The organism is Streptomyces sp. NPDC104367, from assembly GCF_055583825.1.
Genome location: NZ_JBVJND010000002.1, coordinates 558,486 through 614,894, shown reverse-complemented (window position 1 = coordinate 614,894; position 56,409 = coordinate 558,486). Strand labels below are relative to the sequence as shown.

The following is a 56,409-nucleotide window of genomic DNA, read 5'->3' as shown; positions in this document are numbered from 1 at the left end:
CCGCCCGGTGCGCCGAGTGCGGGGTGGCGACGTACACCACGTCGACGTCCTCGTCCCGGGCCAGCGACTCCCAGTCGCCGTACGCCCGCGCGATCCCGAACCGTTCCGCGAACCCCCGCGCCGACTCGGTCGACCGCGAGGCCACCGCGACGATCTCCGCGTCCGGCAGATCCACCAGGTCCGCCGCGAACGCGGCCGCGATCCCGCCCGTCGCGAGGATCCCCCACCGCACGTTCTGCTCCGCCATCCCGGCCGCCCACCCTCGCTCATGTGTTTCCAGGCAGTCTGTACGAGCTGAGAGCATATGCGGGGGACGACGGGGTCCATCAAGAGCAGACCCGACCGCGGGACGCCGCGGGAACCAGGAAGTGGGGGGCACATGCCCGAGCAGCCGGCACCGCCGGGACCGGACACAAAGGACACCGCCGTACCCGTACCGCGCAGAACACCCGCCACCCCCACCGGCCCCGCAACGCCCACCGGCCCCGCCGTCACCGCCGCACCGGCCCTCGCCCCCGCCCGGCGTGCCGGTCTGCTGCTGGTCCTGCTCCTCGGCGGACTCACCGCGACGCCGCCGCTCGCGATGGACATGTACCTCCCGTCGCTGCCCGAGGTCACCCGCTCCCTGCACGCCCCCGCCGCGACCGTCCAGCTCACCCTCACCGCGTGCCTCGCCGGCATGGCCGTCGGCCAGCTGGTCGTCGGCCCGATGAGCGACCGCTGGGGACGGCGCCGCCCGCTGCTCACCGGCCTCGCCGTCTACGTCCTCGCCACCGCCCTGTGCGCCGTCGCGCCGGACGTCGAGACGCTGGTCGCCTTCCGCCTCGCCCAGGGCCTCGCGGGCGCGGCCGGCATCGTCATCGCGCGAGCCGTCGTACGCGACCTCTACGACGGCGTCGCCATGGCCCGGTTCTTCTCCACCCTGATGCTGGTCTCCGGGGTCGCCCCGATCGTGGCGCCGGTGATCGGCGGACAGATCCTGCGGGTCACGGACTGGCGGGGCGTGTTCATGGTCCTGACCGTCGTCGGCACCCTGCTCGCCGTGGTCGTGGCGCTGCGGCTGCCGGAGACCCTGCCGCCCGCCGAACGGCACGCCGGCGGCGCGGGCACGGCCGTACGCAGCATGCGCGCCCTCCTCGCCGACCTCCCCTTCACCGGCTACATGCTCGCGGGCGGCTTCGCCTTCGCCGCGCTCTTCGCCTACGTGAGCGCCTCGCCGTTCGTGATCCAGGAGATCTACGGCGCCTCCCCGCAGACCTTCAGCCTGCTCTTCGGCCTCAACTCGATCGGGCTGGTGATCGCCGGGCAGGTCAACGGCAAGATCCTGGTCGGCCGGGTCAGCCTGGACAAGGTGCTCGGCGTGGGCCTGGTGGTGACCGTGCTGGCCGCGGTCGCGCTGCTGCTGATGTCGACCGGCGCCCTCGGCCCGGTCGGGCTCGGGCCGGTCGCCGCCGCCCTGTTCGTGCTGATGTCCGCGATGGGCATCACCCTCCCGAACGCCCAGACCCTCGCCCTGCTGCGCACCCGGCACGCCGCCGGCTCCGCCTCCGCGCTGCTCGGCACCACCTCGTTCCTGGTCGGCGCCGTCGCCTCGCCGCTGGTCGGGATCGCCGGGGAGAGAACCGCGGTGCCCATGGCCGTCGTCCAAGTGGCGGGGACACTGGTGGCGCTGGCCTGCTTCGTGGGAATGTGCCGTCCCTGGACCCGGGACTAGCCGTCCCTGGACCCGAGACTAAGGGGGAGGAGCGCTGAGCGCACCGAGACTGCGCGTCGAGACACCGGAACGGGCCGGGCTCGACCCCGCGGAACTCCGGCACCTCGTCCGCGAGGTGCACGACCTCACCACCGGTGAGCGGCCCTGGACGGCCGGGGCCGTCGTGGTGGCCGGACGCGGGCCGGTGATCGCCGTGCAGGAGGCGGTGGGCTGGGCGGTGCGCTGCTCCGGCTACGACCCGGCGGCCGACGGATGCGTCGAACTGCCGCCGCCCGCCCGGGTCCCGATGACCGTCGACACCCCGTTCGACCTCGCCTCCCTGACCAAGCTCTTCACCGCGGTGGCCGCCGTGCAGCAGCTGGAGCGCGGCACCCTCGGCATCGACGCCCGGGTCGGCGCCTACCTCCCCGACTTCCACGCGGCCGCCCTGCACGGCATCACCGTGCGCCAGCTCCTCACCCACACCTCCGGACTGCGCCCCGAACTCCCGCTGTACGACTGCCCGGACGACGCGGCCCGCCTGGAGCTGCTGCGCGCCGAGCCGCCCAGCGGCGCGCCCGGCGCGTACCGCTACTCGGACCTCAACATGCTCCTCCTCCAGTACGTCCTGGAGCGGATCACCGGCCGCACCCTCGACGTCCTGGTCCGCGAGGGCATCACCCGCCCCCTCGGCATGAACGCCACCGACTTCGGCCCCTGCCCCGGCGCGGCGGCCACCGAGGACCAGCGGCGGCCGTGGGCCAAGGCGGACCGCGGGATGCTGCGGGGGGTCGTGCACGACGAGAACGCCTGGGCGCTGGGCGGGGTCGCCGGGCACGCGGGCCTCTTCTCCACGGGCCGGGACCTGGCGGTCTTCTGCCGGGCCCTGCTCTCGGGCGGCGCGTACGGTCCCGCCCGCGTCCTCGGCCCCGACTTCGCGGACCTGCTGCTGGACCCGCCGGGCCTCGGCTTCCTCGTCGACCAGCCGTGGTTCATGGGCGAACTCGCGGGGCGGGGGGCAGCGGGCCATACCGGGTTCACCGGGACGAGCCTGGTGCTGGACCGCGCCACGGACACCTTCCTGGTCCTGCTGGCCAACACCGTCCATCCACGGCGGCGGCCCGGCGACAGCGGCCCGCGGGCGGCCGTGGCGACCCGGCTGGCCAGAGCTGTCCATACAATCGCCGGGTGAACGACCCCGCATCCCCGGCCGACCGGCTCCGCGCCACCCTCTCCTCCCTCCTGGACGGCCTGCCCCCGAAGCAGGCCGCCGGAGCCGTCGAGCGGCTCATCGCCAACTACCGCGGGGCCACCCCGACCGACGCGCCGATCCTGCGCGACCGGGCCGACGTCGTGGCCTACGCCGCGTACCGGATGCCGGCCACCTTCGAGGCGGTACGGGCCGCGCTGGCGGAGTTCGCCGACGCGGTGCCCGAGTGGGCGCCGGGCAGCCATGTCGACGTCGGCGGCGGCACGGGCGCGGCGACCTGGGCGGTGGCCGACACCTGGTCCGGGGTCCGGCCGGTGACGGTGCTGGACTGGGCCGAGCCCGCGCTCGCCCTCGGCCGGGAGATCGCCGCCGCCGACCCCGCGCTGCGGGAGGCCCGCTGGCAGCGCTCTCGGATCGGAGCGGCGCTCACCATCGAGAGCACTGATCTCGTCACGGTGTCGTACGTCCTCAACGAACTCGACCCGGCCGACCGGGCCGCCCTCGTCGACGCCGCCGCGACCGCCGCCCGTGCCGTGGTGATCGTCGAGGCCGGCACCCCGGCCGGCTACGCCCGGGTCATCGAGGCCCGCGACCGGCTGACCGCCGCCGGCTTCCAGGTCGCCGCGCCCTGCCCGCACAGCGCCGCCTGCCCGATCGTCCCCGGCGAGGACTGGTGCCACTTCTCGGCCCGGGTCAGCCGCTCCTCCCTGCACCGCCAGGTCAAGGGCGGATCGCTGGCCTACGAGGACGAGAAGTTCAGCTACGTCGCCGCCACCCGCCTCCCGGCCGCCCCGGCACCCGCCCGGGTGGTCCGGCGCCCCCTGATCCGCAAGGGCCAGGTACTGCTCGACCTGTGCGAGGCCGACGAGCAGCTGCGCCGGACGACGGTCACCAAGCGCCACGGCGACCTGTACAGGGCGGCCCGGGACGCGGACTGGGGCGACGTCTGGCCCCCGCGGTGACACCACCGCGCCACCCCCCGTTCCCCCCGCTTCGCACCCAGATGGGACCATAAGGCATCCTGTCCGGACCACAGCGAGGCGAGGCGATACATGAGCGCGACGTTCGGCGGCCGCAGCGGCCGGCAGGGCAGGCTCTCCCAGTGGCTGCTCGGACGCCGTCCCAAGCAGGCGCCCGCGGACGGCGACGGCGGCCGTGAGGCCCTGCTGCTCGCCGCCGCCGAGGCGGGGCTCCCGCTGGCCCCCGCCGCGCACCCGGCCCCCGGCTACGGCTGCTCCTGCGACCGCGTCGGCTGCCCCACCCCGGCCCGGCACCCGGTGTCGTTCGCGTGGCAGACGCAGTCCACCACCGACCGCGCGCAGATCGAGCGCTGGGCCCGGCACCAGCCGCAGGCCAACTTCGTCACCGCGACCGGAATGACCCACGACGTCCTCGACGTGCCCCTGGAGGCCGGCCGGCAGGCGCTGGAGCGGCTGCTCGCGAGCGGCGTCGAGGTCGGTCCCGTCGCCGAGAGCGACGACGACCGCCTGCTGTTCTTCACCCTCACCCGCGGCACCCCCGAGGACGAGGACGAGTGGTGGCCGTGCGAGCTGGACTGCCACCCCGAGACCATGGACGAGCACCCGGGCCTGCGCTGGCACTGCCGCGGGTCGTACGTCCTCGTGCCCCCGGCCCGGCTGCCCGGGGACGACGCGCGGCGGGTGCACTGGGTGCGCGGCCCCGAGCACGCGCTGCCCGACCCGCTCAGCCTCCTGGAGACCCTCACCGACGCCTGCGCCCGGTACGCCGGCGAGGAGACCGGCCAGGTGGGCGCCGGCTGGCCGCCGCGGCGCTAGGACCCCTGCGCGGACGTCATCCCCTGGATGCGCCCGAGCACCGAGACCTTGCCGGTCCCCGCCGGGTCGAGGGCGACCTGGTTGGAGATGAACTGCATGGTCAGCGACTGCTTGATCTCGCCCTTGGTCAGCGCCTGGACCGACTTGTTGGGCGTCGGCACGGAAGCGCCCGCGGCCGCGGTCTGCTTGGCGTAGTAGCGGGTGGTGAAGAAGACCAGCGCCCCGCCGTCGGTGGTGCGCAGCGCGAGCGGCGCGTAGTCGCCGCCGGTGAGCGGCTCGTCGATGAACTGGGTCGCCAGGCCCGGCTTGGTCGACTTCTTGCGGTCCGCGCGCCAGCCGCTGGTGTGCGCGCCGTCCGCGAAGGCGCTGCCGCCGCTCTTCAGGTACGTGCTGTACTTCTGGCTCAAGCCGCCCGGTGAGACGGCGAGTTCGGAGCTGTTCGCCGGTACGGTCTCGGCCCAGCCGTCCTTGTCGGTCTTGAACTTCGGTACGTCGTCCGGCGCGACCAGCGTCAGGTACGCCACCTGGAACGGCTCGGAGAGGCTGCTGCGGGTGAAGACCAGCATCCAGCGGTCGTCGCCGCCGATGCTGCCGTGTGCGTCCGCGACGAACCAGCGCGGCCAGCCGGCCTTCTTCGGGATGGTGAACTTCGTGTCGTCGAACTCCAGGTCCGCGTGGCCGGAGTTGCCGCTCGGGCTGTTGACGTGCCCGGCCTTCAGGCGCGCCGAGTCGATGTCGGCGAGGGCGCCGGTCGTGTAGTCGGCGTCCAGTGAACCGTCGTACGCCTTGTCGGCCTTGTTGTACGCGTCCGTGAACTGTTCGAGCGCCTTGGCGGCTTCGGCCCGGGTGGTGGCGGGGAGTACCTCACGCTCCCCGTGCACCACCACGCAGCCGCTCGCCGTCATCGACATGGCGGTCAGCGAGATCGCCACGACCGCGTTCCGGTCACGCCTGCGGAGCCTTCGAGGGCCGCGATCCCTGGTCGTCAGGTGCGTCATCAGGTGCCTTCACCTTCCCCTTCCCGGAGGCGAACCCTACCGGGGCGAAGAAGAGCGCGAGCGTCGGGACCAGGTAGAGCAGCCACACCGTGACCTGGAGGACGGTCGGGTCCGGCTGGAAGTTGAAGACGCCCTTGAGCAGGGTGCCGTACCAGCTGTCCGGCGGGACGGTGTCGCTGATGTCGAAGGCCTGGTTCGTCAGGCCCGGGATCCAGTCGGCCTCCTGGAGGTCGTGCAAGCCGTACGCCAGCACGCCCGCCGCGACCACGACCAGCATGCCGCCGGTCCAGGTGAAGAACTTGGCGAGGTTGATCCGCAGGGCGCCGCGGTAGAACAGCCAGCCGAGCAGGACGGCGGTGGCCAGTCCCAGGGCCACACCGACCAGGGGGCGCGGGGTGCCGTCGCTCGCCGCGTGCACGGACGCCCAGACGAACAGCGCGGTCTCCAGCCCCTCGCGGCCCACGGCGAGGAACGCGGTGGCGACCAGGGCGCCGGTGCCCATCGCGAGGGCCGCGTCCAGCTTGCCGTGCAGCTCGGACCTCAGGTGCCTGGCGGTGCGCCGCATCCAGAACACCATCCACGTCACCAGCCCGACGGCGATCACGGACAGCGAGCCGCCGAGCGCCTCCTGCGCCTGGAACGTCAGCTCCTGGGAGCCGAACTCCAGCGCGCAGCCGAAGCCCATGGCGATCAGCACCGCCACCGCGATGCCGATCCAGATCGGCCGCAGGGCGTCCCGGCGTCCGGTCTTGACCAGATAGGCGATGAGGATGCAGACGACGAGCGAGGCCTCCAGCCCCTCCCGCAGTCCGATCAGATAGTTGGAGAACACGGATCACGCCCCCTTGGCGGACTCGGAGGACTTGGCGGACTCGGCGGACTCGGTGAACAGCGCCCGGCCCCACCAGTCGTCCTTGTCGCGGACGCCGGGCGGGACGGCGAAGACGGCCGAACCCACGTGCTGGATGTACTCGTTGAGCGCGTCGGACGCGGACAGCTTGCGCTGCAACGGGATGAACCCCTTGCGCACGTCACGCATGTAGGCCAGGAAGAACAGCCCGGCGTCGAGCCGCCCGAGCCCGTCGGTGCCGTCCGTGAAGGAGTAGCCCCGGCGCAGGATGGTGATCCCGCCGTTGGAGTCCGGGTGCGCGAGGCGCACATGGGCGTCGGGCTTCATGGCCTTCAGGAACGGCTCGTCGTGCTCCTTGGCCTTGCCGACCGGGGCGCCCTCGCCCTTGTCCCGCCCGAAGACGTCCTCCTGCTCCTGGAGCGAGGTCCGGTCCCAGGTCTCGATGTTCATGCGGATGCGCCGCGCGACGAGGTACGACCCGCCCGTCATCCAGCCGGGCCCGTCCCCGTCCCCGGCCCACACGAACTTCTTCAGCCGGCCGGTCTCGGTCCCCGCGATGTTGCGGGTGCCGTCCTTGAACCCCATGAGGTTGCGCGGGGTCTGGGCGTCGGGGGTCGTCGACGAGGTCTTCCCGAAGCCCAGCTGGGACCAGCGGATGGCGACCTTGCCGAAGCCGATGCGGGCGAGGTTGCGGATGGCGTGCACGGCGACCTGCGGATCGTCGGCGCAGGCCTGGATGCAGAGGTCGCCGCCGGTACGGGACCTGTCGAGGTTGTCCCCGGGGAACTTCGGCAGGTCGACGAGCGCGGCCGGCCGCTGCCCGGCGAGCCCGAACCGCTCGAAGAAGGACGGGCCGAAACCGATCGTCAGCGTCAGCCGGGACGGCTTGAGACCGAGGGCCTCGCCGGTGTCGTCCGGCGGCGCCTCGGCGAGGCCGCCGTACGCGCCCTCGCCGACCGCCTTGCCGGCGGTCATCCGCCGGGCCGCGGCCGTCCAGTCCTTCATCAGCCGGACGAACTCGGCCCGGTCGTCGGTCTTCACGTCGAACGCGGCGAAGTGCAGCCGGTCCTGGACGGGCGTGGCGATGCCGGCCTGGTTCGCGCCGTGGAAGGCGATCGCGGCACCGGTCTCGGCCGCGGCCGGGTCGATGTCGTCGCCCGCCCCGGCCACCGCCACCGCGCCGCCGGCCACGGCGGCACCGAGCGCGAGCCCGGCACCGCCCCAGCCGATCAGGGCGCGCCGCGACGGATCGGTTTTCCCGCTCATGTCCCGCCCCCTACTTCACGACGGTCGCGGCGAGCTTGGACAGCGGCTCCGCGAGGGCGTTCACCGCGTCGGACAGCTCCTTGCGCTGGTCCTTGGTGACCTTGTCGTACGACACGAAGTCGTAGGAGGTCTTGTCGGAGCGGTACTTGTCCAGCAGCGTGTCCAGCGCGGCGAACTGCTTGTCGAGTTCGGCGGTCAGCGCCTTGTCGTTCTTCCGGGCCACCGGCTTGAGCAGCTCGTAGGCCTTCTGGGCGCCCTCGACGTTGGCCTTGAAGTCGACCAGGTCGGTGTGCGAGTAGCGGTCCTCCTCGCCGGTGACCTTGCCGGTGGCGACCTCGTCGAGGAGTTCCTTGGCGCCGTTGGCCATGGAGGTCGGGGTGATCTCCGCCTTGCCGACCCGGTTCTGCCAGTCCTTCAGGTCGGTGACGAGCTGGCCGGCGAGGACCGCCTCGGTGGCGCCGATCTTCTTGTCCGCCCAGAGGGCCTTCTCCAGCCGGTGCCAGCCCGTCCACTTCTGGCCCTCCTCCAGGCCGTCGGCGCGGGTGTCGGTCTTCGGGTCGATGTCGCCGAAGGACTCGGCGATCGGCTCGGTGCGCTCCCAGCCCAGGCGCGAGGGGGAGTAGGCCTTCTTGGCGGCCTCCAGGTCACCGGCCTTGACGGCCTTGGCGAAGGTCTCGGCGAGCGGGACGGTGGCGTCGGCCTGCTCCTGCGCGTACTCGCGGTAGTCGGCGACGGCCTTGTCCAGGGTGGGGTTGCGCTTGGCGACGGCACCGGAGCCGGTGACGGTCAGCTTCTGGCGGACGCCGTGGCCCTTCATGCCGGGGCGGCAGGCTATCTCGTACGACCCCGCCTTCACCTCGGCGGTCAGCGTGTACTTGGTCCCCGGGCCGATGTTCTCCTTCTCGGTCACGATCCGGTCGTCCGGGAAGAGGATCTCGACCTCGGTGGCCTTGGACCCCTTGTTCTCGATGGCGAGCGTGACCTGCCCCGCCGGGACCGACTTCGTCGACGTCTCGCACGTGGAGTCGGCGGCGGTCACCTGGATCGCGTCACTGCCCTTCGCGTCGCTCTTCGCCGTGCAGGCCGAGAGGGCGGTCAAGGCGGCCGCGGTCGCGGCGGCGGTGACGGTGAGTCGGACAGCACGCATGCAGGCTCCAAGCGAGGGTGGTGTGGTGAGGCTGGCCTAACTTACCTGAGGCTTACCTCAGTCATACCCGTCCGGGGTGTGATTCACCAGACACAGAAAGATCACAGCTACGGCTTGATCTCGATGGCTCAAAATCGACACCAAGGAGAGGTAAAGAACAGGTCAAACAGCTCGTTTCGGGGCGACCACGACCGCCCCGGTCCGCGGGTGCGGGAACACCTCGACCGGCTGGTCGTAGACCTCCGACAGCAGCCGCTCCTCGAAGACTTCGGCGGGCGGGCCGTCGGCGGCGACACGGCCGGCGCACAGGATCGCGACCCGGTGCGCGTAGGCGGCGGCGAGCGAGAGGTCGTGCAACACCACGACCACCGCGTCACCGGCGTGCGCCCTTTCCCGGCACAACCGCAGCACCAGTTCCTGGTGTTTGAGGTCGAGCGCGGCGGTCGGTTCGTCGAGCAGCAGCAGCGGGGCGCGCTGCGCGAGCACCCGCGCGAGGGCGACACGGGCCCGCTCGCCGCCGCTCAGCGCCGAGAACGGCCGTACGGCGAAGGGGCCGACCTCGGTGGCCGCCATCGCCTCCGCGACCGCCAGGTCGTCCTCCTCGGCGGTGGCCGCCGTGTGCGGCGCCCGCCCCATCCGTACGACGTCCTCGACGGTGAACGGGAACGACAGCGCCGCGGACTGCGGCAGCACGGCCCGCCGCAGCGCGAGCTCCGCGGCGGACCACCGGGTGACGGCATGCCCGAAGAGCCGTACGACCCCCTCGGCGGCCGGGACATCACCGGCCAGCGCGGCCAACAGGGTCGATTTCCCGGCCCCGTTGGGCCCGACCAGCGCAAGCACCTCACCGGCCCGCGCCCGCACGTCCACCCCGCCGAGCACGGCCCGCCCGCCCAGCAGCACCCGCAACCCCTGTGCCTCGGCCAGCACTTCACCGGGGGCCGGGGGCGGGGGAGGGGCGGGCTGGGAACGAAGCAGTCTCATGAGCGGGCTCTCCGGTCGGGGGTCTGAGGGGCGGCTCGGCCCCGCCGGACCGCATCGCGGCGGCTCGGCGCCGTCGGCGGGAAAAGAGCCGAGCGGGGCGCCCCGCCGGGGGCGCGGGGCTGTGTGGGTGTGCGGCTGCCGCCGGGTGGGTGCGACCGGCCGCGGCGGCGCGGCACTCGGCAGCCGTCCGGCCCGCGTGGAACCGTGACGTACGGGGAGCCGGGGCGTACTCATGCCCAACCCCCCTGCCGCCGCCGGGTCCTGCGCAGCAGCCAGAAGAAGAACGGGCTGCCCAGCAGGGCCGTGAGGACACCCAGCGGCAGCTCCGCCGGGGCCGCCACCGTGCGGGCCGTGAGGTCGGCGGCCAGCAGCGTCGTCGCTCCGAGCAGCGCACCGGCCGGGATCAGGAAGCGGTGCCCGGGCCCCGCGACCATGCGCAGCACATGCGGCACCACCAGCCCCACGAAGCCGATGATCCCGGAGACGCTCACCGCCGCCGCCGTGAGGAGGGCGATGACCAGGACCAGTGTGAGGCGCAGGCGTTCGACGTCGACGCCCAGGTGCCGCGCGGGACGCTCGCCGAGCGCGAGCAGGTCGAGACGGCGGGCGTGGAACGGCGCCAGGGCGAGCCCCAGCACCGCGCACGGCAGCACCGCGACGACCTTCGGCCAGGTCGCCTGGGACAGCGACCCCAGCTGCCAGAAGGTGATCTGGTTGACCGCCGCCGTGTCCGCGAAGAACAGGAACAGCCCGATCAGCGCCCCCGCGAACGCGTTCACCGCGATCCCCGTGAGGATCAGCGTCACCACCTCCGTGCGGCCCCCGGCCCGGGACGTCGCGTACACGAGCAGCACCGTCGCCAGCCCCGACGCGAACGCGAGGACCGGCACCGTCCAGTTGCCGAGGAAGTCCAGGCCGAAGGCGATCGCGGCGACCGCCCCCACCGCCGCCCCGGAGGAGATGCCGATCACCCCCGGCTCGGCCAGCGGATTGCCGAACACGCCCTGCATCAGCGCGCCCGCGCACCCCAGCGAGGCGCCGACGAGCAGCGCGAGCACGATCCGGGGGAAGCGCACGTTCCACAGCACGGACTCGGGCACCCGGTCGAGTGCCGCGCCGCCGAGGCCGATCCGGTGCAGCACCGAGCCGAGCACGTCGGCGGTGGGGATGGGGTACGCGCCCAGCCCCGCCGCCACCGGGACCAGCACGAGGAGTACGGCGGCGAGCCCCGCCATCAGCAACCGACCGCGCCGCGTCATCACTTGGCGTCCGCCCCGTACAGCTGCGCCACGACCGACCTGAGCACCTGGTCCGTGCGCGGCCCGTAGTTGAGCAGCACGCCGTCCTCGACCGACACCACCCGCCGGTTCATCCCGGCCGGGGTCTGCGCGACGCCCGGGATCTTCACCAGGCCGTCGACGCCGCCGACCGATTCGAGTCCCTTGGACATGACGAGGATCGCGTCCGGCGCGGCCTTCGCGAGCGCCTCGGTGGTGATCGTGGTGAAGTCCTTCTCCAGCCCCGACTCGGCCCCGGCGTCCACCGCGCCCGCCGCCTCCAGCAGCGAGGTGGCCCCCGAGCCCGTCCCGCCGATCAGGTACACGGACGCCGAGCCGCGCAGGTAGAGGAAGGCCACCCGGGGCTTCTCGCTCTCGTGCGGAACCGTCGTGCGCACGGCGGCGATCCGGGCCCGGGTCCGCCGGGTCAGCTCCGTCCCGGCCGCCGGTACCCCGAGCGCGTCGGCGACCGCCCGGATGCGCGGGCCCACGTCGTCCAGCCCCTGCGCGGGATCGACCACCAGCACCGGCACACCGGCGTCGCGGATCTGCGCCATGGCCTCCGCGGGCCCGGAGGTGGTCTCGGCGACGACCAGGTCGGGCTTGAGGGAGAGCACGCTCTCGGCGGAGACGTCGTGGTTGCGGGTGACCACCGGGAGCTTCGCGGCCTGTCGGAAGGTCGTGGTGATGTCCCGGGCGACGACCCGGTCGCCGAGGCCGAGCGTGAACACGATCTCGCTGAGGCTGCCGGACAGCGGCACGATCCGCCGGGCCTGCCGGACCGTCACCTTCCGCCCGTCGGCGGAGGTGACGGTGACCGGGAGCTCCGGCGCGGGGGTGCCGGCGAGCGGCTCGACCCGGTTCGCGGCCGTCGCCGTGGCGGCCGGGCTCTTTCCGGCGGCCGACGTCGCCGTGCCTGCGCAGGCGGTCGAGGCCAGTGCGAGGGCGAGCACGCAGACCAGTGCTCCCGTCAGTCGAGTGCGCAAGCGTCGCACGGTCCCGTCCGTTCCTCTCGTTGCCCGGCGGCCGCCTTCCCGGCGACCTGGCGTGAAGCTTAGGTTAGCCTTACCTTCGTTCGCTACCGGCTGTCGTACCCCTCGTCTCCGGAGGACCTCCCATGCCCGCACGCCTTCGCGCCCTGGTCACCGTGGTGTGCACGGCCGTCCTGGGCGCCGGCGCCCTGCTGCTCCCGGCGGCCCCCGCACAGGCCGCGAGCCGTACCGTGCAGGGCGGCCGGCTCGACTGGGGCGTGAAGTCGTCCTTCCAGAGCTATGTCACCGGGCCCATCGCGAAGGGGAGTTACTCCCTGACCGGCGGCGCGGCCACCGTGGGCAGCAGCCAGTTCCGGTTCCCCTCGGCGACCGGCAGCTACGACGGCGACACCGGCGCCTTCACCGCGTCCTTCGCCGGCGGGGTGCACTTCGTCGGCCACAAGGAGAGCGGCGGCTACCAGCTGGACCTCACCCTCAGCCGCCCCACCGTCCGGATCTCCGGCTCGGCCGGCACGCTCTACCTGGACGTCACCAGCAAGGCGAAGGGCACCGGGACGGTCACGACGTCCTCGCAGGTGCCCTTCGCCTCCCTCGCCCTCGGCGGGATCGACATGCGGGGCGGCGGCACCCAGGTCGTCCTCGGCAACGTCCCCGCCACCCTCACCGCCCAGGGCGCCACCTCCTTCGCCGGCTACTACACCGCCGGCACCGCCCTGGACCCGGTGAGCCTGGCCGCCGACGTCCGGGCCGCGGCCACCCCGACCCCCGCACGGACCGCGACGGCGACACCGGAACCCTCCGGGTCGGCAACCCGCAAGCCCGCGTCGAAGAACGCCATCGAGGACGGCGCCGTCGACTGGGGCGTGCGCCGCACCTTCCGCGAGTACGTCACCGGCGACATCGCCCGCGGCACGTGGACGCTCACCGGGGGAGCCGAGGACGGCGGTGCCCTCTTCCGCTTCCCGAAGGGCGAAGGAACCTACGGGAAGGGTGAGTTGACGGCGAGCTTCGCGGGCGCCGTCCGCTTCGCCGGCGACCACGGCCTCGACCTGAGGCTCAGCGCGGTCAGGGCCGTCGTCGAGGACGGCGAGGGCACCCTCTACGCCAACGTCGACAGCGACGCCTTCACCGGCCGCAGGGTCCCGCTGGTCACCTTCACCGCCGGGAACCTCACCGCCAGGAACGGACTCGCCGAGGTCACCGAGGCCCCCGCCAAACTCACCGCCCGCGGCGCCAAGGCCTTCGGCGGGATGTACCGGGCCGGCACCGCCATGGACCCGGTCTCCCTCGCCGTCGCCCTCACCGACGACGCCACGCTTCCCGCCCTGCCCGACCTGGGCAGCGCGGCCGACGAGACCCGGACGCCGTCACCCGCCCCGACCTCGGCGCGGCCGGTGGCGAGCGACACCGCCGCCGGCGACGCCGGCACCCCCGTCCTGCCCGTCGTCCTCACCGCGGGCGCCCTGACGGCCGCCGCCGCGCTCTTCGCGGTCGCCGTCCGCAGGCGCCGTACCCGGCGGGCCGCCGGGCCCGCCCCCGCCGACGAGGACCTGTCCACCGGACGCCCCGGATCCGCCGGGGCCCCGGACCAGCCATGAGGAGCCACATGCCCGTCACCACACCCAGAACGCTCGCCCTCGCCGCCGCCGTCGCGGTCACCCTGGGAGCCGGCGCACTCACCGCCGCCACCCGCGCCTCGGCCGCCGAAGTGCCGCTCAGCGGCTACGAGTTGACCTGGGGCATCAAGCAGTCGTACCGCACGTACGTCACCACCTACGCGGCCGGCACCTTCACCCCGGCGGCCGGCGCGAGCCAGGCGGAGGGCAACGGCGCCTTCACCTTCACCCAGGGCGCCGGCGGCTACGACTCCGACGCGCACACGGTGGCCCTCGCCTTCGCGGGCAGCCTCGGCATCGCCTCCAAGGCGCACGGCTTCGACCTCACGCTCTCCGACGTGAAGTTCGACAGCGGGGCGGCCGAGATCACCGCGGACGTCACCAGGGACGGCACCACCACCGACGACGTCCCGCTCGCGACGGTCACCGTCACCCGCGCCATGACGGACATGACGACCACGCTCACCAAGGAGGCGGCGGACGTCTTCGGCAGCGCGAGCTACGAGGGCGCGGCCGGCGACCCGCTCTCCGTCGTCCAGAAGACCACCGGGCCGCAGTCCCCCTCCCCGTCGGCCTCCGCCTCCGCCTCGGAGAGCGCCTCCCCGTCCGCCTCGCCCTCGGCGAGCGCCTCCGCGTCCCCCTCCGACACCGCCTCCGGCCCGGCCTCCCCGTCCGCCTCGGCCTCCGCCTCGCCCTCCGCGACCGAGTCCGGGTCCGGGGAGACCCCGGCCGAGGGCGACATCGCCGACGGCACCCTCACCTGGGGTGTGAAGGAGTCCTTCCGCGCGTACGTCGTGAGCGGCGCGGCCCAGGGGAGGATCACCGTCTCGGACGGGGCGAGCCAGGCCGCCGGCAACGGCGCCTTCACCTTCGCCGACGCCACCGGCGCCTACGACACCGACGCGGGCACCCTCTCCGCCGCCTTCGCGGGCGCCGTCAACTTCAAGGGCCACGAGAGCGGCGGCACGTACGGCCTCGACCTCACCCTCGCCGACGTCCGCGCCACGATCGACGGCGGCAGGGGAGAGCTGACCGCAGACGTCACCAGCCTCGGCACCACCACGAAGAACGTCGCACTGGCCGATCTCAGGGCGGCCTCCGCCGACCTGACGCCCACGGACGACGTGATCACCCTGGACGGTGTCACCGCCACCCTCACCGAGGCCGGCGCCAAGGCGTTCAGCGGCTACTACACGGCGGGCACCGCGCTCGACCCGCTGAACCTCTCCGTCGCCCTCACCGACGACGCCCAACTCCCCTCCGGTGACGGCGACTCCACCGCCACGCCCACCGCGGGGTCCGCCGGCGGCGACGACGCGGCCGGCGGCGGGGCGGCGGGCTCCACCACCGGCGGCACCGGGGGCGCCGGCAGCGTCGGCGGCACCGGCGCGCTCGCCTCCACCGGCTCCTCCGTGCCGGCGACCGCCCTGGGCGCGGCCGCCGCGGTCACCGTGGCCGCGGGCGCGGGCGTGGTCTACGCGATGCGCCGGCGCCGTACCGAGGTGTGAGACGCGATCCCCGTCGGCGGCCGGACGTCCCCCGTCCGGGACGACCCGGCCGCCGCCGCAGTGCTTCAATGCCGGGGTGACTGACTACGACGTGCTGCGTGTCTTCTGCGCGGCGAACGGCGGATACGGCAACGAGCTGGGCGTCGTCCGCGACGGCTCGGTGCTGCCCGAGCGCGAGGACCGGCAGGCGCTGGCGGCCAAGCTCGGGTTCAGCGAGACCGTGTTCGTGGACGACCCCGAGCGCGGGGTCGTCGACATCTACACCCCCACCCTGCGGCTGCCCTTCGCAGGCCACCCCTGCGTCGGCACGGCCTGGCTGCTGGACGTGCCCGAACTTCTCACCCCGGCCGGAGTGGTCGGCGCCCGGCTCGACGGGGAGTTCAGCTGGATCGAGGCGCTCCCGGAGTGGGTCCCGCCGCGCACCCTGCGCCAGTACGCCACGGCCGCCGAGGTGGACGCGCTGCCCGTGCCGCCGCGGGGGGAGTGGATCTACGCCTGGGCCTGGGAGGACGAGTCGGCGGGCCGGGTCCGGGCCCGGGGCTTTCCAGGCCGGGACGACGGCATCGACGAGGACGAGGCGACCGGCGCGGCCGCCCTGCTCCTCACCGCGCAGCTGGGCCGGGCGCTGAACATCACCCAGGGCAGGGGCTCGCAGCTGCTCACCGCACCGCAGCCCTACGGCTGGGTGGAGATCGGCGGACGGGTCCTGCTGGAGGGCGAGGAGAGGCAGTCCAGGACCTACCGCTGGTGATCAGCCGGCGACGGACTTCCCCGGCCGGCCGCGCCGCGCGTAGTACCAGGTCATGTTGGACGACACGCCCGTCAGCAGCACCCACACCACACCCATCGCCCAGCTGCCCTGGACGAAGGAGATGACGGCGGCGACGACGGCGAGGACGCAGACGGCCAGGGAGTAGAGAGCGAGGCGGGGCATAGGGGGTCGCTTTCTCATGACGAGGGGGACACTGCCGGCGCCCACCAGTGTCCCCCATCCGCTCAGACGTCCGTGACGCGGAGCCCGGCGTGCGCCTTGTAGCGGCGGTTGACCGAGATCAGGTTCGCGACCAGGGACTCCACCTGGTGGGCGTTGCGCAGCCGCCCGGCGAAGACACCGCGCATCCCGGGGATCCGCCCGGCCAGCGCCTGCACGGTCTCCACGTCGGCCCGCAGTTCGCCGAGCACCATCACATCGGTGTCGATCTCCTCGATCTCCGGGTCCTGGAGCAGCACGGCCGAGAGGTGGTGGAAGGCGGCCGTGACCCGCGAGTCCGGCAGCAGCGCCGCGGCCTGCTCCGCCGCGCTGCCCTCCTCGGGCTTCAGGGCGTAGGCGCCCTTCTTGTCGAAGCCCAGCGGGTTGACGCAGTCCACGACGAGCTTGCCCGCCAGGTCCTCGCGCAGCGACTCCAGAGTCTTGCCGTGGCCGTCCCACGGAACGGCGACGATCACGATGTCGCTGCGGCGCGCGCACTCGGCGTTGTCGGCGCCCTCGACACCGTGCCCGAGTTCGTCGGCGGCGGCCCGCGCGCGCTCGGCGGCCCGGGAGCCGATGATCACCTTCTGGCCGGCCCGGGCCAGCCGGTAGGCCAGGCCCTTGCCCTGCGGGCCGGTGCCGCCGAGCACACCCACGACCAGACCGGAGACGTCGGGCAGGTCCCAGGGGTCCTTGGCGGGGGCCTTCTCGGCGGCCGGCTGCTGTGCACTGTCGGTAGAGGTCATGGGCCGACTCTACGTCCGCGGCGGCGGCCGTACCCGGTCAGGTGAGCCGGTTCACCGGCACCCGCCGGAACGTGATCGTCGCGTACGCGCCGAAGTCGCCGGTCTCGTACAGCAGTCCCACGGTGGCCGCGTCGATCCGGGCCAGATCGGAGTAGGCGGCGGGCAGTCCGTCCACGGTGTAGGCGGACCGCCAGGTGGTGCCGCCGTCGGCGGAGGCGCGGATCGTCATCAGGGCGCGGGCGGCCGGGTCGGCCGGGCCGGAGTACAACAGCAGGTCCGGGTCGCGGAGTTGGAGCACACTGGCCTCGCAGACGGGAGCGGTGAGCCCGGCCTGCGGCCGGAACGGCTTCACGAGCGTCCGCCCGCCGTCCGCCGAGTGCGCGTCGGCCCTGGCGCCCGGCGACGGGGAGTCGTTGCGGGTGTTGAAGTAGACCCGTCCGTCGGGGAGTTCGGCGGCGGTGGTCTCGTTCACGTTGACGTACCCGTCGGTGTTCTCGTCGACGTACCCGAGGTACCAGCTCTCCCCGCCGTCGTCGCTGAGCAGGCAGTGCCCGCTGTTGTACCGGGCCTCGGTGCCGAGGTCGGTGCCGGTGGGCGGCAGGGTGTGGTTGGCGGGTACGACGACCCGCCCGGAGCGCAGTTGCAGGGCGTGCCCGGGGGTGGTGGCGTACCACCGCCACCCGTCCCGCTTCACCGAACCGGTGATCTCGGCCGGGTCCGACCACGTCACCCCGTCGTCGTCGCTGTGCCGCACCCACACCCGCCGTCCGTCGGCGTCCGGCACCTGCCCGCGCAGGATCGCGTCCTCGGTGGCCGAGGCGGCGTTGCGGACGTGCACGAGCAGGACGCGGCCGGTGTCCAGGACGACGGGGGCGGGGTTGCCGGCGAGGTCGGTGCCGTTGCTCGCGGCGACCCGGAGCGGCCCCCAGGTGCGCCCGCCGTCCTCGGACCGCTTCACCACGATGTCGATGTGCCCGTGGTCGGCCGCGGAGTTCACCCGCCCCTCGCAGAAGGCGAGCACCGTGCCCGCCCGGGAGACCACCACCGCCGGGATCCGGAAACCGGCGTACCCCTCGGTGCCGGCGCGGAACGGAACGCTTGCTTCTACGTCGCTCATGCGCCGCGTCCTCCCCTGGTCGGGCGAATTCGGGGTGAACTGGGCGTCACGAGTGTCCGATTGCGGCAGTATGCGGAGGCATGGACGCCGTACGGGTCGCGTTGTTGCGTGAAGTGCTCGCCGGGACGGAGTGGTTGGGGGCCACGCGGAGGTTCGCGGGGGTGCTGCGGGGCTCGGTGGTCACGCACGGCGGCGGTCTGCTGCTGGTCGGCACGCCCGACCACGAGCCGTGGCATCTGGCCGCGCACCTGGTCGACGAGGCCGCGTGGTCCGGTACGCCGGAACTGGCGCCGACCCTCGTACGGCACGACGCCCGCCCCACCGACCCGGCACACCTCGCCGTCGGACCCGGCCGCATCGAGGCGGCCCGGCGGGGCGAGACGCTGCTGGTGGTGGCGCCCGGGGAGCCGGAGGCCCTGCTGGAGCGGGTGCACAGCGCCCGCCGGGCCGGGGTGACGGTCCTGGCGCTGTCCGCCCGCGCCGGCGACGCGCTCACCACGATGGCCCACGAGACCCTCGTCGTCCCCGAGGGCGCCGAACTGGACCTCGACACCGTCCAGCACCTCGTCAGCGCGGCGGCCGGCGAGAACGGCCCTTCCCCCCAGTCCCGCCGCCGCTTCCGGGACCGCCTCGCCAGGCTCGCGGAGACGGTCACGGCGCCGCCGCCCTCACCCTGGTGAGCCCGGTCCCGGACTCAGTCGTCGTCCGTGTCGCCGGCCGCCCGGGCGTCGTGCCAGCGGGGGTCGGTCTCCCACTCCAGGTTGCGCTCGCGGGCCTGCTCCATGGCGTGCTCGGCCTCGGTCCGGCCGGCGTAGGGGCCGAACCGGTCCTTGGCGGGGCACTCGGGGCCCTCCTCGACCTTCTTGTGCTCCAGGCAGTAGTACCACTCGCCCGGCTTGCCGACGGTCCGCTTCTTGAACAGGGCCATGACCCGCTCCTTTCGCCACAGACATGTTCCCCCATGCCCGCTCGATAGACTCGTCGGCATGTCTGGCCAGTCGCTGCTCGTACCAGGGGAGCTCTCTCCCACCCGTTCGGTACCCGGAAACATCCGCCGCCCCGAGTACGTCGGCAAACCCGCGCCGACCCCGTACACCGGGCCCGAGGTGCAGAACCCGGAGACCATCGAGGCGATGCGGATCGCCGGCCGTGTCGCCGCGCAGGCGATGGCCGAGGCCGCGAAGCTCATCGCGCCGGGGGTGACCACCGACGAGCTCGACAAGGTCGCGCACGACTACATGTGCGACCACGGCGCCTACCCGTCCACGCTCGGCTACCGCGGTTTCCCCAAGTCCCTGTGCACCAGTGTCAACGAGGTCATCTGCCACGGCATCCCGGACTCGACCGTGCTCCGGGACGGCGACATCGTCAACCTGGACGTCACCGCGTACATCGGCGGGGTGCACGGCGACAACAACGCGACCTACCTGGTCGGTGACGTGGACGAGGAGAGCCGGCTGCTGGTCGAGCGGACCCGGGAGTCCCTCGACAGGGCCGTCAAGGCGGTCAGGCCGGGCCGGCAGATCAACATCATCGGCCGGGTCATCGAGTCGTACGCCAAACGCTTCGGTTACGGCGTGGTGCGGGACTTCACCGGGCACGGGATCAACTCGTCGTTCCACTCGGGTCTGATCATCCCGCACTACGACAGCCCGCACGCGACCACCGTGATGCAGCCCGGGATGACCTTCACCATCGAACCGATGCTGACGCTCGGGTCGTACGAGTACGACATGTGGGACGACGGCTGGACCGTCGTCACCAAGGACCGCAGGCGGACCGCGCAGTTCGAGCACACCCTGGTGGTGACCGACACCGGCGCGGAGATCCTCACCCTGCCGTGACCCCGCCGCCCGCCGTGCGGGCGCACCGGCCCGCCCTCTCCTCGGGGGGCGGGCCTTTTTCGGGTACTCTTTTGCCGACAGGGTGTCGGTAAAGTTACCGACGAGGCGTCGGCAATCCATTGACTTAGGTAAGGCTTACCTTAGAGGATGGTGCCCATGGACTCCTTCTCGACACTCATCCGCACCGCGTCCCACGAGCAGCACGTGGAGGCGGAGACCTCGACGTTCATGAGCGACCTGCTCGGCGGCCGGCTGGGCGTGACGGCGTACGCCCGCTACACCGAGCAGCTGTGGTTCGTGTACGACGCGCTGGAGGGCGCGGCCGGGCGGCTGGCGTCGGACCCGGTGGCCGGGCCCTTCGTCCGCCCCGAGCTGTTCCGGCTGGCGGCGCTGGAGCGGGACCTGGCGCATCTGCGCGGGCCCGAGTGGCGGACGGGGCTCACCGCGCTGCCCGCGACGCGGGAGTACGCGGCACGGGTGCGGGAGTGCGCCGAGCGCTGGCCCGCCGGCTACATCGCCCACCACTACACGCGCTACCTCGGCGACCTCTCCGGGGGCCAGATCATCCGCGACCGGGCCGAGCGCGCCTGGGGCTTCGAGAAGAAGGGCGACGGCGTCCGCTTCTACGTCTTCGAGAACATCGCCAACCCGGCCGCGTTCAAGCGGGACTACCGCGAACTGCTGGACGGGGTCGACGCCGACGACCTGGAGAAGCAGCGGATCGTGACCGAGTGCAAGCGGGCCTTCGCCCTCAACACGGGCGTGTTCCGGGAGCTGGGCGAGGAGTTCCCGCTCTCCGCGTGACGCTCACCCGCCGACCGAGCAGTACTCGTTCGTCCCCTGCCAGAACCTGTACAGCTCCTGACCGCAGTAACGGTCGACGTCGTCCACGCCCAGCCCGCGCAGCAGCGCGTCGATCACGTCGAAGAACGCGCTGTTGAGGGACGGCACCCACAGCAGGGCGAACACGAACAGCAGGCCGAACGGCGCGAACGGCTCGACCTGGCGCTTGACGCCGTACGACAGCCAGGGCTCGATCACGCCGTAGCCGTCCAGGCCCGGCACCGGCAGGAAGTTCAGGATCGCGGCCGTGACCTGGAGCAGCGCGAGGAAGGCGAGGGCGTAGCGGAAGTCGCGCGGGACGCCGTCCAGGGCGTCCAGCCAGAAGGGGGCGGTGCAGACGGCGGCGAACACGACGTTCGTCAGCGGGCCGGCGGCGGAGATCAGGCTGTGCCGCCACCGGCCGCGGATCCGGCTGCGCTCGATGAAGACCGCGCCGCCCGGCAGACCGATCCCGCCCATGATCACGAACAGCACCGGGAGCACGATGCTCAGCAGGGCGTGGGTGTACTTCAGCGGGTTCAGGGTCAGATAGCCCTTCGCGCCCACCGTGATGTCCCCGCCGTGCAGGGCGGTGCGCGCGTGCGCGTACTCGTGCAGGCACAGGGAGACGATCCAGGCCGCCGTCACGAACAGGAAGACGGCGACCCCGGGCTGCTCGGCGAACCCGGTCCAGGTCGCCCACCCGGTGACCGCGGTGACGGCCATGATCCCGACGAAGACGGGACTGATCCGCCGGTCGCTGTGGCGGGTGGTGGTCGCGGTCATGGGCGGGGCTCCTGGAGGACTGGGGCGGTCGGCGCGGGTCCGACCGTACCTGGCGTGGCGCGAGAACGCCTCGGGTGCTCGGGAAATACCGCCCGGCACCCGGGAGAACGGCCGGCGGCCGGTCCCCGGTTCCCCGCCCTCCCGGCACCCGGCGGCGGGTCCGACACCCCGCCGCCGCAACCCCGTGACCGCCGCCGACGTCCCCAGGGACAATGGACCCCGTGCGCTACCGCATTCTCGGCACCACCCAGGTGATCCGCCCCGACGGCACGGCCGTCCCCGTGGGCGGGGCGCGGCTGCGCGCCCTGCTGACCGTGCTGGCCCTGCGGCCCGGGCGCCCGGTGCCGGCCGGGCTGCTCGTCGACGAGGTGTGGGGCGGCGATCCGCCGGCCGACGCGAACGGCGCGCTGCAGGCCCTGGTGGGCCGGCTGCGGCGGGCGCTCGGCGCGGACGCCGTCGACTCCACCGAGGGCGGCTACCGCCTCGCCGCCGCCCCCGACGACGTCGACCTGCACCGTTTCGAGCGGCTCACCGGCGAGGGCCTGCGCGCCCTCGCCGACGACGACCCCGCCAAGGCGGCCGGCGTCCTCGACGACGCCCTCGCCCTGTGGCACGGCCCGGCCCTCGCCGACCTGCCCGACCGCACCGCCGAGGCCGCCCGGGCCGGCGTGCGCCGCCTGGACGCCCTGCGCGCCCGGCACACCGCCGCCCTCGCCCTCGGCCAGGCCGAGCAGTCGCTGCCCGAGCTGACCGCCCTGTGCGACGCCCACCCCCTGGACGAGTCGCTCCAGGCCCTGCGGCTGCGCGCCCTGCACCACACCGGCCGCACCGCCGAGGCGCTGGCCGCCCACGAAGACGTGCGCCGTCTGCTGGCCGACCGGCTCGGCTCCGATCCGGGGCCCGAACTGCGTTCCCTGCACGCCGAGCTGCTCGACCCGGCCGAGACCCGGACGGCGGTGGCCGAGGAACCGCACCGGCCCGGCAACCTGCCGGCCCGGCTCACCTCCTTCGTCGGGCGCGAGGCCGACATCGAGGCGATCCGGGGCGATCTGGGGGCGGCCCGGCTGGTCACGCTGCTCGGGCCCGGCGGGGCCGGCAAGACCCGGCTGTCCCAGGAGGCCGCCGAGACCGTGCGGGACGCGGCCCGCGACGGGGTGTGGCTGGCCGAACTGGCCCCCGTCGACGACCCGTCCACCGTGCCCGAGGCCGTGCTGAGCGCGCTCGGCGCCCGCGAGACCGTGCTGTACGGCGCCGGCGCCGAAGGCATGCGGGCCGCCGCCGACCGGCACGACGACCCGGTGGAGCGGCTCGTCGAGCACTGCGCCCGGCGCCGGATGCTGATCGTCCTCGACAACTGCGAGCACGTCGTGGACGCCGCCGCCGACCTGGCGGCCCGGCTCCTGGAACGCTGCCCGGACCTGACGATCCTCGCCACCAGCCGCGAACCCCTCGGTGTGCCGGGGGAGTTGCTGCGCCCGGTGGAGCCGCTGCCGGAGCCGGTGGCGCTCAGGCTGCTCGCCGACCGGGGCGGCGCGGCCCGCCCCGGCTTCACCGTCGACGCCGACGAGGAGACCGCGGCGGCCTGCGCCGAGATCTGCCGCCGGCTCGACGGCCTGCCCCTCGCCATCGAGCTCGCGGCAGCCCGGCTGCGCATGCTGACCCCCCGTCAGATCGCGGACCGGCTCGACGACCGGTTCCGGCTGCTCACCTCCGGCAGCCGCACCGTGCTGCCCCGCCAGCAGACCCTGCGCGCCGTCGTCGACTGGTCCTGGGACCTGCTCGACGCGGACGAACGGGACGTCCTCGGCCGGCTCTCCGTCTTCGCGGGCGGCTGCGACCTGGCCGCCGCCGAGTCCGTCTGCGGCCCCGCCGCCCTGGACGCGCTCGGCTCCCTGGTCGACAAGTCCCTCGTGGTGGCCGCCCCTTCGGGCGAGGACGGGATGCGCTACCGGCTCCTGGAGACCGTCGCCGAGTACGCCGGCGAACGCCTCGACGAGAGCGGCGCACGTACCGTCGCCGAGCGCTCCCATCTCACGTACTACCGCGAACTCGCCCGCGCCACCGACCCGTTGCTGCGCGGCACCGGCCAAGGGGCCGCCGTGGCGGTGCTCCAGCTGGAGTACGAGAACCTGCGCACCGCCCTGCGGCACGCCATCGCCGCCCGGGACGAGCAGGAGGCGCTGTGTGTCGCGCACTCGCTGATCTGGTACTGGCAGATGCGCGACCAGCGCATCGAGACCCGCACCTGGTGCACCGAGATCATGGCCCTCGCCCCCGACCCGTTCGCCGAGCCGGTCCGGCGCGCCGAACCGGTGTGGCGCCGGATCACCGACACCCCGCCGCCCTACGGCGGCGAGGACCTCGTCGAGGCCCGGCGCGGCATCCACCTGGCCCACCTGGCCTGCATGGACACCGAGCTGGACTCCTGGCAGAACCCGGCCGCGCAGGCCAAGCTGCGCGCCGTCGCCGCCACCTACGAGCCCGGCCTGCCGCAGACCTGCCGTACCCCCGGCATGTTCTGGTTCTACGCCGTGATGCTGTCCGGCGGCATGGACCGGCTGCGCACCATCGTGGACGCGGGCGTCGACACCTGCCGTCGTACCCCCGGCTACGAGTGGGAACTGGCCACCGCCCTCCAGCTGCGCGCCAACGTGCTCGCCAACCGGTCCGTCTCGGCGGACGACGCCACCCGCGACGCCGACGAGGCGCTGGAGATCTTCGAGCGGCTAGGGGACGACTGGGGCGCCGCCGAGGCCTACTCGGCCCGCGGCGAGGCCCGGGAACGCGTGGGCTCCTACGCGGCGGCCGGCGCCGACTACCGGGCCGCCATCGAACACGCCGAACGGCTCGGCGCCCGCTCCCAGGTCGCCGTGCTCACCGCCCGGCTGGGCAACGTGCTGCTGGAGACCGGCGAGGCCGAGGACGGCGAGCGGATGCTGCGCGAGGTCATCGCCAGCAACGAGGGGCGCGGCAGCGAGTCGATGCCCGCCGCCCGCCTCTTCCTCGTCGTCTGGCTGGTGCTGACCGAACGGCTCACCGAGGCCCGTGAGCAACTCCGGCTGCTGCGCGAGCAGTTCAAGATCTCGCACTTCGTCCTCTTCGACGCGATGATCCTCACCCAGGAGGCCTGGGTGGACGCCGCCGAGGGCCACCGGACCCAGTCCCTGGACAGACTCCGCCAGGCGATACGGCACTCATCCGAGCCGCTGACCCAGGCGCTCATGCCGCACATGGTCTCCTACTGCCTGACCATCGCCGCGCTCGCCCTGTCCGGCCCCGACCACGACCGCGACCGCGCGCGGGACGCCGCCCGCTGTCTGGGCGCCTCCGTCGCCCAGCTGCCGGAGGGCCACATCGTCATCGGCACGGAGCGCAGACTGAACGACCTGGCCGAGGCCCGCGTCCGGGCCTGCCTCGGCGACGACCGGGCCTACGAGGCCGCGTACGCCGAGGGCGGTGGCCTCTCCCTCGTGGAGGCCACCGCCCTGATCTGAGCGCTCCGTGCCCGGTTCAGCTCTTGGTACGGAACTTGTGGATCGCGTACGGTGCCGCCACCGCCGTGATCGCCACCGACCAGCCCAGCGTCACCCACAGGTCGTGCGCGACCGGGCCGCCCACCATCAGTCCGCGCGCCGCGTCGGCGAGCGTGGAGAGCGGGTTGTAGTCGGTGAAGGCCTGGAGCCAGCCCGGCATCGAGCTGGTCGGCGCGAAGATCGACGAGCCGAACTGGAGCGGGAACAGCACCAGGAAGCCCATCGCCTGCACGGACTGCGCGTTCTTCAGGGTCACACCCAGGGTGAGGAACAGCCACATGATCGACGAGGCGAACACCGCGGACAGGCCCACGGCGGCGAACAGCCCGGCCCAGTGGGTGATGTGGAACCCGACCAGCACGGCGACGATCATCAGCACGGCCGTCGCGAACAGCATCCGCACCAGCTCGACCGAGATCTTCGCGAACAGCACCGAGCCGCGCCCGATGGGCAGCGACCGGAAACGGTCCATCACACCGGAGTTGAAGTCCTGGCTGAACCCGGTGCCGACGCCCTGCGAGAGCGTCATGCTCATCATCGCGATCATGCCCGGGATGACGTACTGGACGTAGCCGTCCTGACCGCCGCCCAGGGCCTGCCCGATGGAGCCGCCGAAGACGTACACGAACAGCAGCGTGAAGACGACCGGCATCAGCAGCGCGTCGAACATCGACTCCGGGTCCTGCCGGATCCACAGCAGGTTGCGGCGGATCAGGGCTCCGGTGTGCCGCAGGTGCCCGCGCAGCGGGATGCGGCCGTCGGCGGCGGTGACAGTGGTGGCGCTCATACGGCGACCTCCTCGCGGGCGTCGGCGGGGGCGGGGTCCTGCGGGGCACTGGCGCGGTGGCCGGTGAGGGACAGGAACACCTCGTCCAGGCTGGGCAGTTCGGTGGTGATGGAGCTGATGGTGATGCCGCGCGCGGTCACGGCGCCGACCACGGCGGTCAGCTGCTCGTCGCTGAGGACCGGCACCAGCAGGGTGCCGTTCTCCGGGTCGACGGTCGTGGAGGCGAGCCCGGTGATGCCGAGTTCGTCGATCATCTCGGCGAGCGGCCGCACCTGGAGCGGGTCGACGGGCCGTACGCGCAGGGTGCGCCCGCCGACCCTGGCCTTCAGCTCCTCCACCCGGCCGTTCGCGATGACCTTGCCGCGGTCCACGACGGTCAGCTCGGTGGCGAGCTGCTCGGCCTCCTCCATGTACTGGGTGGTCAGCAGCACGGTCACGCCCTCGCCGACCATCGTCTTGACCTCGGCCCACACCTCGTTGCGCGTCCGCGGGTCGAGGCCGGTGGTCGGCTCGTCCAGGTAGAGCACCTGGGGGTGGCCGATCATGGAGGCGGCGAGGTCGAGGCGCCGGCGCATACCACCGGAGTAGGTGCTCGCCGGCCGCTTCGCGGCGTCCGTCAGCGAGAACCGCTCGAGCAGCTCGTCGGCGCGGGCCCGGGCGTCCTTGCGCGGCAGGTCGAGCAGCCGCCCGATCATGTACAGGTTCTCCCAGCCCGGCAGCTTCTCGTCCACCGAGGCGTACTGCCCGGTGAGGCCGATCACCCGGCGCAGCTGCCGGGGCTGGCGCAGTACGTCGTACCCGGCGACGGTGGCCTCGCCGGCGTCCGGCTTCAGCAGGGTGGACAGAATGCGGACGAGGGTCGTCTTGCCGGCCCCGTTGGGTCCGAGCACCCCCATCACGGTGCCCTCACGGACGTCCAGATCAACTCCGTCGAGAGCCTTGGTGTCGCCGTAGTGCTTCACCAGCCCCCGTACGGTCACGGCGTTGTTGTCGATTCGCGTCATGCCGAGAACGGTGCCACCCCCCACCGACAAACCGCCGACAGCCCACCGACACCCCCCGACAGCCCACCGACACACCCCCGGCACCCACCGGCACCGCGGACCGGCCGGGAACGGCAGCCGGCCCGCCGACGGGGGAAGATCGGCGGGCCGGCCTCGGTGTTTCCGCAGTGGCTCTAGTGGACGGAGTGCTCCTCGGAGGGGAACGTTCCGCCTACGACGTCCTCGGCGTACGCCTTCGCCGCGTCGGTCATGACCGCGCGCAGATCCGCGTACTTCTTCACGAACTTCGGCACCCGGCCCGAGGTCAGGCCGAGCATGTCCGTCCAGACCAGGACCTGGGCGTCGGTGTCGGGGCCCGCGCCGATGCCGACCGTCGGGATGTGCAGCACCCGGGTCACCTCGGCCGCCAGCTCCGACGGGACCAGTTCGAGCACGACCGCGAACGCGCCCGCGTCCTGGACCGACTTGGCGTCCCGCAGCAGCTGCTGGGCCGCCTCCTCGCCACGGCCCTGCACCCGGTAGCCCATCGTGTTGACGGACTGCGGGGTCAGGCCGATGTGCGCCATCACCGGGATCCCGGAATCGACGAGCAGCCGGATCTGCCCGTGGGAGCGCTCGCCGCCCTCCAGCTTGACCGCGCCCACGCCCGCCTCCTTCACCAGCCGGGTCGCCGAGCGCAGCGCCTGCACCGGGCCCTCCTGGTAGGAACCGAAGGGGAGGTCGCCGACGATCAGGGAGCGGGTCGTGCCGCGGACCACCGCGGCCGACAGCACGGTCATCTCGTCCAGGGTGACCGGCACCGTCGACTCGTAGCCGAGGTGGCAGTTGCCGGCCGAGTCGCCGACCAGCATCACCGGGATCCCGGCCTCGTCGAAGACGGAGGCGGTCATCGCGTCGTACGCGGTGAGCATGGGCCACTTCTCGCCGCGTTCCTTGGCGAGGGCGATGTCGCGGACCGTGATGCGTCGCGTGCCCTTGCCCCCGTACAGCGACCTGTTGCCGTCGGAGGGGCTGTTCTGCACAGTCTGGGCAGCCGAAAGCTGCGTCATGACAACGCTCCTTCAATTCATCTCGAGGCACCCTGACGGTGTCCCCGGATCGGTTCCATGGTGGCACTTCGTGCCGTCCTCGGCCAGGGGACCTCCGTGTGATCCATCGGTCATCGCCGTCCGCCCGCGAGAACGGGTCGGTGTCGCGTTGCGTAAGGCCTCGGCAAAGGAATTCAAATACGAGACGGTGCCGTATTGGAATGGGCCTAGGCTCGACGCATGACAACTCCTGCCGACCACGCTCCACCACACCCGCGGATACCCGAGGAGGTGCACCGGCGCCGCTGGGCGATCCTCGGTGTGCTGATGCTCAGCCTGCTGATCGTGGTGCTCGACAACTCGATCCTGAACGTCGCCATCAAGACCATCTCCACCCCGGCCCCGACCGGCCTGGGCGCCACCCAGAGCGAGCTGGAGTGGGCGATCAACGCCTACACCCTCGTCTTCGCGGGCCTGCTGTTCACCGCCGGCCTCGTCGGTGACCGGGTCGGCCGCAAGAAGGTCCTGATCGGCGGCATCGTCGTCTTCGGCATCGGCTCGGCGCTGGCCGCGGAGTCCGGCACCCCGGACCAGCTGATCGCCTACCGCGCCCTGATGGCCCTCGGCGCCGCGTTCGTGATGCCCGCCACCCTCGCCGTCCTCATGAACGTCTTCGAGCGCGACGAGCAGCCCAAGGCCATCGGCATCTGGGCCGGCGGCGTCGGCCTCGCCATCGCCATCGGCCCGATCACCGGCGGCGTGCTGCTCGACCACTTCTGGTGGGGCTCGGTCTTCCTCGTCAACGTGCCGATCGTGATCGTCGCGCTCGCCCTGATGGTGTGGCTGGTGCCCGACTCGCGCGACCCGCGTCCGGGCCGTATCGACCCGGTCGGCGTGGTGCTGTCCGTCCTCGGCCTGGTCCTGCTGGTCTACGGCATCATCAAGGGCGGCGAACTCGCCGACTTCACCGACGCCAAGGTGCTCGCCACCGTCGGCGCGGGCGTCGTGGTGCTGGCCGCCTTCGTGGTCTTCGAGAAGCGCAGCGACCACCCGTCCCTGGACGTCACCTACTTCAGGAACAAGGTCTTCTCGGCCGCCATGGCCGCCATCGCGCTGGTCTTCTTCGCGCTCATGGGCGTGACCTTCTTCTCCGTCTTCTACACGCAGAGCGTGCGCGGCTACTCGCCGTTGCAGTCCGGTCTGCTGATGCTGCCGCTGGCCGCCGCGCAGATGATCTTCGCGCCGCGGGCCCGGCTGGTCGTCGAGCGGTTCGGCAACAAGGCCACCACCGGGGGCGGCCTGGTGCTGCTGGCCGGCACGCTGGCCGCGTTCGCCACGTTCGAGGCGGACACCCCGATCTGGCTCCTGGAGGTCGTCTTCTTCCTGATGGGCCTCGGCATGGCGCACGTCATGACGCCGACCTCGGTCGTGATCATGCAGGCGCTGCCCCGGGAGAAGGCCGGTTCCGCCTCAGCGCTCAGCAACACCTTCCGCCAGGTCGGCGGCGCCCTCGGCATCGCCGTCCTCGGCTCGGTGCTCTCGGCGTCGTACCGCGACGGCATCGAGGGCAGGCTCGGGATGCTGCCGGCCGGGCTGCGCGACTCCGCCGGCGCGTCCATCGAGGCCACGCTCGGCATCGCGGAGAAGCTCGGGGCGCAGGGCAAGGCCCTGGTCACCCCCGCCAACGACGCGTTCCTGCACGCCATGCACACCACCGCCCTGTGCGGCGCGGGCGTCGCGCTGATCGGCGCCGTGGTCGCGGCCGTGTTCCTGCCGGGCAGGCCCCCGGCCGGTCAGCGGGACGACCGTGAAAAGGAGCTGGTCACCACGGCAGACTGAACCACCGGCCTGGCAGGCAGGAGACGACGGAAAAGCACGGAGAACCGGCGGGAAGCACGGGGAGCCGGCGGGAAGCACGGAGTACCGGCGGGAAGAGCGGGGCGTCGGAGGAAAGAGCGGGGAGCCCGAAGAGCCCGCTCGAACCGGGCGCCCCGCGTGAGCGGAGGGCCCGGGCCGGCCGGGCGGGCCGTGGAACCCGAAGGCCCGGACGGGCCGTTGAAACCGGTGGGTCCGGTGGACCCGCCGGGGGAACGGTGAGAGCACGGGGGCGGCTACTGCTGCGGGAGAATCCCCGCAGCCAGTGAGAGGACGGTATGACGTGAGCCTTGCCGACAGTCGGCCGCGGCCCGTGGGCCCCGGCAGGGGCCGCCCCCGCAGCGAGGCGGTGGAGAGCGCCATCCTGGAAGGGGTGATGAAGCTCCTGGAGGACGGCGTCCCGCTCGCCGAGCTGTCCATCGAGCGGATCGCCCGGACCGCCGGCGTCGGCAAGGCCACCATCTACCGCCGCTGGAACGGCAAGGAGGAGCTGTTCGTCGACGTCATGCGCGCAGCCGAGCCCCCCGACCCCGAACTCCCCGGCACCTCCATGCGCGACGACCTCGTCGTCCTGCTGGAGTCGCTGCGCCGGCGCGGCCTGATGAGCCGTTCGTCGGCCATCCTGCACAACGTCTACGCCCAGATGAAGAGCAGCCCCCGGATCTGGAACGCCTACCACGCCAGCGTGGTCAACCCCCGGCGCCGGCTCGGCATCGAGGTGCTGCGACGCGGCCAGCAGAACGGCGAACTCCGCGCCGACATCGACCTGGACCTGGCCAACGACATGTTCAGCGGGCCGATGCTGCTCCGGTCCGTCCTGCGCCCGGACGCCGAACTCCCCGAGGGCCTGGCCGAACAGATGGTCGACTCGATACTGGCCGGCCTACGCCCCGTCAGCCCGCCCGACGCCTAACGGGAATGTGCTCGTTTCGTCACAGTCCCCGCCCCGCCGCCGGCAACCGGAACTCTTCCCCTCGGCTTGTTCGTCCTCGTCTTCCGTACGGCCGTCATGTGACGGCGGGAACGGAGCCGATCATCCCCTAGGGTCGTATCCGGGGGACGACGGTGTGCACGGCAGGTTGTGAGGCAGGCGGTATGGCGCAGCAGGCGTACATGACGGAGACGGACAACGGCGGCTCGGGGCCCGAGCGCCGGGGAGACCGGTTCCGGCGCCTGGTGAACCGCTTGCTGTCCGGCTGGCGCGACGATCCGCGGATCTGGCGCCGGGGCCTCGTCACCGCCGCGGTCGCGCTGCTGCTCGCCGGTGTGATGCTGCTGCACTCCCGCATCCCCAACGCCATCGGCAACCTCGGCAGTCTCACCGAGACGTTCCTGCCCTGGCTCGGCCTGCTGATCCCGGTGCTGGTCCTGATCGGCGTGGTGCGCAGGTCGGCCACCGCGCTGATCGCCGTACTGCTCCCGGCGATCGTCTGGCTGAACCTGTTCGGCGGACTGCTCACCGACAAGTCCGGCACCGGCGGCGACTTCGTGGTCGCCACGCACAACGTCAACGCCGAGAACCCGGACCCGACCGGCACGGCCGATCAGCTCGCCGCGTCCGGCGCCGACGTGCTGGCCCTGGAGGAGCTGACGGCGAGCGCCGTACCGGCGTACGAGAAGGCGCTGAAGTCGACGTACAGGTACCACGTGGTCGAGGGCACCGTCGCTCTGTGGAGCAAGTACCGCCTCACCGGGGTGAAGGCCGTCGACATCAAGCTGGGCTGGACGCGCGCGATGCGCGCCACCGTCGCCACGCCGGACGGCCCCCTCGCGGTCTTCGTCGCCCACCTCCCCTCCGTGCGCGTGAAGATGAAGGCCGGTTTCACCGCCCGCCAGCGCGACAAGAGCGCGGACGCCCTCGGCGAGGCCATCGCCGACGAGACGCTGTCCCGGGTGATCCTGCTCGGCGACCTCAACGGCACGATGAACGACCGGTCCCTCAACGCCGTCACCTCGCAGATGCGCTCCACCCAGGGCGCCGCGGGCAGCGGCTTCGGGTTCAGCTGGCCGGCCTCGTTCCCCCTGGCGCGCATCGACCAGATCATGGTCAAGGGCGTGGACCCGGAGCGCTCCTGGACCCTGGCGCGAACCGGCAGCGACCACCGGCCCATCGCGGCACGTGTGAACCTGGCCACATCGGGTTTGTGAAAACAGCAGGTCAGCGCGGTGTCGTCAACTTTGTCAGGACAAATGGACGCCGCGCTGTAACCTGCCGGAATACTGGGCCTGGGACACTTTGTTCCGTAGCTGAACTTAGAACGCACGGAACCCTGTCCCCAGAAAGGCAAAGCCCTTCATGCCCCTGGCCCTGCTCGCACTGGCCGTCGGCGCTTTTGGTCTCGGCACCACCGAATTCGTGATGATGGGGCTGCTGCCCGACGTCGCCGACGACCTGCACATCTCGATCCCCACCGCCGGCCATCTGGTCTCGGCGTACGCGCTGGGCGTCGTCATCGGCGCCCCGCTGCTGGCCGCGCTCACCGCGCGCATGTCCCGCCGCACGGTCCTCGTCTCCCTGATGGCCCTGTTCGTCGCGGGCAACGCGCTCTCGGCGCTGGCCCCCGGCTACGACTCCCTCCTCGCCGCCCGCTTCCTGAGCGGCCTGCCGCACGGCGCGTTCTTCGGCGTCGGCGCGGTGGTCGCCACCGGCCTGGTGGCACCGGAGCGCAAGGCACGCTCCGTCTCCCTGATGTTCATGGGCCTCACCATCGCGAACATCGCGGGCGTCCCGGTCGCCACCCTCATGGGTCAGCACCTCGGCTGGCGCGCGACCTTCCTGGGCGTGAGCCTGATCGGCGTGGCCGCGATGGCCGCGGTCCGGCTGCTGATCCACCCCACCCGCACCCCGGCCCCGGCGACGGGCCTGCGCGGCGAGCTCTCCGCCCTGCGCTCGCTCCCCGTCTGGCTGGCCCTCGCCACCACGGTGGTCGGCTTCGGCGCGCTCTTCTCGGCGTACAGCTACATCACACCGATGCTGACCGGGTCCGCCGGGTACGCCGAGACGAGCGTGACGCTGCTGCTCGCCCTGTTCGGCGTCGGCGCCACGATCGGCAACCTGGTCGGCGGCCGTCTCGCCGACCACGCGATGCGCGGCACCCTCTTCGGCGGCCTGGCCGCCATGGTCGTGGTGCTGCTCGTCTTCCCGGTCCTGATGCGGGCGGAGTGGAGCGCGGCCCTGGCGGTCGTCCTGCTCGGTGTGGCGGCCTTCGTCACCGGCTCCCCGCTCCAGCTGATGGTCATGGAGCGCGCTGCCGCGGGCCCCTCCCTCGCCTCCTCCGCGAACCAGGCGGCCTTCAACCTCGCCAACGCCGGCGGCGCCTGGATCGGCGGCGTGGCCCTGGCCGCGGGCTTCGGCGTCACCTCCCCGGCCCTGGCCGGCGCGGCCCTCGCCGTCCTCGGCCTGGGCGTCGCGAGCGTGGCCTTCGCGGTGGACCGCCGCCGGACCGCCCCGGCAGCGACTTCCCGCGAACGAGTCATCGCCTCCCACGTCCCGGAACCGGCGGAACCGGTGCGCTCCTGCTGACCTCCACGGTCCCGGCCGGCCGCCGACGCGCGCCCGGCCGGGACGCCACGTTCGGGTGAAGCGGCCCGGACGTGGCGTCCCGGCCGGTGCGATCGGCCCACGATGATGCTCCTGACGCCCACCCCCGGGAGGCACGCGATGCCCGACGCGACCATCGAGCAGCTCTGCGCCAGCGACTCGTTCTCGCGCACGGCGATCGCCGACGAGATCATGGAGCGCCATCCGGGTCACCGCGTCGAGATCATCGGCGGCCACCTCCTCGTGACCCCGCCACTGGATGCCCCGCACGCCCGCGTCCTGACCGACGTCATGAGCCTCTTCATCGCGGCGGGCCTGGACGACGACACCGAGGTCCTCCAGAACGTCGGACTCTGGCTGCCCGGCGGAGCCGAGGACTACGCCATCCCCGACCTGGCGATCGTGGACGCCGACATCGACGACCACCTCGTCGAGAACAACGCCTACGACCCGGTCTGTTTCCGGCTTGTCCTGGAGGTCACCTCCAGCAACTGGAAGGACGACCTGAAGACCAAAGCCGTCGCCTACGCGCAGGCCAAGGTTCCGGTCTACGTCGTCGTCGACCGCAAGCATCAGCGCGTCCACGTGCTCACCGATCCCAGCGGGGAGCGCTACGAGCATCACCGCCCGTACTCGCCCGGTGAGACCGTCACGCTGCCCGCGGCGATCGGCGCCCGGGTCACCCTCGACGTCGACCAGGTTCTCAAGGCGTCCCGCCCGGTCCGGCGGGACGGCTGAGGCGGCTGACGGGGCGGTGTCCCTGACGAGTCATCAGGGTCGGCTCAGGGGCGGGGCAGGGGAGTCACCGATAGTGGGCGGGCGGGGGCGGTCGGCAGACTGCTGAGCATGACGAACACCGCCGTCCGCCCTCGTGGCCCCCGCCCCTCTCCCGTCCGCCGTGCCGCGGTCGCCCTCGCCGGCGCCGCCGCCCTGACAGGTCTCGCGGGCGTGTACGCACCGAGTCCCGCGTACGCGGAGCCGTATCCCGCCGCGGCCTCGCCCGCGACCGGCTTCGGCGACTGCCCGGCGCTTCCCGCGGGGGTCGATCCGGCCCGCTGGAGATGCGAGGTGCACACCGCCGCACCGCTGCTGACGATCGGCAAGGTCACCGTGACGCTCGCCCCGATCACCATGACGCACGCCGAGGGCCCGATGCCGGACGGCACCGACGGGCAGGTGTGGGGCGCGATGCACAGCACGCCGACCGCCGTGCCGGGCGGGCTTACCGGTCGCGCGGCGGACGAGGACTCGCGGCTCCGGCTGGCGATCCGGCCGGAGTACGGCGGCCGGTCCGACTTCTACACCGGCCGGTTCAGCCTGCGCTTCCGGCTGCTGAGCCCGCTGCTGCCGAAGACGTGCGCCGTCGGGGCGAGCACGCCGGTCGACTTCCGGCTGAAGCGGTCCGGGCCTTCGGAGTGGATATCGCAGGACCCGCCGCTGATCAGGTTCTCGGCGTACGACGACACCTTCGCGGCCCCCGCCGCCGAGGACTGCGGACCCCTGACCGCGCCGCTGAACCGCCGGCTCGGCCTGCCGGCGGCGAGCGGCAACCTGATGGCCTACGACGCGACCTACACGTTCCGTACGTACGACCGGTTGCCCCGCTCCTGACCGCGCGCCCCGCCTCCGCACGGCCGCACCCGGGTCCGGCCGACGCGAAGGGGCGCGAGGCCCTTGCGGACCCCACGCCCCTTCGTCCGCCCAGCGGATCAAGGCCTCGGCGGATCACGGCCTCGGCGGATCAAGGCCTCAGTGGATCACCGCTTCGGCGGATCACCGCGGCGGCGGGTCAGCGCCGGTTGCGGTACGACTCCACGTAGCCGCCCGCCGGGGTGCCGACGCCGGTGACGTCGTCGTAGCCCTTGACCGCGGACAGCGAGCTGTCCTTGCCGAGGCTGCGGACCGAGGTCAGCAGGCCGTCGGTGGCGTCGTAGCCGTTGGCGAAGTCCACACGGGCGACCGCGAGGCCCTTGCCGGTCGGGTTGTCCGTGACGTCGTGGTACGCCTTGGTGCCGTACTTGGAGTAGATCAGCGGGTTGGCGAAGCCGATCGCCTTGCCGCCGCGCGCCTCCTGGGCCAGCGCCTGGACGGCCGCGATCACCGGCGCGGCCAGCGAGGTGCCGCCGATGCGGTACTCGCTGTACGCCTCCGTGCCGTCCGCCTGGGTCTGGGTCTGGCCGACCTTGAAGCCCGTGTTGGGGTCGGCGATCGCCGAGATGTCCGGAACCACGCGGTTGCCGGCGGCGCTGTTGGCCTTGGCGAGCGAGTTCGGGACGACGCCCTTCTGGTAGTACGGCTCGGAGACGGTCCTGCTGGTGCCGCCGCCCGCGCCCGAGGTGAACGCGCCGGGGAAGTTGGTCCAGCTCTTGCCGTCGGCCGACAGCGAGGCCTTCTCGGTGCCCCAGCCGGTCTCCCACAGGTACTTGTCGCCCTTGCCGACCGCGAGGGAGGTACCGCCGACCGCCGTCACCCACGCCGAGTTGGCCGGGGTGTCGACCTGCTTCGTACCGGTGTTGGCGACCTCGTCGCCGCTGTCGCCGGAGGAGAAGTAGAAGCCGATGCCCTGTACCGCGCCCAGCTGGAAGACCTGGTCGTAGGCGGCCGCGAGGTCCGGGGTCTGGTTGGCCTCGATGTCGCCCCAGGAGTTGGAGACGATGTCGGCCAGGTGGTTGTCGACGATCTTGCTGAGCGAGTCCAGCAGGTCGTCGTCGTAGCAGGAGGCGGCGCCCACGTAGGTGACGTCGGCGTCCGGCGCGACCGCGTGCACGGCCTCGACGTCGAGGGTCTCCTCGCCGTACCAGCCGGCCGCCGAGCACTCCTCGGTGTTGGTGTAGTCGCCCGGCAGCACCTGGTGCAGCTGGCCGGTCTTCCAGGCCGCGTCGCCGTGCGCCTTGGCGTAGGTGCCGGCGTCGTAGGCGATGGTCGGCGAGGCGTAGGCGTCGGTGATCGCGACGCGCACGTGCTTGCCGGTGTACGCGCCGGCGCCGTAGGCGGCCCGCAGCTGCTTGCCGGTGTAGCCCTGGACCGCGTACGGGATCTTCGTGCCGTACGCGTCCGGCAGCGTGGTCGCGATGTTCGAGCCGTAGTACGAGGAGAACGGCCCGGAGTTCTTGAACACCGAGTCCGGCGGCGGCAGCGTGTCGTCGTGGCTGGCCTTGTGCGGCGCGCTGTCCAGACCGGTCACGGTCAGGACGGCGTCGCTGACGGCTGACGGGACCGACGCGGCCTTCGACGGGGCGCGGTAGGTCTTCGAGCCCTTGGCGTAGTTGTGCAGCTGCGTGCCGAACGCCTGCTCGACGGCGGACACCTCGCCGGAGACGGCGATGTAGTGCTGCGTGACCGCGGTGACCTTCAGGCCGGACGCGGTCAGCCAGGACTTCACGGCCTTCACCTGGGCCGCGGTGGCACCGAAGCGGGCCTGGGCCTGCTTGGCGCTCAGGTACTTGCCGTACAGCGGCGAGCTGGGGTCGGACACCGCCTTCGCGTAGGCCGCGAGGCTCGTGGCGTTCCGGCCGGCCAGGTAGACCCGGGCCTTGACCTGCGAGCTGTTGGAGGTGGCGCCCTTGTCCGCCTTGGCCGTGGCCCAGGCGGGCTTGGTGCCCGCCAGGGTGTCACGGGCCGGGTTGTCCGCAGCGTGCGCCGCGGGTATGCCGAGCGCGAGCGCACCGGCGACCATCGGCAGTGTCGCTGCCAGGCTCACACCGGCCCGTACCTTGGCACGGTTCGATCTCATACTGCCCCCTGCTATGCGGTTCGTCGCATGGAGTGGTCGGGTCGTCCGTGATCACCGGGGGGCCTGCGGCGGAACGGCCCGTGAATGGATCACACGGTGGACGTCACTCTTTCGGTGAACTGTTCATGCCAGGGGAATGAAAAAGCCAAGGAAACCCCAAGTGGGCGTTGATTAGGGGTCTTTGGCCGGTTATCGGTCACGCGCCGAACGTTACGGATTGATTGCGATTGTCGGCAAGTTCTTGCGGTGCCGTTAAGTCGACAAATCCCCCAAGTCGTACGGCAGTTGGGCGTGTGCGTCAGTCGCGCGGCTTCGCGCCGCGCTCCTTCAGCATCTGCTTCATCGTCGACAGCTCCGACTGCTGCGCGTCCACCATGCCCTGCGCGAGGTTCTTCTCCACCTCGACCGTGCACTTGGCCACGCACCCCTCGGCCATGTGGATGCCGCCCTTGTGGTGGTCCGTCATCAGCTGGAGGTAGAAGATCTCCGCCTGCTTGCCGTTCAGGCGCTGGAGCTTCTTCAGCTCGGTGTCGGTCGCCATGCCCGGCATCAGCGAACCGTCCCCGCGCTCGGGCATGTCGCCCATGCCCATCCAGGACATCGGCGGCTTGGCCGACACCTTCGGCAGGTCCCACAGATCCAGCCAGCCCAGCAGCATCCCGCGCTGGTTGGCCTGCGTCTGCGCGATGTCGTAGGCGAGCCGCCGCACTTCGGCGTCCTTCGTGCGGTCGCGGACGATGTAGGACATCTCCACGGCCTGCTGGTGATGGACCGCCATGTCCCGCGCGAACCCCGCGTCCGCCCCGTCCGCGCTCGGGACGCTCGGCCCGCCGTCGTGGCCGGTGCCGTCCTCGGCGACCGCGTAGGTGATCGCGCCGGCCGCGACGAGCACCGCGGCCGTGGTGCCGGCGAGCCAGCCGATGTGCTTCTTCACGTCACATCGTCCCGCCCGTGCAGGAGGCGCCCGGCTCCGGGGTCTGCTTGCCCTGCACATACGTCTCGAAGAACTTGGCGACCTTCGGGTCGTCGGCGCTCTTCACGCTCAACTGGTGCCCCCACGCCGTCAGTTCGATCGGCGAGGTCTGGTTCGTGTACGGGCTCATCAGCGAGTACGGCGTCTGCTTCACCTTCGCCGCCAGCGTGTCCACGTCCGACTTCCCGGCCTTGTCGGTGTACGTCACCCAGACCGCCCCGTGCTCCAGCGCGTGCACGGCGTTCTCGTCCTTCACGGCCTTGGTGTAGACGTTGCCGTTGCAGTTGAGCCACACCGGGTTGTGGTTGCCGCCGACCGGCGGGTGCATCGGGTAGTCCACGGTGCCGGAGACGTGCGTGCGGGACAGCTTGCCCGTCCAGGTCCGCACCCCGTCCTTGCCGGTGGTGAAGTGCCCGGAGTCCCCGGAACTGCCCTTCGCGTCGCTCGCGCTGTCGCTCTTGCCCGACTGGGAGCGGACCAGCACCACACCGCCGACGACGAGACCGGCGACGACCACGACGCTCGCGCCGATCGTCAGGATCCGGTTGCGCCGCTCGCGCGCCTGCTCCGCGCGCCGCATCTGCTCTATACGCGCCTTGCGCTCGGCACTGCCGGCCTTGCTCTTCGCGGAACCCATGGGATGTGTCCTTCTGGGGGGAAAGGGACGGGGACGGTGGGGCCCGCTGATCGTAATGGGGGAGATGGGGTGAGTCGTAGGGAGGGCACAGGAAAGACCAGGAAAGGCCTGCGATCCGACAGCAAACCGATAATTTGAACGGCGGATGCGCATTACCTACGCTGGCCGGTATGCGGCTGTTGCGCTCCACCGACCTGGCTCTGCGGCTCCTGATGCGGCTCGCCGTCGCGGGCGACTCCAGCCCCACGACTCGTGAGGCCGCGGCGGACATGGACGTGCCGTACACGCACGCCGCGAAGGTGGTCGCCGAGCTCCAGCACCTCGGCCTGGTCGACGCCCGGCGCGGCCGGGGCGGCGGGCTCTCGCTGACCGGGAAGGGGCGCACGGCCTCGGTGGGCGCGCTCGTGCGCACCTTCGAGGGCGACGGCGACGTCGTCGACTGCGAGGGCGGTACGGCCCCCTGCCCGCTCAGCTCCGCGTGCCGTCTGCGGGGCGCCCTGCGCCGGGCCCAGGAGGCGTTCTTCGCGACGCTGGACCCGGTGACGGTGGCGGACATGGTGGCGGAGCCGACGGGGCCGTTGCTCCTGGACATCTCCAGGCGGCCGGGGGGCTGAAGCTGGCCACCGGGGAGGTGCGAGAGGCTAAGCCATGCCGGAGGCCTCCAGGGGGTCCCAGCCGGGAGCGGTCATGACACCTTGCAGCTGGCGCAGCCGCACGCTGATGTTGCCACCTTCCAGGATGGGGTAGGACAAGGCGTCGAAGAGCCGGTGCATGATCGGGAAGCTCTTGGTGTAGGAACGGATACCGACCACGCGGATGAGCTGGTTGATCACGTCGACCGCGGTCTCGGAGCCGAAGACCTTGGCGTGCAGACACCACTCCGATGCCGTGGGAGCACCGCTCATGGCGGCGTCCATCGCCCGCCACGAGATCAGCCGGGTCACCTCGATCTGGGCCTTCGCACGCGCCAGGATGTCGGAGACGACGCGGTGCTCGATGATCGGCACCGGGCCGCCGCGGTGCTCGGTGGTGGCGAAGCCGAAGGCGTCCTGGAACGCCGCCCGCATCGAGGAGGTCGCCAGGACGCCGACCGCGCCGGCGCTGACCGTGAAGGCCTGGAAGGTCAGATCGACCCCGTCCCCCTCCTGCCCGATGAGGTTGTCCTTGGGCACACGGACGTCGGTCAGCCGTACCCGCGAGGTCGCCGTGCCGCGGAAGCCCACCGTGTCGTTGTGACCCAGGACGGTCAGACCTCCGGCCTCCAGGTGCTTCCGCTCGACGGCGATGAGCGAGATGCCCCCAGGGGTACGGCAGACCACCACCATCAGGTCGGGTCCCCTGCCGTCCCAGCCGCCGAGGTAGGCGGCCCACTCCTTCTCGCCGTTGATCACCCACTCGTCGCCGTCCAGGACGGCCGTGGTCTGCAGGCCCGGCGCCGGCGGGGGCGCGTCGAAGTTCGCGGTTCCGCCCGGCTCGCTGAAGGCCATCGCGGCGACCGGGGCCGGGTTGCCGGGGTCGAGGAAGGGCTTCGACAGCCGCCGCACCTGATCCGGCGTGCCCGCAGCCGTCACGGTGCCGAGCGCGAGCATGACGCCGCCGAAGCTGTCCATGATCTCCGGCATCACGGTGCACAGCTCCTCCCACATGATCGCCGCGTCGATGCCGCTGCCGGCAGCGCCCCCGAACTCCGGGGGGATCATGCTGCGGACCACACCGAAGGCAACGGCCTTCTCGTGGGCCGTCCGCATGGACTTCACCGCCTCTTCCGGCGTGGAGGCCTCGCGAATGCTCTCGACCAGAGGTGCCAGATGCTCGTCGGCGAACGAGCGGACCTCGTGCTTGCGCTTGTCCTGATCAGAGGAGAGCAAGAACCCTACGGTCATGTCTCTTCCTTTCGTGGTGGCGATGTCGGGATGACGACGACCGGCGGACCGGACCGCGTCGGATGTCTCGCAGCGCCGGCGCCGTTGCCGGCCGATCCGGACGTTATGCAAGGTCGCGTACGGCCGACGCGAACGAATGCGCAACCGCGATCGGCTGTCAGCGCACCCCTCGGAGCGAGTGGTCGTCCGTGAGTCGACGGACCCCTGGGCGTCACCACCGCGAAACACAGTGCGCGGCGCCGATGTCCAGACTGGTGCAAACAGCCTTTCCCGCGGGTGGACACAGACCGCTGTGCACAGCCGCCGAGCCAGGAGGACGGTCATGGCCAGCTACGCCTCGACTGCGGGGCTGTCGGCCTCGGACCAGCGCGGCATGTGGTCCGACGTCCTGTGCCAGACCTTCACGCCGCTGTCTCCGTGGCGGACGGCCGAACAACGAGCCTCGAGCCTCGACGCCGACGGGATGCCCGGCTGGGTGGACTCCGCGGAGCTGGGCGATGCCAGTCTCTCGGAGGTTTCGTCGTGCAGTCAGATGATCGACCACGGGCGCCGGGAGGTGGCTCGCGCCGACGGCGAGCTGATGTTCGTGAACCTCCAGCTCGCAGGCGTCTGCAAGGCGACGCAGGACGGCCGGACGAGCATCATCCGGCCCGGTTCCTTCTCGGTCTTCGACACCACCCGGCCCTACCGGTTCGAGTACCTGGAGTCAGGTTCGGGTGACCTGTGGCGAGTGCTGAGCCTGCGTCTGCCGCGCAGCGCGACAGCCGACCTGGTGCACCCCGGCCGCGGCTTCACCGGCCGTTCCTTCGCCGGCGACCAAGGGACGGGGCACGTCCTGACCGCGGCCATGCGGGCGGCCCGGGCCGCGAACGTCGAGTCCGAGGCCGCACGCATGGCTCTCGCCGCCGCTCTGGCCGACCTGCTGAGGCTGACCCTGGACGCGGCCGGCGGGAAAGCCGGTCCGGAGACCGTGGGCACTGCCGAGGCCCGCCGGGTGGCCGCGCTGCGGTTCGCCCGCGGTCGGCTGCGGTACGGGCCCGTCCCGGCCGTCGACGCCGCCACTTCCGTCGGAGTCTCCGCGCGCCGCCTCCACCAGCTGTTCGCCCAGCACGGGACCAGCTTCGGCGACGAGGTGTCCCGGATGCGGGTGGAGGCCGCTGCCCGGGACCTTGCCCGGCCCGGTGCGCGGACCATCGCCGACATCGCCGCGTCATGGGGCTACGCCGACGCCGGACATCTCGCGAAGGCGGTCCGACGCCACTACGGCTGCACCCCGTCCCGGCTGCGCGACGGTGCGCCTCCTGCGGCCGCTGCCCCGTGACGGTTCGGCGCGCTCAGGCGGACGCGAGCCACAGGTCGGGGCCGAAGACCTCGTAGTGGATGTCGGCCGGGGCCACGCCCTTCCCGATCAGCTGGGTGCGCACCGCGCGCATGAAGGGGAGGGGGCCGCACAGGTACGCGCGCGTGCCGGGGGACACCGGGACGCCGGCGAGGTCCACCAGGCCGGTGCGGGTGCCGGGCTCGGCGTCGCGTTCGTAGAAGAGGTGGACGTCGGCGTCCGGGAGCTTCGCCGCGCAGGCCGTGTGGTCGGTGCGCAGGGCGTGGTCGGCGGGGGAGCGGTCGCCGTGCACGACCGTCACCGGGGAGCGGTGGCCGTCGGCCGCGAGCGCGGCCAGCATCGCCACCATCGGGGTCACGCCGATGCCGGCGGAGGCGAGCAGCAGGGGCCGGTCGTCGCCCTCCGGGAGGACGAGGTCGCCGTACGGCTCCGAGAGTTCGAGCACGTCGCCCTCGCGCACGCGTGCGTGCAGGTGGTTCGAGACCTCGCCCTCGGGTGCCGTGGCGTCACCGGGGACGCGCTTGACGCTGAACTGGCGGACCGATTCGCCCGGCGCCCCGGAGAGGCTGTACTGGCGTATCTGGCGGGCGCCGTCGGCAAGCGTCACGCCCACCGAGACGTACTGCCCGGCCCGGAAGCCGCGTACGGCCGCCCCGGGGTCCGCCGGCCGCACCCGGAAGGTCACGACGTCGGCCGTCTCCTCGACCCGCTCGACGACCTCCCAGGGCCGCAGCGAGCCGTCGCCGCCGCTCTCCTCGTACAGCCGCCTCTCGGCGGCGATCAGCGCGTTCGCCATCAGCCAGTAGACCTCGTCCCAGGCCGCGGCGACCTCGGGGGTGACGGCCTCGCCCAGGACCTCGGCGATGGCGGCGAAGAGGTGCTCGTGGACGACGGCGTACTGCTCGGGGGCGACCCCGAGGGAGGCGTGCTTGTGGGCGATGCGGCTCAGCATGGCGTCGGGCCGCCGGTCGGGGTGGTCGAGCAGGTGGGTGGCGAACGCGGCGATGGAGCCGGCGAGCGCCTGCCGCTGGGTGCCGGCGGCCTGGTTGCCGCGGTTGAAGAGGTCGCGCAGCAGGCCGGGGTGGGCGGCGAAGAGGCGGGCGTAGAAACGCTCGGTGATCTCGCCGATGGCCGCGCCGACGGCGGGGAGGGTGGCGCGGACGGTGACGGCGGACGGCTCGGACAGCATCGGGGCTCCTTGTGGCTCGACCGGACGGCTCGATGCCTCGACGCTATTAAAAGTTGCATCTCAGATTCAAATTTAAAGACCGTGGTCTCCGTCACCCGGGAGCCGAACCGGCCATTACGGATGTCGCCGCGAGCAGGCAAGATGGGCGGCAGAGCGGTACATCTGGCGTACGAAAGCCGTTCAGACCCGGGTCGCCGCCGCGATCAAGGTCGGCAACGCGCATGAAATGCTGTTGTGGTGTGATGCCAAGGTGCCCGACCGCCTCCCGTGGGACGGGGAGCCAGGCGGCCTGACCAGCAAGGATGGGGAAGCGGAAGATGGACAAGCAGCAGGAGTTCGTGCTCCGGACCTTGGAGGAGCGGGACATCCGGTTCGTACGCCTGTGGTTCACGGACGTGCTGGGCTTCCTCAAGTCCGTCGCCGTGGCCCCGGCCGAGCTGGAACAGGCCTTCGACGAGGGCATCGGCTTCGACGGCTCCGCGATCGAGGGCTTCGCCCGGGTCTACGAGTCCGACATGATCGCCAAGCCGGACCCGTCCACCTTCCAGGTGCTGCCGTGGCGCGCCGAGGCCCCCGGCACGGCCCGGATGTTCTGCGACATCCTGATGCCCGACGGCTCGCCGTCCTTCGCGGACCCCCGCTACGTCCTCAAGCGCGCGCTCGCCCGCACCTCGGACCTGGGTTTCACCTTCTACACCCACCCCGAGATCGAGTTCTTCCTGCTGAAGGACCGCCCGCTCGACGGCTCGCGCCCCACGCCCGCCGACAACTCGGGCTACTTCGACCACACCCCGCAGAACATCGGCATGGACTTCCGCCGCCAGGCGATCACCATGCTGGAGTCCATGGGCATCTCGGTCGAGTTCTCCCACCACGAGGGCGCGCCGGGCCAGCAGGAGATCGACCTGCGCTACGCGGACGCGCTCTCCACGGCCGACAACATCATGACGTTCCGCCTGGTCATGAAGCAGGTGGCGCTGGAGCAGGGCGTCCAGGCGACGTTCATGCCGAAGCCGTTCTCGGAGCACCCCGGCTCGGGCATGCACACCCACCTCTCACTCTTCGAGGGCGACCGGAACGCGTTCTACGAGTCCGGCGCGGAGTACCAGCTCTCCAAGGTCGGCCGCTCCTTCATCGCGGGCCTGCTGAAGCACGCGGCGGAGATCGCGGCGGTCACCAACCAGTGGGTGAACTCCTACAAGCGCATCTGGGGCGGCTCCGAGCGCACGGCGGGCGCCGGCGGCGAGGCCCCGTCCTACATCTGCTGGGGCCACAACAACCGCTCGGCCCTGGTCCGCGTCCCCATGTACAAGCCCGGCAAGACCGGCTCGGCCCGCGTCGAGGTCCGCTCCCTGGACTCCGGCGCCAACCCGTACCTGGCCTACGCCGTCCTCCTCGCCGCCGGCCTCAAGGGCATCGAGGAGGGCTACGAGCTCCCGCCGGGCGCCGAGGACGACGTCTGGGCCCTCTCCGACGCGGAGCGCCGTGCCATGGGCATCGAGCCCCTCCCGCAGAACCTCGGCGAGGCCCTCACCCTCATGGAACGCAGCGACCTCGTCGCCGAGACCCTCGGCGAACACGTCTTCGACTTCTTCCTGCGCAACAAGCGCCAGGAGTGGGAGGAGTACCGCTCCGAGGTCACCACCTTCGAACTCCGCAAGAACCTGCCGGTGCTGTAACGGCGGCAATGCGCGGACGGGGCCGGCGGTCGTGGACCGCCGGCCCCGTGGTGTCCCGGGCCCCGGTGCGGCCCGCCGGTGTTGCGTCGTTTCAGCCGGTGTACGCCGGTGACACCGCCGAGGTGCTGATGCGGCGGGGTTCGCCCGTGCCGTCCGCCGGGATCTCGTAGAGGTCCGCTCCGTAGTCGCCCGGCAGGGCGTAGACGAGGGTGCGGGAGTTCCGCCAGACCGCCTGGTCGTCGACGCTGCGGGTCTCCGACAGGGGGGTCTCGCGCATGGTGCGCAGGTCCAGGACGTACAGGCGCCAAGGGGCGTCCTCGGGGAGGCCCTTGACGCGCTTCTTGTACGCGATGCGGGTGCCGTCGGGGGAGAGGGAGGGGCATTCGACGTCGGGGTGGAGAGTGGTGACCGTACGGGTGCGGAGGTTGCCGCGGACGAGGTAGGTGCTGCCCTTCGTCGCGAGGGTCGCGTAGAAGGTGGTGTCGTCCGCGGCGAACGTCACGCCCCAGAAGTTGACGTCCGCGGAGTGGTACGCGTGGCCGTCCTTGACGACGCGGAACGCCTCCAGGGACGGGATCAGCTCGCCCGTGCGGGTGTCCGCTATCGCCGTGCGGGTCGAGAAGTCCGTGCCCGCGTAGGAGTCGCCGCCCACGAAGGCGGTCCAGGCCGCGTAGTGGCCGGTGGGGGAGACCCGGGCCCGGGACGGGATGCCGGGGACGTCGTAGCGGGCCCTCGTGCGCAGCCTCGCGTCCAGGATCAGCGCGCGGTACGTGTCCGAGACCGGGCCGTGCACGGCCTGGAGGCAGACCCCCGTGCCGGCGGCCGCGTAGAAGCGCAGGCACTTGACGCCGGAGGCCGTGCGCGGGCCGCCGGGGGCGGACGCGGGGGTCGTGGTCAGTTCGTCGCGGTGCGGGCCCCACGCCATGTTGCGGAAGATCATGCGGCCCGGTGCCGTGAGCGTCACTGCGCCCGGTGTGATCTTCGGGCCGCCGGCCCGGGTGTGGTCGCGGCGCTCCGCCCGCGCCGACGCGTGCAGGACGGAGGCCAGGGCGATCGCCGCCAGCGCCGCCAGCGCGACGGCCAGGATCAGGACACGGGATCTCATGGTCATACGGCGGCCTCCCGGAAGGGGCGCAGGGTGAGGGCGTACACCGCGCACACGGTGAGCGCGGCCGTCGACAGCAGCAGCGCCGTGCGGTCGCCCCACAGCGTCCACGCCGCGCCGAACGCCAGTGAGCAGGCGAAACGCGCCCCCGCCTGGCCCGTCTGGACCAGCGCCAGACCGGAGGAGCGCAGCGTCTCGGGCACGCCGTCCGACGCGGCCGCCATGAGCACGCCGTCGGTCGCCGCGTAGAACGTGCCGTGCAGCGCCAGGACCGCGCAGGGCAGGGCCGTGCCGTGCCAGGACGTCAGCAGGAGCGCGTAGGCGAGCAGCAGGGCGCCGTGCCCCGCCAGGAACACGTGCCAGCGGCCCCAGCGGTCGGCCAGCCGGCCCAGCGGGACCGCCAGGAACAGGAAGGCCGCCGCCGTGCCGAGGGGGAGCAGGGCGAACCAGCCGTCCGGGACGCCCAGACGCCGTTGCAGGAGGAGGTAGACGAAGGAGTCGCTCACCGTGGCGAGCCCGAGGAGCAGGGCGCAGACGGTGAGGCGGCGCAGGTCGCGGTGGGCGAGGAGGGCGAGCGCCGCCCGCAGCGTGGGGCGCGTCCGCGGCCCGGCCGCCGGGAGGACTTCGGCACGAGCGGCCGGTGAGGCGACAGTTGCGTCCCCTGCGGCCTGCTGTGTTGTCCGCGCCGACGGTACGAACAGGGCCAGGACCAGGACGCCCAGCACCGCCACGCAGAAGCTGACCGTGAACACCGCGTCGTAGCCGTCCACCGTGGCCCGCAGGATCAGGAACGCGGCCAGGGGACCGAGCAGCGCGCCCGCCGTGTCCATCGCGCGGTGCACGCCGAACGCGCGGCCCCGGGTCTCCGGGGTGCTGGAGAGCGAGATCAGGGCGTCCCGGGGCGCCGTGCGCAGGCCCTTGCCGGTGCGGTCCGCCGCCAGGATCAGGCCGATGGGGGTGAGGGTGTGGGCGATCAGCAGCAGGGGCTTGCAGAGGGCCGACAGGGCGTAACCCGCGCCCGCCACCCACTTGTGCCGCCCGCCGCCCCGGTCGGCGAGGTGGCCGCCGAGGAGCCGTACGACCGCCGAGAAGCCGTTGTAGACGCCGTCGAGGAGGCCGAAGCCCAGCGGGGACAGGCCCAGGCCCGCCACCAGGTACAGCGGCAGGACCGCCGTGACCATCTCGGAGGACACGTCCGTGATCAGGCTGACCGTGCCGAGGGCGAGGACGGTGGGCGCGATCGTGGAGCGGTACCGCCCGGCCGCGGCGGGCCGGGCGGTACCTTCCACGGACGCCGTCGCAGTGCTCGCGCGGCTGTCCGCTACGTACACGTCAGGACGTCCAGATCCCGGTGATGTCGGAGGCGGACGCCGCGTTGCCCGCGTGCGCGGTCAGACCCTGGCTGTCCTCCAGGGTGCGCAGCAGGTCGTAGTGGTCGTAGGTGGTCGACGAGGTCGAGCCCGCGGTGACCTGCTGGCCGTAGAGGACCGTGGGGATGCGGTTGCCGGCCAGGCGGTTGTCCTCGTCCATGGTGACGACGAGGAGGCTGTTGTGGGTCTTGGCCCAGGTGGCGTACGCGCCGAGGTTGTTCTGCAGCCAGGTGTCACCCGTCGACACCGAGCAGTCGTGCATGTCGCTGCACAGGTTGGGGATCACGAAGGACAGCTGGGGCAGGGTGGTGTAGTCCGTCGGGAACTGGGCGAAGGTGTTCGCCGTCGAGGTGGGCACGTTGCTGAAGCCGAACCACGGGTTGTGCTTGCGCGCGTAGTCGCCGCTGCTGCACGTGGTCGAGCCCTGGCTGGGCAGGGTCTCGTTGTAGCTGGCCCAGGTGCGGCCGGCCGCGATCTGCTCGGAGGCCAGGTTGGCGGCCGAGGAGAACCCCGCGGTGTAGCAGCTGTCGTCCGTGATGCCCTGGGTGGAACCGGAGAACAGGGCGAAGTAGTTGGGCTGGCTGGGGTGGGTCTCGGCGTACATCTGGGTCAGGTTGGCGCCGCCGGAGACCAGCGAGTTGATGTACGGGGCGCTGGAGGAGCCGACGACCTGGCTGTAGGCGTGGTTCTCGAAGACCACCACGATCACGTGGTCCGGGGTCGGTACGGCACTCGCGGCGTGCGCCGCCGTGCCGCCGAGCCCGGTCCACAGGCCGATCGCGGCAGCGGTGAAGGCGGTGGCGGAGGCCACCGCCGTACGGGCTCGGCGCAGCATCGCCGAACGTGCGGAACTGCCGGACACATCAACCTCCGGTACGGGGGAAGGGAGGGGCTGGTGGCGGTGCGGACAGAGCATGCACACGCCAACAATCCCACGCACCACCGTGTCCGGCCAGGTGGATGAAGACCGGGTGAACTGCGGGAGCGGGCGAGCCGGAAGGGCCGCCCGTCCGGCCGTACCGTCGAGATCCGGAACAGCCCGGACTCGGTGAGCACCTTCTCGGCCTCGGACCGTGGTGCGCCGAGGCGCCCTCACCGCTGCAGCGGGCGTCCAGCACGCCCTGGGGATCACGCACGATGCCTCCCTGGGGCTTCTCCTGCCCCTGCAGACCACGATCCCGCCGGGAACTCGTCGGCGCCCGTGCCCGGGTCTGCGGTTAGGCTCGTCTGGCCAGGACGACCGTGATCGTGAGGAGAGGCCGCACATGACGCCGGGGCGCAGGAGCAGTACCTTCACGCGACTGCTGCGGCACGGCTTCACCGATGCCTCGGCCGCCGAACGGCTCCTGGACAGCGCCCGGCTGGCGGCCGTCCGCGACGATCCGGTACTGCTGGAGGCGCTGGGCGCCACCGCCGATCCCGACCTCGCCCTGCACGGTCTGGTACGGCTCCTGGAGGCCCAGCCCGGCCACACCGCCCACCAGGAGCTGCTGGACACCCTGATAGCGGCCAAGCCGCTGCGCGACCGGCTGCTGGGCGTGCTCGGCGCCTCCGCGGCCCTCGCCGACCACCTCGCCCGGCACCCGCGCGACTGGGCGGCCCTGGTCACCTACGAGCCCCGGGACCTGCACCCCGGTGTGGCCGAGTTCGAGCGCGGTCTGGCGGAGGCGGCCGACCCGGTCTCGCTGCGCGTCGCCTACCGGCGCTGCCTGCTGTCCATCGCGGCGCGGGACGTGTGCGGCACCACCGACGTGGCCGAGACCGCCGCCGAACTCGCCGACCTGGCCACCGCCACCCTGCGCGCCGCCCTCGCCCTCGCCGAGGCGGCCGCGCCCGCAGACGCCGCCGCCTGCCGGCTCGCCGTGATCGCCATGGGCAAGTGCGGCGGCCACGAGCTGAACTACGTCTCCGACGTCGACGTCATCTTCGTCGGCGAGGCGGCCGAGGGCGCCGACGAGGCCAAGGCGCTGCGCTCCGCCACTAAGCTCGCCTCGCACATGATGCGGATCTGCTCCGAGACCACCGTGGAGGGGTCGATCTGGCCCGTCGACGCCAACCTCCGCCCCGAGGGCCGCAACGGCCCCCTGGTCCGCACCCTCAGCAGCCACCTCGCCTACTACCAGCGCTGGGCCAAGACCTGGGAGTTCCAGGCGCTGCTCAAGGCCCGCCCGGTGGCCGGCGACGCCGACCTCGGCCAGGACTACATCGCCGCGCTCGACCCCATGGTGTGGAAGGCGGCCGAGCGCGAGAACTTCGTCACCGACGTGCAGAAGATGCGCCGCCGCGTGGTCGAGAACATCCCGGCCGCCGAGATCGAACGCGAACTGAAGCTCGGTCCCGGCGGCCTGCGCGACGTCGAATTCGCCGTCCAGCTGCTCCAGTTGGTGCACGGGCGGGCGGACGCCTCGCTGCGCTCCGGCACCACCCTGGACGCGCTCCAGGCCCTCGCCGCCGGCGGTTACGTCGGCCGTGCCGACGCCGGCCGGCTCGACGAGGCGTACCGCTTCCTGCGCTCCCTGGAGCACCGCATCCAGCTCTACCGGCTGCGCCGCACCCACCTGGTCCCCGAGGACGAGGCCGACCTGCGCCGCCTCGGCCGCTCCCTGGGCCTGCGCGCCGACCCGGCGGCCGAGCTGCTGCGCGAGTGGAAGCAGCACACCGGTGTCGTACGACGTCTGCACGAGAAGCTCTTCTACCGCCCGCTGCTCGACGCCGTCGCCCAACTCGCGCCCGGAGAAGCACGGTTGAGCCCCGAGGCGGCCCGCGAGCGGATGGAGGCGCTCGGGTACGCCGACCCGGCCGCGGCCCTGCGCCACCTGGAGGCCCTCGCCTCCGGCGTCACCCGCAAGGCCGCCATCCAACGCACCCTGCTGCCCGTGCTGTTGGGCTGGTTCGCCGACTCCGCGGAACCGGACGCGGGCCTGCTCAACTTCCGCAAGGTCTCCGACGCGCTCGGCAAGACCCCCTGGTACCTGCGGCTGTTGCGCGACGAGGGCGCCGCCGCCGAGAACCTCGCCCGGGTGCTGTCCGCCGGCCGCCTCGCCCCGGACCTGCTGATGCGGGCCCCGGAGGCGGTGGCCCTGCTGGGCGACGGCGACGGGGGCGGTCTGGAGCCGCGCGGCCGCGCCCACCTGGAGCAGGAGATCCTCGCCGCCGTGGGCCGCGCCGACAACGCCGAGGACGGCGTACGGGCCGCGCGCGGTGTGCGTCGCCGTGAACTGTTCCGTACCGCCGCCGCCGACATCGTCGACTCCTACGGCACCGAGACCAAGCCCGTCGAGGCCGACCAGGGCGCCCTGGTCGACCGGGTCGGCGGCGCGGTCTCCGACCTGACGGCGGCCACCCTCGCCGGCACCCTGCGGGCGGTCGTCCGCGACGGCTGGGGGGACACCCTGCCGACCCGGTTCGCCGTCATCGGCATGGGCCGCTTCGGCGGCCACGAACTGGGCTACGGCTCCGACGCGGACGTCCTCTTCGTCCACGAGCCCCAGGACGGGGTGGACGAGCGGGAGGCCGCCGACGCGGCCAACAAGGTCGTCGCGGAGATGCGCCGACTGCTCCAGATCCCCAGCGCCGACCCGGCCCTGCTGATCGACGCCGACCTGCGGCCCGAGGGCAAGTCCGGGCCGCTCGTGCGGACGCTCAAGTCCTACGCGGCGTACTACCGCCGGTGGTCGCTGGTGTGGGAGTCGCAGGCCCTGCTGCGGGCCGAGCCCGTCGCCGGGGACGCCGAGCTGGGCCGCCGGTTCATCGAACTCGTCGATCCGCTGCGCTACCCGGCCGAGGGGCTCGGCGAGGAGCCGGTCCGGGAGATCAGGCGGCTCAAGGCCCGCATGGAGTCGGAACGGCTGCCCCGCGGCGCCGACCCGAAGCTGCACACCAAGCTCGGGCCGGGCGGCCTGTCCGACGTGGAGTGGACCGTGCAGCTCCTCCAGCTCAGGCACGGGTGGGCCGAGCCGGGGCTGCGGACCACCCGCACCCGTGAGGCGCTGGCCGCGGCGCGGGCGGCGGAGCTGCTCGGGACCGAGGAGGCCGGGATCCTGGACGAGGCGTGGGTGCTGGCCACGCGGGTGCGCAACGCCGTGATGCTGGTGCGCGGGCGGGCCGGCGACACGTTCCCCTCCGAGGGCCGCGAGCTGGCCGCGGTCGGCCGGTACCTGGGGTACGGGCCCGGTCACGCCGGGGACATGCTGGACGCGTACCGGCGCACCACCCGGCGGGCCCGGGCGGTCGTCGAGGAACTCTTCTACGGGGCCTAGGCGCCGCGCCGCGGGGTCCGGGCGCGCCGCGCTGCGGATAGCTGGGCGCGCTACGGGGTCCGGGCGTCGTCCCGGCGCATCTGGAGCAGTGCCCTGGCGTGGTTCATCAGGCCCGTGATGCCCACCTCGAAGGCCCGGTCGGCCCTGCCCCCGCCCACCGCCGTCAGGGCCTCGGCCAGGCGCGGGGTCGGTATCTCCGCCGTCAGTTCCCACATGGTCTCGGGGGCCGCCAGGTCCAGCGCCGAGCCGAGGACCAGGTTCTCCAGGGCGATCAGCAGGGGCATCACCTCCGCGGGGGCGAAACCGGCGTCCAGCAGCAGGGTGACCGCGCGCTCGTACTGCTCCAGGACGCGGGGCGCGCGCACCGGTGAGGTCATCAGCAGCGGGATCGCCCTCGGGTGGGCGGCGAACGCGGCCCGGTAGGAGCGGGCCCAGGACTCCAGCGCGGTGTCCCAGGGAGCCAGGTCCAGGGTCGCCGGGTCGATCGCGGAGGCGACCCGTTCGCGCAGCAGTTCGACGATGCCGTCCCGGCCGTCCACATGGTGATACAGCGAACCGGTCTGCGCGCCGAGCCGCTTCGCGATCTGAGGGACGCTGAAGTCGCCCTGCTCGTCCACGAGTTGCAGCGCGGTCGTGGTGATCCGCTCCCGGTCGAGGAGCGGGGTGCGCGGCCGTCCCATCGGTGCCTTCTCCCCTGGAGTGGTGAAACGGGTCTTCCCGGATGTCCAGGAGGAGGCTACATTGCCAAAACCAAAAGGCTTTAGATTTACGGGTCCGGGGCAGTCCCTGCCCTGGTAGCGCCGGTCATCCCGCACGCCCGGAACCCTCCCGTCCGTCGCGCTCGAAGGGCTCCCCCCCCATGTCCGTCACCGCTCGCGAGGAGAGCACGGCACCCGCCGTGACGACTCTCCGCCCAGGCTCGCTCGGCACCGCCGACATCGCCTTCTTCGTCATCTCCGCCGCCGCCCCGCTCACCGTGATGGCCGGCGTCGCCCCGCTCGCCGTCCTGCTCGGCGGCATCGGCGCCCCCGCCGGCTACCTCATCGCCGGCATCACCCTCGCCGTCTTCGCCATCGGCTTCACCACCATGAGCCGGCACATCAGGAGCGGCGGCGCGTTCTACGCGTACATCACCCGGGGCCTGGGCCGCCCCGTCGGCATCGGCGCCGCGCTGCTCGCGCTGATCGGCTACAACGGCATGGAGATCGGCGTCTACGGCCTCCTCGGCAGCGCAGGCCGCGACACCGCGAAGGCCCTGTTCGGCATCGACGTCCCCTGGCTGCCGATCGCCCTCGCCGGACTCCTCCTGATCGGCTACGGCGGCTTCCGCTCCATCGAGTTCGGCGCCAAGCTGCTCGGTGTGCTGCTGGTCGCCGAGACCGGCATCCTCGTGCTGCTCGCCGGCGGGGTGCTGGTCAAGGGCGGCGCGCACGGCCTGTCCGGCGCCTCCTTCGCCCCGGGCAACGTGTTCGTCCCCGGTACGGCGGTCGTCCTGGCCTTCGCCTTCGCCGCCTTCACCGGTTTCGAGTCGACCGTCATCTACCGCCGCGAGGCCCGCGACCCCGAGCGCACGGTGCCGCGCGCCACCTACGTGGCCGTCGCGTTCCTCGGCCTCTTCTACGCCTTCATGGTGTGGATCATCATCCAGGCCTTCGGCGACCGGGACGTCATCGCGGCCGCCGCCAAGGACCCCGGCGGGCTCTTCTTCACCGCCATCACCGGCTACGTCGGCGGCTGGGCGGCCGACCTGATGCACGTCTTCATCGTGACCAGCATCATCGCCTCGCTCCTCGCCTTCCACAACGCGATCAACCGCTACGTCCTCGCCCTCGCCGAGGAGGGCGTGCTGCCCCGGCGGCTCGGCGTGATCCACCCCCGGCACCGCTCCCCGTACCTGGCCGGTGCCGCGCAGACCGTCGTCGGCATGGTGGTCGTGCTCGGCTTCTGGGCGGTGGGCGCCGACCCGTACAACCAGCTGCTGCTGTGGGTCAACACCCCTGGAATGATCGGCCTGTTCGCGCTCCAGCTGCTCGCCGCCGTCGCCGTGCCCTGCTACTTCCGCCGGGTCCGGCACACCGAGGGCACGCTGCGCACGGTGCTCGCCCCGACCGTCGCCGCGGTGCTCCTCGCCACCGCGATAGGCCTCGTCATCACCCACATCGACCTGTTCACCGGGGCGTCGGCCACGGTGAACACCGTGCTGATCGTCATCGCGCCCGCCGTCTTCGTCGCCGGCCTCGGCCTCGCGTGGTGGCTGCGCCGGAACCGGCCCGCCGTGTACGCGGACTTCGCCGCGGAGCCGGCCGAGCCGGCCGAGCCCGCGAAGCCCGCCGGGCCCGCCGATCCCGTGGCGTCCGCCGAGTCGGCCCCTTCCGTCACTTCCGCCGAATAACCCTACGGAACCGAGGAGTTCACCCCGTATGACCGCCGCCCCCGACCTGATCCTGACCGGCGCCGAGGTCCGCACCCTCGACCCCGCCCGGCCGCACGCCACCGCCGTCGCCGTCCGCGACGGGCTGATCGCCGCCGTCGGCGACGAGCGGGACGTACGCGACTGGCGGGGGCCGGGCACCGAGGTGCTGTCCCTCGACGGGGCGCACCTGGTGCCCGGCCTGGTGGACGCGCACAGCCACCCGGTGTGGGGCCTCGACATGGCGACCGGCGTGGACCTGTCGGGGGTGAGCGGACTGGACGGCCTGAAGGCGGCGCTCGCCGGGGCCGACCGGATCGACGGCTGGGTGATCGGCTTCGGCCTCGACCACAACGCGTTCGAGGGCCGCGCGGTCGACCGCGCGCTGATCGAGGACGTCGTGGGCGGCGCGCCCGCCTTCCTCCGCCTCTACGACGGCCACTCCGCCCTCGCCACCGGCGCGGCGCTGGCCGCGGCCGGGGTGACGGGCGCGCGCGCCTTCGAACAGCGGTCGGAGGTGGTCTGCGACGCCGAGGGCCGCCCGACCGGCCACCTCGTCGAGCACGCGGCGATGCGGCTGGTCGAGCAGATCATGCCCCGGCCCTCGTACACCACCCGCCGCGCGCGGCTGGTCGAGCTGCTCGCGGCGATGGCGGCCACCGGGCTGACCGGGGCACACGTCATGGACGAGGGGGACGCGGAGCTGGTCGGGGCGGTGGCGGCGGAGACCGTACTGCCGCTGCGGCTGCGGTTCGCGCCCTGGTGCATGCCGGGGATCGACGAGGCCGGGCTGGCCGGGCTGGTCGCCGCGCAGGGGCGGGGCGGGCGGCACTGGGTGGTCGACGGGGTCAAGTTCTTCATGGACGGGACCGTGGAGGGCGGCACGGCCTGGCTGGACCACGCGGACTGCCACGGGCAGGGGACGGAGGCGTTCTGGCCGGACCCCGAGGCGTACGGGGCCGCCGTACGGCACCTGCACGCGGCCGGGGTGCGGACGGCGACGCACGCGATCGGGGACGCGGCCGTACGCCACGTCCTGGACGTGCTGGCCGGGCTCGGTCCCGGCGGGGCGGGCCGGCACCGCGTCGAGCACATCGAGACGGCGCCGGACGAGCTGCTGCCGCGGTTCGCGGAGCTGGGGGTGGCGGCGTCGATGCAGCCCCCGCACACCGCGTACACCAGGGCCGACGGCAGCGACGAGTGGTCCCGCCGGCTGGGCGCCGACCGTGCCGGGCACGCCTGGCGCCTGCGTGACCTGCGGGACGCGGGCGCGACGGTCGCCCTCGGCTCGGACTGGCCGATCGCCCACTACGACGTGCGGGCCGTCCTCGCGACGGCCCGGGCACCGAAGGGCGCGGCGTCGGCACGGGCCGGGCTCACCGGCCTGGAGGCGCTGGAGGGCTGCACGAGCCATGCGGCCCGGGCGGCGGGGGAGGCCGACGTGGCGGGCCGTATCGCGGTCGGCCACCGAGCCGACCTCACGGCCTTCGCCCTCGACCCGGTCACCGCCCCCGCGGACGAACTCACCCAGTCCCCCGTCCCCCTGACCGTCACCGGCGGCCACATCGCCCACCGGCACGGCTGACCCCACCACCCACACCCCCGGCACCACCGGACCCCTCCGCCGAGGCCGGTCGCCGTCGTGGCGGAGGGGGAGCGACCCGGCGGGTTCAGGCGGGGGCGGGCCGGTGGCGGGGGAGGGTGTGGGGCGGGGTGCCGTACCAGAGGCGGGTCAGGGTGAGGCCGAAGGCCAGGCAGAGGACCCCGCCCACCGCGTCCAGCCAGAAGTGGTTGGCCGTGGCGACGATGACCAGCAGCGTCGCCGCCGGGTAGAGCAGCCCCAGGACCCGCGCCCACGGCACCGACGCGAGCGCGAAGACCGTGAGCCCGCACCACAGGGACCAGCCGATGTGTATCGACGGCATCGCCGCGTACTGGTTCGACATGTGCTTCAGGTCGCCGGAGGCCATCGACCCCCAGGTGTGGTGGACCATGACCGTGTCGACGAACCCGCCGCCGTTCATCAGCCGTGGCGGGGCCAGCGGGAACAGGTAGTAGCCGACCAGGGCCACCCCCGTCGTGGCGAACAGGGCGAGCCGCGCCGCCGCGTAGCGGCCGGGATGGCTGCGGTAGAGCCACACCAGCACGCCCAGCGTCACCACGAAGTGCAGCGTCGCGTAGTAGTAGTTCATGCCGATGATCAGCCAATTCACCGTGTTCACGGCGTGGTTGACGGACTGCTCGGCGGCGATCCCCATACCGTGCTCGGCACGCCAGATCCGGTCGGCGTTGCGCAGCGCCTGCGCCCTCTGCTCCGGGACCGCGTTGCGGATCAGGGAGTACGTCCAGTAACTCACCGCGACCAGCAGGATCTCGAACCAGAGCCGGGGCCGCCGCGGGGTGCGCGCCCGCCGTAGGAACCCCTGTCGTCCCTCGCCCGTG

Annotated in this window: 49 protein-coding genes (2 of these 49 running past the window's edge); 23 read left to right on the top strand and 26 right to left on the bottom strand. The window is 72.6% G+C overall.

The features are described from left to right. Window positions 1-247 carry the beginning of a Gfo/Idh/MocA family protein gene (locus tag ACZ619_RS05615; protein ID WP_469594455.1) on the bottom strand. It extends 752 nt beyond the left edge of the window, so 247 of the gene's 999 nt are visible here — the first part of the coding sequence; it begins with the start codon at window positions 245-247; its stop codon lies beyond the left edge, outside the window. Between the two features lie 132 nt (window positions 248-379). Between ACZ619_RS05615 and ACZ619_RS05610 the strand changes: the two genes are divergently transcribed. From ACZ619_RS05610 to ACZ619_RS05595, 4 genes are all read left to right on the top strand, one after another. Further along, window positions 380-1,714, top strand: coding sequence for a multidrug effflux MFS transporter (locus tag ACZ619_RS05610; RefSeq protein ID WP_469594453.1), 1,335 nt, complete (start codon window positions 380-382; stop codon window positions 1,712-1,714). Between the two features lie 49 nt (window positions 1,715-1,763). Further along, a complete protein-coding gene (locus tag ACZ619_RS05605) occupies window positions 1,764-2,885 on the top strand; it encodes a serine hydrolase domain-containing protein (protein WP_469594525.1) in 1,122 nt (373 codons plus the stop codon). Further along, a complete protein-coding gene (locus tag ACZ619_RS05600) occupies window positions 2,882-3,865 on the top strand; it encodes a small ribosomal subunit Rsm22 family protein (RefSeq protein ID WP_469594452.1) in 984 nt (327 codons plus the stop codon). Before ACZ619_RS05605 ends, ACZ619_RS05600 begins: the two co-directional genes overlap by 4 nt. A gap of 90 nt (window positions 3,866-3,955) precedes the next feature. Next, a complete protein-coding gene (locus tag ACZ619_RS05595) occupies window positions 3,956-4,699 on the top strand; it encodes a bifunctional DNA primase/polymerase (RefSeq protein ID WP_469594450.1) in 744 nt (247 codons plus the stop codon). Here ACZ619_RS05595 and ACZ619_RS05590 read toward each other — a convergent pair. The 7 genes from ACZ619_RS05590 to ACZ619_RS05560 all read right to left on the bottom strand — a co-directional run bounded on the left by ACZ619_RS05590 (window position 4,696) and on the right by ACZ619_RS05560 (window position 12,216). Further along, on the bottom strand, window positions 4,696-5,697 hold the full coding sequence (locus ACZ619_RS05590) for an SCO2278 family lipoprotein (protein WP_469594449.1): 1,002 nt from the start codon (window positions 5,695-5,697) through the stop codon (window positions 4,696-4,698). The two genes, ACZ619_RS05595 and ACZ619_RS05590, sit on opposite strands and share 4 nt — an antisense overlap. After that, the gene (efeU, locus tag ACZ619_RS05585) at window positions 5,645-6,529 is read right to left on the bottom strand and encodes an iron uptake transporter permease EfeU (RefSeq protein ID WP_469594447.1); all 885 of its coding nucleotides are present in this window, start codon (window positions 6,527-6,529) and stop codon (window positions 5,645-5,647) included. The genes ACZ619_RS05590 and efeU overlap by 53 nt, the downstream gene beginning before the upstream one ends. 3 nt (window positions 6,530-6,532) lie before the next feature. Further along, window positions 6,533-7,813 (bottom strand): iron uptake transporter deferrochelatase/peroxidase subunit, encoded by a 1,281-nt coding sequence (gene efeB, locus ACZ619_RS05580; protein WP_469594446.1) that lies wholly within the window; start codon window positions 7,811-7,813, stop codon window positions 6,533-6,535. 10 nt (window positions 7,814-7,823) lie between these two features. Further along, window positions 7,824-8,960: an iron uptake system protein EfeO gene (gene efeO / locus ACZ619_RS05575; RefSeq protein WP_469594445.1), complete on the bottom strand. Its 1,137-nt coding sequence runs from the start codon at window positions 8,958-8,960 to the stop codon at window positions 7,824-7,826. A 162-nt stretch (window positions 8,961-9,122) separates the two neighbouring features. Next, the gene (locus tag ACZ619_RS05570; RefSeq protein WP_469594443.1) at window positions 9,123-9,944 is read right to left on the bottom strand and encodes a heme ABC transporter ATP-binding protein; all 822 of its coding nucleotides are present in this window, start codon (window positions 9,942-9,944) and stop codon (window positions 9,123-9,125) included. 230 nt (window positions 9,945-10,174) lie between these two features. Continuing rightward, window positions 10,175-11,203, bottom strand: a complete 1,029-nt coding sequence (locus ACZ619_RS05565) for a FecCD family ABC transporter permease (RefSeq protein ID WP_469594440.1) — start codon at window positions 11,201-11,203, stop codon at window positions 10,175-10,177. Next, window positions 11,203-12,216 (bottom strand): heme/hemin ABC transporter substrate-binding protein, encoded by a 1,014-nt coding sequence (locus tag ACZ619_RS05560; protein ID WP_469594439.1) that lies wholly within the window; start codon window positions 12,214-12,216, stop codon window positions 11,203-11,205. The genes ACZ619_RS05565 and ACZ619_RS05560 overlap by 1 nt, the downstream gene beginning before the upstream one ends. 122 nt (window positions 12,217-12,338) lie before the next feature. On the opposite strand from ACZ619_RS05560, the gene ACZ619_RS05555 reads away from it, so the two are divergent. The 3 genes from ACZ619_RS05555 to ACZ619_RS05545 all read left to right on the top strand — a co-directional run bounded on the left by ACZ619_RS05555 (window position 12,339) and on the right by ACZ619_RS05545 (window position 16,088). Beyond that, entirely contained in the window at window positions 12,339-13,811 is a 1,473-nt protein-coding gene (locus tag ACZ619_RS05555; protein WP_469594436.1) for an HtaA domain-containing protein, read from the top strand. An 8-nt stretch (window positions 13,812-13,819) separates the two neighbouring features. After that, window positions 13,820-15,337 (top strand): HtaA domain-containing protein, encoded by a 1,518-nt coding sequence (locus tag ACZ619_RS05550; RefSeq protein ID WP_469594433.1) that lies wholly within the window; start codon window positions 13,820-13,822, stop codon window positions 15,335-15,337. Window positions 15,338-15,413: 76 nt separating this feature from the next. Further along, entirely contained in the window at window positions 15,414-16,088 is a 675-nt protein-coding gene (locus ACZ619_RS05545) for a PhzF family phenazine biosynthesis protein (RefSeq protein WP_469594431.1), read from the top strand. Here ACZ619_RS05545 and ACZ619_RS05540 read toward each other — a convergent pair whose 3' ends face one another. The 3 genes from ACZ619_RS05540 to ACZ619_RS05530 all read right to left on the bottom strand — a co-directional run bounded on the left by ACZ619_RS05540 (window position 16,089) and on the right by ACZ619_RS05530 (window position 18,170). After that, window positions 16,089-16,271, bottom strand: a complete 183-nt coding sequence (locus ACZ619_RS05540; RefSeq protein ID WP_469594429.1) for a hypothetical protein — start codon at window positions 16,269-16,271, stop codon at window positions 16,089-16,091. A 62-nt stretch (window positions 16,272-16,333) separates the two neighbouring features. Next, window positions 16,334-17,053, bottom strand: a complete 720-nt coding sequence (npdG, locus tag ACZ619_RS05535; RefSeq protein ID WP_469594427.1) for an NADPH-dependent F420 reductase — start codon at window positions 17,051-17,053, stop codon at window positions 16,334-16,336. Between the two features lie 37 nt (window positions 17,054-17,090). Continuing rightward, on the bottom strand, window positions 17,091-18,170 hold the full coding sequence (locus ACZ619_RS05530; protein WP_469594425.1) for a sialidase family protein: 1,080 nt from the start codon (window positions 18,168-18,170) through the stop codon (window positions 17,091-17,093). An 80-nt stretch (window positions 18,171-18,250) separates the two neighbouring features. Here ACZ619_RS05530 and ACZ619_RS05525 point away from each other — a divergent pair, with 80 nt between their 5' ends. Continuing rightward, the gene (locus ACZ619_RS05525) at window positions 18,251-18,850 is read left to right on the top strand and encodes a hypothetical protein (RefSeq protein ID WP_469594422.1); all 600 of its coding nucleotides are present in this window, start codon (window positions 18,251-18,253) and stop codon (window positions 18,848-18,850) included. Window positions 18,851-18,864: 14 nt separating this feature from the next. On the opposite strand, the gene ACZ619_RS05520 is transcribed toward ACZ619_RS05525, so the two are convergent. Then, window positions 18,865-19,098, bottom strand: a complete 234-nt coding sequence (locus tag ACZ619_RS05520; protein ID WP_469594420.1) for a hypothetical protein — start codon at window positions 19,096-19,098, stop codon at window positions 18,865-18,867. Between the two features lie 58 nt (window positions 19,099-19,156). Between ACZ619_RS05520 and map the strand changes: the two genes are divergently transcribed. Continuing rightward, entirely contained in the window at window positions 19,157-20,014 is an 858-nt protein-coding gene (gene map, locus ACZ619_RS05515; protein WP_469594419.1) for a type I methionyl aminopeptidase, read from the top strand. 156 nt (window positions 20,015-20,170) lie between these two features. Beyond that, entirely contained in the window at window positions 20,171-20,818 is a 648-nt protein-coding gene (locus ACZ619_RS05510) for a biliverdin-producing heme oxygenase (protein ID WP_469594417.1), read from the top strand. Window positions 20,819-20,821: 3 nt separating this feature from the next. On the opposite strand, the gene ACZ619_RS05505 is transcribed toward ACZ619_RS05510, so the two are convergent. Further along, window positions 20,822-21,622 carry a site-2 protease family protein gene (locus tag ACZ619_RS05505; RefSeq protein ID WP_469594415.1) on the bottom strand — a complete coding sequence of 267 codons (801 nt, stop codon included), beginning with the start codon at window positions 21,620-21,622 and terminating at the stop codon, window positions 20,822-20,824. Window positions 21,623-21,834: 212 nt separating this feature from the next. Here ACZ619_RS05505 and ACZ619_RS05500 point away from each other — a divergent pair, with 212 nt between their 5' ends. Further along, complete coding sequence (locus tag ACZ619_RS05500; protein ID WP_469594412.1) at window positions 21,835-25,116, top strand: AfsR/SARP family transcriptional regulator; 3,282 nt, start codon at window positions 21,835-21,837, stop codon at window positions 25,114-25,116. A gap of 16 nt (window positions 25,117-25,132) precedes the next feature. On the opposite strand, the gene ACZ619_RS05495 is transcribed toward ACZ619_RS05500, so the two are convergent. The 3 genes from ACZ619_RS05495 to panB form a co-directional block, all read right to left on the bottom strand. Continuing rightward, on the bottom strand, window positions 25,133-25,942 hold the full coding sequence (locus tag ACZ619_RS05495; protein ID WP_469594409.1) for an ABC transporter permease: 810 nt from the start codon (window positions 25,940-25,942) through the stop codon (window positions 25,133-25,135). Continuing rightward, the gene (locus ACZ619_RS05490) at window positions 25,939-26,946 is read right to left on the bottom strand and encodes an ATP-binding cassette domain-containing protein (protein ID WP_469594407.1); all 1,008 of its coding nucleotides are present in this window, start codon (window positions 26,944-26,946) and stop codon (window positions 25,939-25,941) included. The genes ACZ619_RS05495 and ACZ619_RS05490 overlap by 4 nt, the downstream gene beginning before the upstream one ends. A 173-nt stretch (window positions 26,947-27,119) precedes the next feature. Further along, window positions 27,120-27,995, bottom strand: coding sequence for a 3-methyl-2-oxobutanoate hydroxymethyltransferase (gene panB, locus ACZ619_RS05485; RefSeq protein ID WP_469594404.1), 876 nt, complete (start codon window positions 27,993-27,995; stop codon window positions 27,120-27,122). A gap of 219 nt (window positions 27,996-28,214) precedes the next feature. Here panB and ACZ619_RS05480 point away from each other — a divergent pair, with 219 nt between their 5' ends. From ACZ619_RS05480 to ACZ619_RS05455, 6 genes are all read left to right on the top strand, one after another. Next, complete coding sequence (locus ACZ619_RS05480; RefSeq protein ID WP_469594401.1) at window positions 28,215-29,813, top strand: MFS transporter; 1,599 nt, start codon at window positions 28,215-28,217, stop codon at window positions 29,811-29,813. Window positions 29,814-30,132: 319 nt separating this feature from the next. Then, window positions 30,133-30,762: a TetR/AcrR family transcriptional regulator gene (locus tag ACZ619_RS05475; protein WP_469594399.1), complete on the top strand. Its 630-nt coding sequence runs from the start codon at window positions 30,133-30,135 to the stop codon at window positions 30,760-30,762. Between the two features lie 182 nt (window positions 30,763-30,944). After that, the gene (locus ACZ619_RS05470; RefSeq protein WP_469594397.1) at window positions 30,945-31,997 is read left to right on the top strand and encodes an endonuclease/exonuclease/phosphatase family protein; all 1,053 of its coding nucleotides are present in this window, start codon (window positions 30,945-30,947) and stop codon (window positions 31,995-31,997) included. Window positions 31,998-32,145: 148 nt separating this feature from the next. Continuing rightward, window positions 32,146-33,372, top strand: a complete 1,227-nt coding sequence (locus ACZ619_RS05465) for an MFS transporter (protein WP_469594394.1) — start codon at window positions 32,146-32,148, stop codon at window positions 33,370-33,372. 138 nt (window positions 33,373-33,510) lie between these two features. Continuing rightward, window positions 33,511-34,128, top strand: a complete 618-nt coding sequence (locus ACZ619_RS05460; protein ID WP_469594391.1) for a Uma2 family endonuclease — start codon at window positions 33,511-33,513, stop codon at window positions 34,126-34,128. 108 nt (window positions 34,129-34,236) lie between these two features. Next, window positions 34,237-35,001, top strand: coding sequence for a hypothetical protein (locus ACZ619_RS05455; protein ID WP_469594389.1), 765 nt, complete (start codon window positions 34,237-34,239; stop codon window positions 34,999-35,001). Window positions 35,002-35,179: 178 nt separating this feature from the next. On the opposite strand, the gene ACZ619_RS05450 is transcribed toward ACZ619_RS05455, so the two are convergent. The 3 genes from ACZ619_RS05450 to ACZ619_RS05440 all read right to left on the bottom strand — a co-directional run bounded on the left by ACZ619_RS05450 (window position 35,180) and on the right by ACZ619_RS05440 (window position 38,733). Next, window positions 35,180-37,123 (bottom strand): S53 family peptidase, encoded by a 1,944-nt coding sequence (locus tag ACZ619_RS05450; protein ID WP_469594388.1) that lies wholly within the window; start codon window positions 37,121-37,123, stop codon window positions 35,180-35,182. A gap of 298 nt (window positions 37,124-37,421) precedes the next feature. Next, window positions 37,422-38,057, bottom strand: coding sequence for a DUF305 domain-containing protein (locus ACZ619_RS05445; RefSeq protein ID WP_469594385.1), 636 nt, complete (start codon window positions 38,055-38,057; stop codon window positions 37,422-37,424). A gap of 1 nt (window position 38,058) precedes the next feature. Beyond that, window positions 38,059-38,733: a DUF3105 domain-containing protein gene (locus ACZ619_RS05440; protein ID WP_469594383.1), complete on the bottom strand. Its 675-nt coding sequence runs from the start codon at window positions 38,731-38,733 to the stop codon at window positions 38,059-38,061. A gap of 170 nt (window positions 38,734-38,903) precedes the next feature. Between ACZ619_RS05440 and ACZ619_RS05435 the strand changes: the two genes are divergently transcribed. Continuing rightward, window positions 38,904-39,347, top strand: coding sequence for an Rrf2 family transcriptional regulator (locus tag ACZ619_RS05435; RefSeq protein ID WP_469594381.1), 444 nt, complete (start codon window positions 38,904-38,906; stop codon window positions 39,345-39,347). A gap of 27 nt (window positions 39,348-39,374) precedes the next feature. Here the strand turns inward: ACZ619_RS05435 and ACZ619_RS05430 are convergent, their stop codons facing one another. After that, on the bottom strand, window positions 39,375-40,616 hold the full coding sequence (locus tag ACZ619_RS05430) for an acyl-CoA dehydrogenase family protein (protein ID WP_469594380.1): 1,242 nt from the start codon (window positions 40,614-40,616) through the stop codon (window positions 39,375-39,377). 322 nt (window positions 40,617-40,938) lie between these two features. Here ACZ619_RS05430 and ACZ619_RS05425 point away from each other — a divergent pair, with 322 nt between their 5' ends. After that, the gene (locus ACZ619_RS05425; RefSeq protein ID WP_469594377.1) at window positions 40,939-41,937 is read left to right on the top strand and encodes a helix-turn-helix domain-containing protein; all 999 of its coding nucleotides are present in this window, start codon (window positions 40,939-40,941) and stop codon (window positions 41,935-41,937) included. A gap of 13 nt (window positions 41,938-41,950) precedes the next feature. Here ACZ619_RS05425 and ACZ619_RS05420 read toward each other — a convergent pair whose 3' ends face one another. Further along, window positions 41,951-43,144 (bottom strand): globin domain-containing protein, encoded by a 1,194-nt coding sequence (locus tag ACZ619_RS05420; protein ID WP_469594375.1) that lies wholly within the window; start codon window positions 43,142-43,144, stop codon window positions 41,951-41,953. 317 nt (window positions 43,145-43,461) lie between these two features. On the opposite strand from ACZ619_RS05420, the gene glnA reads away from it, so the two are divergent. Further along, the gene (gene glnA / locus ACZ619_RS05415) at window positions 43,462-44,823 is read left to right on the top strand and encodes a type I glutamate--ammonia ligase (RefSeq protein ID WP_469594372.1); all 1,362 of its coding nucleotides are present in this window, start codon (window positions 43,462-43,464) and stop codon (window positions 44,821-44,823) included. 91 nt (window positions 44,824-44,914) lie between these two features. On the opposite strand, the gene ACZ619_RS05410 is transcribed toward glnA, so the two are convergent. The 3 genes from ACZ619_RS05410 to ACZ619_RS05400 are packed head-to-tail and all read right to left on the bottom strand — an operon-like array spanning window position 44,915 to window position 48,133. Beyond that, entirely contained in the window at window positions 44,915-45,934 is a 1,020-nt protein-coding gene (locus ACZ619_RS05410) for a TolB family protein (protein ID WP_469594370.1), read from the bottom strand. After that, complete coding sequence (locus ACZ619_RS05405; protein WP_469594368.1) at window positions 45,931-47,259, bottom strand: MFS transporter; 1,329 nt, start codon at window positions 47,257-47,259, stop codon at window positions 45,931-45,933. Before ACZ619_RS05405 ends, ACZ619_RS05410 begins: the two co-directional genes overlap by 4 nt. A gap of 1 nt (window position 47,260) precedes the next feature. Continuing rightward, window positions 47,261-48,133: an alkaline phosphatase family protein gene (locus ACZ619_RS05400; protein WP_469594522.1), complete on the bottom strand. Its 873-nt coding sequence runs from the start codon at window positions 48,131-48,133 to the stop codon at window positions 47,261-47,263. Between the two features lie 430 nt (window positions 48,134-48,563). On the opposite strand from ACZ619_RS05400, the gene ACZ619_RS05395 reads away from it, so the two are divergent. Further along, window positions 48,564-51,557, top strand: coding sequence for a bifunctional [glutamine synthetase] adenylyltransferase/[glutamine synthetase]-adenylyl-L-tyrosine phosphorylase (locus ACZ619_RS05395; protein ID WP_469594366.1), 2,994 nt, complete (start codon window positions 48,564-48,566; stop codon window positions 51,555-51,557). A 50-nt stretch (window positions 51,558-51,607) separates the two neighbouring features. Here the strand turns inward: ACZ619_RS05395 and ACZ619_RS05390 are convergent, their stop codons facing one another. Continuing rightward, a complete protein-coding gene (locus ACZ619_RS05390; protein WP_469594364.1) occupies window positions 51,608-52,237 on the bottom strand; it encodes a TetR/AcrR family transcriptional regulator in 630 nt (209 codons plus the stop codon). A 179-nt stretch (window positions 52,238-52,416) separates the two neighbouring features. Here ACZ619_RS05390 and ACZ619_RS05385 point away from each other — a divergent pair, with 179 nt between their 5' ends. After that, window positions 52,417-53,949 carry an APC family permease gene (locus ACZ619_RS05385; RefSeq protein ID WP_469594362.1) on the top strand — a complete coding sequence of 511 codons (1,533 nt, stop codon included), beginning with the start codon at window positions 52,417-52,419 and terminating at the stop codon, window positions 53,947-53,949. 28 nt (window positions 53,950-53,977) lie between these two features. Then, the gene (locus ACZ619_RS05380) at window positions 53,978-55,552 is read left to right on the top strand and encodes an amidohydrolase (protein WP_469594360.1); all 1,575 of its coding nucleotides are present in this window, start codon (window positions 53,978-53,980) and stop codon (window positions 55,550-55,552) included. An 85-nt stretch (window positions 55,553-55,637) separates the two neighbouring features. Here the strand turns inward: ACZ619_RS05380 and ACZ619_RS05375 are convergent, their stop codons facing one another. After that, window positions 55,638-56,409, bottom strand: the 3' portion of a protein-coding gene (locus ACZ619_RS05375) for a phosphatase PAP2 family protein (protein ID WP_469594358.1). Its footprint extends 62 nt past the window's final position; only the last 772 of its 834 coding nucleotides appear in the window; the start codon falls outside the window, past its right edge — the gene reads right to left on this strand; its stop codon occupies window positions 55,638-55,640.

Bases quoted from the DNA above. Each gene is read 5' to 3' on its own strand.
- ACZ619_RS05420 (WP_469594375.1), bottom strand. From the start codon at position 43,144: ATGCTGTCCGAGCCGTCCGCCGTCACCGTCCGCGCCACCCTCCCCGCC.
- ACZ619_RS05400 (WP_469594522.1), bottom strand. From the start codon at position 48,133: ATGCTGCGCCGAGCCCGTACGGCGGTGGCCTCCGCCACCGCCTTCACC.
- ACZ619_RS05430 (WP_469594380.1), bottom strand. From the start codon at position 40,616: ATGACCGTAGGGTTCTTGCTCTCCTCTGATCAGGACAAGCGCAAGCAC.
- npdG (WP_469594427.1), bottom strand. From the start codon at position 17,053: ATGACCTCTACCGACAGTGCACAGCAGCCGGCCGCCGAGAAGGCCCCC.
- ACZ619_RS05395 (WP_469594366.1), top strand. From the start codon at position 48,564: ATGACGCCGGGGCGCAGGAGCAGTACCTTCACGCGACTGCTGCGGCAC.
- ACZ619_RS05610 (WP_469594453.1), top strand. From the start codon at position 380: ATGCCCGAGCAGCCGGCACCGCCGGGACCGGACACAAAGGACACCGCC.
- ACZ619_RS05525 (WP_469594422.1), top strand. From the start codon at position 18,251: ATGGACGCCGTACGGGTCGCGTTGTTGCGTGAAGTGCTCGCCGGGACG.
- ACZ619_RS05470 (WP_469594397.1), top strand. From the start codon at position 30,945: ATGGCGCAGCAGGCGTACATGACGGAGACGGACAACGGCGGCTCGGGG.
- ACZ619_RS05520 (WP_469594420.1), bottom strand. From the start codon at position 19,098: ATGGCCCTGTTCAAGAAGCGGACCGTCGGCAAGCCGGGCGAGTGGTAC.
- ACZ619_RS05460 (WP_469594391.1), top strand. From the start codon at position 33,511: ATGCCCGACGCGACCATCGAGCAGCTCTGCGCCAGCGACTCGTTCTCG.
- ACZ619_RS05495 (WP_469594409.1), bottom strand. From the start codon at position 25,942: ATGAGCGCCACCACTGTCACCGCCGCCGACGGCCGCATCCCGCTGCGC.
- ACZ619_RS05500 (WP_469594412.1), top strand. From the start codon at position 21,835: ATGGACCCCGTGCGCTACCGCATTCTCGGCACCACCCAGGTGATCCGC.
- ACZ619_RS05380 (WP_469594360.1), top strand. From the start codon at position 53,978: ATGACCGCCGCCCCCGACCTGATCCTGACCGGCGCCGAGGTCCGCACC.
- efeB (WP_469594446.1), bottom strand. From the start codon at position 7,813: ATGAGCGGGAAAACCGATCCGTCGCGGCGCGCCCTGATCGGCTGGGGC.
- ACZ619_RS05530 (WP_469594425.1), bottom strand. From the start codon at position 18,170: ATGAGCGACGTAGAAGCAAGCGTTCCGTTCCGCGCCGGCACCGAGGGG.
- ACZ619_RS05435 (WP_469594381.1), top strand. From the start codon at position 38,904: ATGCGGCTGTTGCGCTCCACCGACCTGGCTCTGCGGCTCCTGATGCGG.
- ACZ619_RS05440 (WP_469594383.1), bottom strand. From the start codon at position 38,733: ATGGGTTCCGCGAAGAGCAAGGCCGGCAGTGCCGAGCGCAAGGCGCGT.
- ACZ619_RS05385 (WP_469594362.1), top strand. From the start codon at position 52,417: ATGTCCGTCACCGCTCGCGAGGAGAGCACGGCACCCGCCGTGACGACT.
- ACZ619_RS05455 (WP_469594389.1), top strand. From the start codon at position 34,237: ATGACGAACACCGCCGTCCGCCCTCGTGGCCCCCGCCCCTCTCCCGTC.
- ACZ619_RS05550 (WP_469594433.1), top strand. From the start codon at position 13,820: ATGCCCGTCACCACACCCAGAACGCTCGCCCTCGCCGCCGCCGTCGCG.
- ACZ619_RS05555 (WP_469594436.1), top strand. From the start codon at position 12,339: ATGCCCGCACGCCTTCGCGCCCTGGTCACCGTGGTGTGCACGGCCGTC.
- panB (WP_469594404.1), bottom strand. From the start codon at position 27,995: ATGACGCAGCTTTCGGCTGCCCAGACTGTGCAGAACAGCCCCTCCGAC.
- ACZ619_RS05425 (WP_469594377.1), top strand. From the start codon at position 40,939: ATGGCCAGCTACGCCTCGACTGCGGGGCTGTCGGCCTCGGACCAGCGC.
- ACZ619_RS05510 (WP_469594417.1), top strand. From the start codon at position 20,171: ATGGACTCCTTCTCGACACTCATCCGCACCGCGTCCCACGAGCAGCAC.
- ACZ619_RS05565 (WP_469594440.1), bottom strand. From the start codon at position 11,203: ATGACGCGGCGCGGTCGGTTGCTGATGGCGGGGCTCGCCGCCGTACTC.
- ACZ619_RS05465 (WP_469594394.1), top strand. From the start codon at position 32,146: ATGCCCCTGGCCCTGCTCGCACTGGCCGTCGGCGCTTTTGGTCTCGGC.
- ACZ619_RS05490 (WP_469594407.1), bottom strand. From the start codon at position 26,946: ATGACGCGAATCGACAACAACGCCGTGACCGTACGGGGGCTGGTGAAG.
- efeO (WP_469594445.1), bottom strand. From the start codon at position 8,960: ATGCGTGCTGTCCGACTCACCGTCACCGCCGCCGCGACCGCGGCCGCC.
- ACZ619_RS05390 (WP_469594364.1), bottom strand. From the start codon at position 52,237: ATGGGACGGCCGCGCACCCCGCTCCTCGACCGGGAGCGGATCACCACG.
- ACZ619_RS05590 (WP_469594449.1), bottom strand. From the start codon at position 5,697: ATGACGCACCTGACGACCAGGGATCGCGGCCCTCGAAGGCTCCGCAGG.
- ACZ619_RS05480 (WP_469594401.1), top strand. From the start codon at position 28,215: ATGACAACTCCTGCCGACCACGCTCCACCACACCCGCGGATACCCGAG.
- map (WP_469594419.1), top strand. From the start codon at position 19,157: ATGTCTGGCCAGTCGCTGCTCGTACCAGGGGAGCTCTCTCCCACCCGT.
- ACZ619_RS05595 (WP_469594450.1), top strand. From the start codon at position 3,956: ATGAGCGCGACGTTCGGCGGCCGCAGCGGCCGGCAGGGCAGGCTCTCC.
- ACZ619_RS05505 (WP_469594415.1), bottom strand. From the start codon at position 21,622: ATGACCGCGACCACCACCCGCCACAGCGACCGGCGGATCAGTCCCGTC.
- ACZ619_RS05540 (WP_469594429.1), bottom strand. From the start codon at position 16,271: ATGCCCCGCCTCGCTCTCTACTCCCTGGCCGTCTGCGTCCTCGCCGTC.
- glnA (WP_469594372.1), top strand. From the start codon at position 43,462: ATGGACAAGCAGCAGGAGTTCGTGCTCCGGACCTTGGAGGAGCGGGAC.
- ACZ619_RS05410 (WP_469594370.1), bottom strand. From the start codon at position 45,934: ATGACCATGAGATCCCGTGTCCTGATCCTGGCCGTCGCGCTGGCGGCG.
- ACZ619_RS05450 (WP_469594388.1), bottom strand. From the start codon at position 37,123: ATGAGATCGAACCGTGCCAAGGTACGGGCCGGTGTGAGCCTGGCAGCG.
- ACZ619_RS05570 (WP_469594443.1), bottom strand. From the start codon at position 9,944: ATGAGACTGCTTCGTTCCCAGCCCGCCCCTCCCCCGCCCCCGGCCCCC.